53 protein-coding genes, 1 tRNA gene and 2 pseudogenes (2 of these 56 running past the window's edge) are annotated in these 55,432 nt (G+C 67.1%); 20 read left to right on the top strand and 36 right to left on the bottom strand.

Features of this window, described 5'->3' with window-relative positions; genetic code table 11:
- On the bottom strand, positions 1-1,334 hold the 5' portion of the coding sequence (locus JI745_RS21430; RefSeq protein WP_201811614.1) for a DUF3683 domain-containing protein. 2,554 nt of this gene lie to the left of the window's left edge; 1,334 of the gene's 3,888 nt are visible here — the first part of the coding sequence; the start codon lies at positions 1,332-1,334; the stop codon falls past the left edge of the window.
- A 216-nt stretch (positions 1,335-1,550) separates the two neighbouring features.
- On the opposite strand from JI745_RS21430, the gene ugpB reads away from it, so the two are divergent.
- From ugpB to JI745_RS21400, 6 genes are all read left to right on the top strand, one after another.
- Positions 1,551-2,864, top strand: a complete 1,314-nt coding sequence (gene ugpB, locus JI745_RS21425) for a sn-glycerol-3-phosphate ABC transporter substrate-binding protein UgpB (RefSeq protein WP_201811612.1) — start codon at positions 1,551-1,553, stop codon at positions 2,862-2,864.
- A gap of 6 nt (positions 2,865-2,870) precedes the next feature.
- Complete coding sequence (ugpA, locus tag JI745_RS21420; protein WP_201811610.1) at positions 2,871-3,758, top strand: sn-glycerol-3-phosphate ABC transporter permease UgpA; 888 nt, start codon at positions 2,871-2,873, stop codon at positions 3,756-3,758.
- Position 3,759: 1 nt separating this feature from the next.
- A complete protein-coding gene (gene ugpE / locus JI745_RS21415; protein ID WP_201811608.1) occupies positions 3,760-4,611 on the top strand; it encodes a sn-glycerol-3-phosphate ABC transporter permease UgpE in 852 nt (283 codons plus the stop codon).
- A gap of 3 nt (positions 4,612-4,614) precedes the next feature.
- On the top strand, positions 4,615-5,682 hold the full coding sequence (locus JI745_RS21410) for a sn-glycerol-3-phosphate import ATP-binding protein UgpC (RefSeq protein ID WP_201811605.1): 1,068 nt from the start codon (positions 4,615-4,617) through the stop codon (positions 5,680-5,682).
- Positions 5,679-6,416: a glycerophosphodiester phosphodiesterase gene (ugpQ, locus tag JI745_RS21405; protein ID WP_201811603.1), complete on the top strand. Its 738-nt coding sequence runs from the start codon at positions 5,679-5,681 to the stop codon at positions 6,414-6,416. Before JI745_RS21410 ends, ugpQ begins: the two co-directional genes overlap by 4 nt.
- 203 nt (positions 6,417-6,619) lie before the next feature.
- The gene (locus JI745_RS21400; protein WP_201811601.1) at positions 6,620-8,074 is read left to right on the top strand and encodes a hypothetical protein; all 1,455 of its coding nucleotides are present in this window, start codon (positions 6,620-6,622) and stop codon (positions 8,072-8,074) included.
- Between the two features lie 6 nt (positions 8,075-8,080).
- Here the strand turns inward: JI745_RS21400 and JI745_RS21395 are convergent, their stop codons facing one another.
- The gene (locus JI745_RS21395; RefSeq protein WP_201811599.1) at positions 8,081-9,421 is read right to left on the bottom strand and encodes an MFS transporter; all 1,341 of its coding nucleotides are present in this window, start codon (positions 9,419-9,421) and stop codon (positions 8,081-8,083) included.
- A 189-nt stretch (positions 9,422-9,610) separates the two neighbouring features.
- On the opposite strand from JI745_RS21395, the gene JI745_RS21390 reads away from it, so the two are divergent.
- Positions 9,611-11,191: an ATP-binding protein gene (locus tag JI745_RS21390; protein WP_201811597.1), complete on the top strand. Its 1,581-nt coding sequence runs from the start codon at positions 9,611-9,613 to the stop codon at positions 11,189-11,191.
- Between the two features lie 135 nt (positions 11,192-11,326).
- Entirely contained in the window at positions 11,327-12,103 is a 777-nt protein-coding gene (locus JI745_RS21385; RefSeq protein WP_201811595.1) for a hypothetical protein, read from the top strand.
- Here JI745_RS21385 and argJ read toward each other — a convergent pair whose 3' ends face one another.
- Positions 12,104-13,333 (bottom strand): bifunctional glutamate N-acetyltransferase/amino-acid acetyltransferase ArgJ, encoded by a 1,230-nt coding sequence (gene argJ, locus JI745_RS21380; RefSeq protein ID WP_201811593.1) that lies wholly within the window; start codon positions 13,331-13,333, stop codon positions 12,104-12,106.
- 67 nt (positions 13,334-13,400) lie between these two features.
- Between argJ and JI745_RS21375 the strand changes: the two genes are divergently transcribed.
- A complete protein-coding gene (locus tag JI745_RS21375; RefSeq protein WP_201811591.1) occupies positions 13,401-14,522 on the top strand; it encodes a hypothetical protein in 1,122 nt (373 codons plus the stop codon).
- A gap of 32 nt (positions 14,523-14,554) precedes the next feature.
- Here the strand turns inward: JI745_RS21375 and secA are convergent, their stop codons facing one another.
- Complete coding sequence (secA, locus tag JI745_RS21370) at positions 14,555-17,305, bottom strand: preprotein translocase subunit SecA (RefSeq protein WP_201811589.1); 2,751 nt, start codon at positions 17,303-17,305, stop codon at positions 14,555-14,557.
- Positions 17,306-17,422: 117 nt separating this feature from the next.
- Positions 17,423-18,415: a M23 family metallopeptidase gene (locus JI745_RS21365; RefSeq protein WP_201811587.1), complete on the bottom strand. Its 993-nt coding sequence runs from the start codon at positions 18,413-18,415 to the stop codon at positions 17,423-17,425.
- Here JI745_RS21365 and JI745_RS21360 point away from each other — a divergent pair.
- Positions 18,387-18,749 (top strand): DciA family protein, encoded by a 363-nt coding sequence (locus JI745_RS21360; RefSeq protein ID WP_236675080.1) that lies wholly within the window; start codon positions 18,387-18,389, stop codon positions 18,747-18,749. The genes JI745_RS21365 and JI745_RS21360 overlap by 29 nt on opposite strands.
- A gap of 61 nt (positions 18,750-18,810) precedes the next feature.
- Here JI745_RS21360 and JI745_RS21355 read toward each other — a convergent pair.
- From JI745_RS21355 to petA, 6 genes are all read right to left on the bottom strand, one after another.
- Positions 18,811-18,886: transfer RNA gene (locus JI745_RS21355), tRNA-Thr, on the bottom strand.
- Positions 18,887-18,934: 48 nt separating this feature from the next.
- Positions 18,935-19,468 carry a ClpXP protease specificity-enhancing factor gene (locus tag JI745_RS21350; protein ID WP_201811585.1) on the bottom strand — a complete coding sequence of 178 codons (534 nt, stop codon included), beginning with the start codon at positions 19,466-19,468 and terminating at the stop codon, positions 18,935-18,937.
- A gap of 9 nt (positions 19,469-19,477) precedes the next feature.
- Positions 19,478-20,095: a glutathione S-transferase N-terminal domain-containing protein gene (locus JI745_RS21345; protein ID WP_201811583.1), complete on the bottom strand. Its 618-nt coding sequence runs from the start codon at positions 20,093-20,095 to the stop codon at positions 19,478-19,480.
- A 128-nt stretch (positions 20,096-20,223) separates the two neighbouring features.
- Complete coding sequence (locus tag JI745_RS21340) at positions 20,224-20,994, bottom strand: cytochrome c1 (RefSeq protein WP_201811581.1); 771 nt, start codon at positions 20,992-20,994, stop codon at positions 20,224-20,226.
- A 24-nt stretch (positions 20,995-21,018) separates the two neighbouring features.
- Complete coding sequence (locus JI745_RS21335; protein ID WP_201811579.1) at positions 21,019-22,419, bottom strand: cytochrome bc complex cytochrome b subunit; 1,401 nt, start codon at positions 22,417-22,419, stop codon at positions 21,019-21,021.
- A 32-nt stretch (positions 22,420-22,451) separates the two neighbouring features.
- Positions 22,452-23,051 carry a ubiquinol-cytochrome c reductase iron-sulfur subunit gene (gene petA, locus JI745_RS21330; RefSeq protein WP_201811577.1) on the bottom strand — a complete coding sequence of 200 codons (600 nt, stop codon included), beginning with the start codon at positions 23,049-23,051 and terminating at the stop codon, positions 22,452-22,454.
- A 203-nt stretch (positions 23,052-23,254) separates the two neighbouring features.
- On the opposite strand from petA, the gene mscL reads away from it, so the two are divergent.
- Complete coding sequence (gene mscL / locus JI745_RS21325; RefSeq protein ID WP_201811575.1) at positions 23,255-23,683, top strand: large conductance mechanosensitive channel protein MscL; 429 nt, start codon at positions 23,255-23,257, stop codon at positions 23,681-23,683.
- 162 nt (positions 23,684-23,845) lie between these two features.
- A complete protein-coding gene (locus tag JI745_RS21320; protein WP_201811572.1) occupies positions 23,846-26,575 on the top strand; it encodes a DUF1631 family protein in 2,730 nt (909 codons plus the stop codon).
- Here the strand turns inward: JI745_RS21320 and pdxA are convergent, their stop codons facing one another.
- Positions 26,576-27,565 carry a 4-hydroxythreonine-4-phosphate dehydrogenase PdxA gene (pdxA, locus tag JI745_RS21315; RefSeq protein ID WP_201812716.1) on the bottom strand — a complete coding sequence of 330 codons (990 nt, stop codon included), beginning with the start codon at positions 27,563-27,565 and terminating at the stop codon, positions 26,576-26,578.
- A gap of 42 nt (positions 27,566-27,607) precedes the next feature.
- A complete protein-coding gene (locus tag JI745_RS21310) occupies positions 27,608-28,360 on the bottom strand; it encodes a Nif3-like dinuclear metal center hexameric protein (protein ID WP_201811570.1) in 753 nt (250 codons plus the stop codon).
- A gap of 21 nt (positions 28,361-28,381) precedes the next feature.
- Here JI745_RS21310 and JI745_RS21305 point away from each other — a divergent pair, with 21 nt between their 5' ends.
- Positions 28,382-29,554, top strand: coding sequence for a S1C family serine protease (locus JI745_RS21305; protein ID WP_201811561.1), 1,173 nt, complete (start codon positions 28,382-28,384; stop codon positions 29,552-29,554).
- Positions 29,555-29,563: 9 nt separating this feature from the next.
- Here the strand turns inward: JI745_RS21305 and tatC are convergent, their stop codons facing one another.
- The 10 genes and pseudogenes from tatC to JI745_RS21260 form a co-directional block, all read right to left on the bottom strand.
- Complete coding sequence (gene tatC / locus JI745_RS21300; RefSeq protein ID WP_201811560.1) at positions 29,564-30,349, bottom strand: twin-arginine translocase subunit TatC; 786 nt, start codon at positions 30,347-30,349, stop codon at positions 29,564-29,566.
- A pseudogene (tatB, locus tag JI745_RS26935) lies at positions 30,346-30,498 on the bottom strand (twin-arginine translocase subunit TatB); the annotation flags it as partial. The gene tatC and the pseudogene tatB (JI745_RS26935), both read right to left, overlap by 4 nt.
- A gap of 95 nt (positions 30,499-30,593) precedes the next feature.
- Positions 30,594-30,822 (bottom strand): annotated as a pseudogene (tatB, locus tag JI745_RS26930) (Sec-independent protein translocase protein TatB); the annotation flags it as partial.
- A 3-nt stretch (positions 30,823-30,825) separates the two neighbouring features.
- Positions 30,826-31,071 (bottom strand): Sec-independent protein translocase subunit TatA, encoded by a 246-nt coding sequence (gene tatA / locus JI745_RS21290; protein ID WP_201811555.1) that lies wholly within the window; start codon positions 31,069-31,071, stop codon positions 30,826-30,828.
- A gap of 55 nt (positions 31,072-31,126) precedes the next feature.
- Positions 31,127-31,477 (bottom strand): histidine triad nucleotide-binding protein, encoded by a 351-nt coding sequence (locus tag JI745_RS21285; RefSeq protein ID WP_201811553.1) that lies wholly within the window; start codon positions 31,475-31,477, stop codon positions 31,127-31,129.
- A gap of 18 nt (positions 31,478-31,495) precedes the next feature.
- On the bottom strand, positions 31,496-31,873 hold the full coding sequence (locus JI745_RS21280) for a hypothetical protein (protein WP_201811552.1): 378 nt from the start codon (positions 31,871-31,873) through the stop codon (positions 31,496-31,498).
- Complete coding sequence (locus JI745_RS21275) at positions 31,870-32,229, bottom strand: phosphoribosyl-ATP diphosphatase (RefSeq protein WP_201811550.1); 360 nt, start codon at positions 32,227-32,229, stop codon at positions 31,870-31,872. The genes JI745_RS21280 and JI745_RS21275 overlap by 4 nt, the downstream gene beginning before the upstream one ends.
- A complete protein-coding gene (gene hisI, locus JI745_RS21270) occupies positions 32,226-32,615 on the bottom strand; it encodes a phosphoribosyl-AMP cyclohydrolase (protein WP_201811548.1) in 390 nt (129 codons plus the stop codon). The genes JI745_RS21275 and hisI overlap by 4 nt, the downstream gene beginning before the upstream one ends.
- Before the next feature lie 13 nt (positions 32,616-32,628).
- A complete protein-coding gene (locus tag JI745_RS21265; RefSeq protein WP_201811546.1) occupies positions 32,629-33,075 on the bottom strand; it encodes an NUDIX domain-containing protein in 447 nt (148 codons plus the stop codon).
- Positions 33,072-33,944, bottom strand: coding sequence for an ATP-binding protein (locus tag JI745_RS21260; protein WP_201811543.1), 873 nt, complete (start codon positions 33,942-33,944; stop codon positions 33,072-33,074). The genes JI745_RS21265 and JI745_RS21260 overlap by 4 nt, the downstream gene beginning before the upstream one ends.
- A 263-nt stretch (positions 33,945-34,207) precedes the next feature.
- Between JI745_RS21260 and JI745_RS21255 the strand changes: the two genes are divergently transcribed.
- From JI745_RS21255 to JI745_RS21240, 4 genes are read left to right on the top strand one after another with little or no spacing between them, the layout of a single operon-like run.
- The gene (locus tag JI745_RS21255) at positions 34,208-34,837 is read left to right on the top strand and encodes a triacylglycerol lipase (RefSeq protein WP_201811541.1); all 630 of its coding nucleotides are present in this window, start codon (positions 34,208-34,210) and stop codon (positions 34,835-34,837) included.
- 50 nt (positions 34,838-34,887) lie between these two features.
- On the top strand, positions 34,888-35,790 hold the full coding sequence (locus tag JI745_RS21250; RefSeq protein WP_201811539.1) for a peptidylprolyl isomerase: 903 nt from the start codon (positions 34,888-34,890) through the stop codon (positions 35,788-35,790).
- On the top strand, positions 35,787-36,776 hold the full coding sequence (locus JI745_RS21245) for a lipase secretion chaperone (protein WP_201811537.1): 990 nt from the start codon (positions 35,787-35,789) through the stop codon (positions 36,774-36,776). Before JI745_RS21250 ends, JI745_RS21245 begins: the two co-directional genes overlap by 4 nt.
- Before the next feature lie 5 nt (positions 36,777-36,781).
- Positions 36,782-37,582: a peptidylprolyl isomerase gene (locus tag JI745_RS21240; protein WP_201811535.1), complete on the top strand. Its 801-nt coding sequence runs from the start codon at positions 36,782-36,784 to the stop codon at positions 37,580-37,582.
- A 28-nt stretch (positions 37,583-37,610) separates the two neighbouring features.
- On the opposite strand, the gene slmA is transcribed toward JI745_RS21240, so the two are convergent.
- The 3 genes from slmA to argB are packed head-to-tail and all read right to left on the bottom strand — an operon-like array spanning position 37,611 to position 39,900.
- A complete protein-coding gene (slmA, locus tag JI745_RS21235; RefSeq protein WP_201811533.1) occupies positions 37,611-38,261 on the bottom strand; it encodes a nucleoid occlusion factor SlmA in 651 nt (216 codons plus the stop codon).
- Between the two features lie 23 nt (positions 38,262-38,284).
- Entirely contained in the window at positions 38,285-38,959 is a 675-nt protein-coding gene (locus JI745_RS21230; protein ID WP_236675079.1) for a pyrimidine 5'-nucleotidase, read from the bottom strand.
- Positions 38,960-38,985: 26 nt separating this feature from the next.
- Positions 38,986-39,900, bottom strand: coding sequence for an acetylglutamate kinase (gene argB / locus JI745_RS21225; RefSeq protein ID WP_201811529.1), 915 nt, complete (start codon positions 39,898-39,900; stop codon positions 38,986-38,988).
- A 116-nt stretch (positions 39,901-40,016) separates the two neighbouring features.
- Between argB and JI745_RS21220 the strand changes: the two genes are divergently transcribed.
- Positions 40,017-41,927 carry a hypothetical protein gene (locus JI745_RS21220; RefSeq protein WP_236675078.1) on the top strand — a complete coding sequence of 637 codons (1,911 nt, stop codon included), beginning with the start codon at positions 40,017-40,019 and terminating at the stop codon, positions 41,925-41,927.
- A gap of 10 nt (positions 41,928-41,937) precedes the next feature.
- On the opposite strand, the gene JI745_RS21215 is transcribed toward JI745_RS21220, so the two are convergent.
- The 8 genes from JI745_RS21215 to cyoA all read right to left on the bottom strand — a co-directional run bounded on the left by JI745_RS21215 (position 41,938) and on the right by cyoA (position 50,013).
- Positions 41,938-43,086, bottom strand: coding sequence for a zinc-binding dehydrogenase (locus JI745_RS21215; protein ID WP_201811525.1), 1,149 nt, complete (start codon positions 43,084-43,086; stop codon positions 41,938-41,940).
- A 97-nt stretch (positions 43,087-43,183) separates the two neighbouring features.
- Positions 43,184-43,735 carry a response regulator transcription factor gene (locus JI745_RS21210; RefSeq protein ID WP_201811522.1) on the bottom strand — a complete coding sequence of 184 codons (552 nt, stop codon included), beginning with the start codon at positions 43,733-43,735 and terminating at the stop codon, positions 43,184-43,186.
- Complete coding sequence (locus tag JI745_RS21205) at positions 43,725-45,062, bottom strand: ATP-binding protein (protein WP_201811520.1); 1,338 nt, start codon at positions 45,060-45,062, stop codon at positions 43,725-43,727. Before JI745_RS21205 ends, JI745_RS21210 begins: the two co-directional genes overlap by 11 nt.
- Positions 45,063-45,073: 11 nt before the next feature.
- Positions 45,074-45,907 carry an SURF1 family protein gene (locus JI745_RS21200; RefSeq protein WP_201811517.1) on the bottom strand — a complete coding sequence of 278 codons (834 nt, stop codon included), beginning with the start codon at positions 45,905-45,907 and terminating at the stop codon, positions 45,074-45,076.
- Positions 45,904-46,326: a cytochrome o ubiquinol oxidase subunit IV gene (gene cyoD, locus JI745_RS21195; protein WP_201811516.1), complete on the bottom strand. Its 423-nt coding sequence runs from the start codon at positions 46,324-46,326 to the stop codon at positions 45,904-45,906. The genes JI745_RS21200 and cyoD overlap by 4 nt, the downstream gene beginning before the upstream one ends.
- Positions 46,323-46,955: a cytochrome o ubiquinol oxidase subunit III gene (cyoC, locus tag JI745_RS21190; protein WP_236675387.1), complete on the bottom strand. Its 633-nt coding sequence runs from the start codon at positions 46,953-46,955 to the stop codon at positions 46,323-46,325. The genes cyoD and cyoC overlap by 4 nt, the downstream gene beginning before the upstream one ends.
- 35 nt (positions 46,956-46,990) lie before the next feature.
- Positions 46,991-49,006 carry a cytochrome o ubiquinol oxidase subunit I gene (gene cyoB, locus JI745_RS21185; RefSeq protein WP_201811513.1) on the bottom strand — a complete coding sequence of 672 codons (2,016 nt, stop codon included), beginning with the start codon at positions 49,004-49,006 and terminating at the stop codon, positions 46,991-46,993.
- 14 nt (positions 49,007-49,020) lie between these two features.
- Positions 49,021-50,013 (bottom strand): ubiquinol oxidase subunit II, encoded by a 993-nt coding sequence (gene cyoA, locus JI745_RS21180; RefSeq protein WP_236675386.1) that lies wholly within the window; start codon positions 50,011-50,013, stop codon positions 49,021-49,023.
- A 295-nt stretch (positions 50,014-50,308) separates the two neighbouring features.
- Between cyoA and JI745_RS21175 the strand changes: the two genes are divergently transcribed.
- Positions 50,309-51,643 (top strand): MFS transporter, encoded by a 1,335-nt coding sequence (locus JI745_RS21175; protein ID WP_201811509.1) that lies wholly within the window; start codon positions 50,309-50,311, stop codon positions 51,641-51,643.
- Positions 51,644-51,650: 7 nt separating this feature from the next.
- Here JI745_RS21175 and JI745_RS21170 read toward each other — a convergent pair whose 3' ends face one another.
- Together JI745_RS21170 and JI745_RS21165 are read right to left on the bottom strand one after the other, a co-directional pair.
- Positions 51,651-52,709, bottom strand: coding sequence for an RNA methyltransferase (locus JI745_RS21170; protein ID WP_201811507.1), 1,059 nt, complete (start codon positions 52,707-52,709; stop codon positions 51,651-51,653).
- A gap of 33 nt (positions 52,710-52,742) precedes the next feature.
- The gene (locus JI745_RS21165; protein ID WP_201811505.1) at positions 52,743-54,740 is read right to left on the bottom strand and encodes an SDR family oxidoreductase; all 1,998 of its coding nucleotides are present in this window, start codon (positions 54,738-54,740) and stop codon (positions 52,743-52,745) included.
- A 204-nt stretch (positions 54,741-54,944) separates the two neighbouring features.
- Between JI745_RS21165 and JI745_RS21160 the strand changes: the two genes are divergently transcribed.
- On the top strand, positions 54,945-55,432 hold the 5' portion of the coding sequence (locus tag JI745_RS21160; RefSeq protein ID WP_201811503.1) for a phasin family protein. 37 nt of this gene lie beyond the right edge of the window; the window shows 488 of its 525 coding nt (coding positions 1-488); the start codon lies at positions 54,945-54,947; its stop codon lies off the right edge, out of view.

The raw sequence follows: 55,432 nt of genomic DNA, 5'->3' as shown, positions 1-55,432 counted from the left end.
AACATGAAGTCCTTGATCTCGACGATCGAGGGCACCGCATCGTGTGCGTTGCCGAAGAACTCCAGGCACACGGTGCGCGTGTGCGCGGGCATCTTGTGCACGACCCAGCGCGCGCTTGTGATCAGGCCGTCGCAGCCTTCCTTCTGGATGCCGGGCAGGCCGGCAAGGAACTTGTCGGTGACGTCCTTGCCCAGGCCTTCCTTGCGGAAGGTTCGGCCGGGGATCTGAAGCGTCTCCGTGCGTTCCAGCGTCTTGCCGCTGGCATCGAAGTAGCGCAGCTCGAAGGTCGCGGTCTCGACATCGTGGATCTTGCCCAGGTTGTGGTCCAGGCGCACCACCTCGAGCCACTTGGCCTCGGGCGTGACCATGCGCCAGGAGGCTAGGTTGTCGAGTGCCGTGCCCCACAGCACGGCCTTCTTGCCGCCGGCGTTCATCGCGATGTTGCCGCCGATGCACGAAGCCTCCGCCGAGGTCGGGTCGACGGCGAAGACGTGGCCGCCACGCTCGGCCGCATCGGCCACACGCTGCGTCACCACGCCGGCTTCGGTCCAGATGGTCGCGACCTCGCGGTCGAGCCCTGGCAACCTGACCATCTCGACCTCGGTCATCGCCTCCAGCTTTTCGGTGTTGATGACCGCGCTGTTCCAGGTCAGCGGCACGGCGCCGCCGGTGTAGCCGGTGCCACCCCCACGCGGGATGATGGTGAGGCCGAGCTCGATGCAGCTCTTCACGAGCGCGGCCATCTCGGCCTCGGTGTCCGGCGTGAGCACGACGAACGGATATTCCACCCGCCAGTCGGTCGCATCGGTCACGTGCGACACACGCGAGAGCCCGTCGAACTTGATGTTGTCCTTCGCCGTGTGGCGGCCCAGCACGCGCGTCGCCTTGCGGCGCAGGTCGGCGACCTGGTCGAAGAGCTCGGCGAACGACTTCACCGCACCGTGCGCCAGCTTCAGCAGCTCGCCGACCGACGCATCGCGCGAACCATCGCCCTCAGGCTTGCGGCGCGCCTGCACCTCGTTCAGGCGATGGTTCAGCGCCTCGATCAGCTGCTTGCGGCGGCGCGGGTTGTCGAGCAGGTCGTCCTGCAGGTACGGATTGCGCTGCACCACCCAGATGTCGCCCAACACCTCGTACAGCATGCGGGCCGAGCGGCCGGTCTGGCGTTCGTCGCGAAGCTTGTTCAGCAGTTCCCAGGCCCTTGAGCCCAGCAGGCGGATGACGATCTCGCGGTCGGAGAACGAGGTGTAGTTGTACGGAATTTCGCGCAGGCGCGGCGCGTGGGGCGCGGCATGTGCCGCGGCAATCTGGTCGAGCGGAACGGGTGCGTTCATGGATTCCAGGCGACCCTCTCGCCTGCTTCTGCACTTGGACGCGAATGATACCGCCCCCCTCCGAGAGCCCCGCGGACCGGCGCGCATGGCCCTCTCGGCGGGTTATCCCCGTTGATCGGGTTGCGGACGCACGACATAAACACGCCTGTCACAAGCTTGACCCACACTGTCCGGTTGGCCAAAAGCCATCCCGCACCCATCCCCTGGAGAGACACCATGAAGAAAACAACCCGCCTCGCCCTCGCCGCCCCCTTTCTCGCCCTTGCATTGGCCACACCCGCCCAGGCCCAGGTCGAGATCCAGTGGTGGCATTCCATGACCGGCGGCCTGAACGACTGGGTCATCGACCTGGCCAACGGCTTCAACGCGAGCCAGAAGGACTACAAGGTCGTGCCCACCTACAAGGGCCAGTACGACGAGTCGATGACCGCCTCGATCGCCGCCTTCCGCGCCGGCAACGCGCCGCACATCGTGCAGGTGTTCGAAGTGGGCACCGCCACCATGATGGCGAGCAAGGGCGCCATCGTGCCGGCGGGCAAGGTGCTCGCCGACGCCGGCTACAAGTTCGACCCGAAGGGCTACATCTCGGCCGTGGTCGGCTACTACACGGCACCGAACGGCCAGATGCTGAGCTACCCGCTCAACAGCTCCACCACCGTCCTCAACTACAACAAGGACGCCTTCCGCAAGGCCGGCCTCGACCCGAACAAGGCGCCCTCCACCTGGCCCGAGCTCGTCTCGGCCGCGGCCAAGCTGAAGGCCTCGGGCGTCAGCTGCCCCTTCACCACCAGCTGGCAAGGCTGGACGCAGCTGGAGAGCTTCTCGACCTGGCACAACACGCTCTTCGCCAGCCAGAACAACGGCTTCGGCGGCAACAGCGCCCGCCTGCAGTTCAACAGCCCGCTGCACGTGCGGCACATCGAGAACCTGGCCAACATGGCCAAGCAAGGTCTCTTCATCTACCGTGGCCGCGGCAACCTCGGTGACGCGCCCTTCTACTCGGGTGAGTGCGCGATGGCCACGGCGTCGTCGTCCACCTACGCCACCATCAAGAAGACCGCCAAGTTCGACTTCGGCATCGCCCCCCTGCCCTACTACCCCGACGTTCCCGGCGCACCGCAGAACACCGTCATCGGCGGCGCCTCGCTGTGGGTGATGTCGGGCAAGAAGCCGGCCGAGTACAAGGGCGTGGCCGCGTTCTTCAACTACCTGAGCGACCCCGAGGTGCAGGCCAAGAGCCACCAGCGCACCGGCTACCTGCCGGTGACGATGGCCTCCTTCCAGCTCACCGAAAAGTCGGGCTTCTACAAGCAGAACCCGGGCACCGACACCGCGGTCAACCAGATGATCCGCAAGACCACCGACAAGTCGCGTGGCGTGCGCCTGGGCAACATGGTGCAGATCCGCGCCATCGTCGACGAAGAGCTGGAGCAGGTCTGGTCGGGCAAGAAGCCGGCGAAGGAGGCGCTCGACAGCGCGGTGAAACGCGGCAACGAGTTGCTGGAGCGCTTCGAGAAGGCCAACAAGTAAGCCATCGTGGCGTCTGAAAAGCGCGTCGTCTTCCGCTCCGCCTGGCTGCCCTGGGCGCTCGTCGCGCCCCAGGTGGCGGTGATCGGGGCCTTCTTCTTCTGGCCCGCGGCACAGGCGCTGCTGCAGTCGTTCCAGCAGTCCGATGCCTTCGGCACCTCGACCGAATGGGTGGGGCTGGAAAACTTCCAGCGCCTCTTCGCCGACGACACCTACATCGCCAGCTTCAAGACCACCGCCGTCTTCTCGGTGCTGGTCGCGGGGCTGGGCCTGAGCCTCTCATTGCTGCTGGCGGTGTTTGCCGACCGGGTGGTGCGCGGGGCGCTCGTCTACCGCACGCTGCTCATCTGGCCTTATGCGGTGGCGCCGGCGGTGGCGGGCGTGTTGTGGCTTTTCATGTTCGCCCCGTCGATCGGCATCGTGTCGTATGGGCTGCGCAGCTTCGGCATCGAGTGGAACCACCTGCTCAACAGCGAGCACGCGATGACGCTCATCGTGGTGGCCGCGGTGTGGAAGCAGATCTCGTACAACTTCCTCTTCTTCCTGGCCGGCCTGCAGAGCATCCCGCGTTCGCTGATCGAAGCCGCGGCGATCGACGGCGCGCGACCCTGGCGGCGTTTCTGGACCATCCAGTTCCCGCTGCTCTCGCCCACCACCTTCTTCCTCTTCGTGATCAACGTGGTGTATGCCTTCTTCGACACCTTCGCCATCGTCGACGCGGCCACCCAAGGCGGCCCGGGGAAAGACACCGCCATCCTCGTCTACAAGGTCTACTACGACGGCTTCAAGGCGATGGACCTCGGCGGCTCGGCAGCGCAGTCGGTGGTGCTGATGGGAATCGTCATCGCGTTGACCGTCATCCAATTCCGCTTCGTCGAGAAAAAAGTGAGCTACTGAGATGGTCGAACGACGCCCCACCCTCGGCATCCTCGCCCACGTCGTGCTCATCCTCGGCGTGCTCATCGTCGCCTTTCCGCTCTACGTGACCTTCGTCGCGTCGACGCAGACGGCCAACGAGATCCTGCAGGCGCCGATGTCGCTCGTGCCCGGCAACCAGCTGGCCGAGAACTACATCGCGGCGCTGAAGGGCACCGGCATGGGCGCCGCATCCAACGCGCCCGTCGGCCGCATGATGTTCATCAGCCTGGTCACCGCGCTCGTGATCGCGCTGGGCAAGATTGCGATCTCGCTGCTGTCGGCCTTCGCGATCGTCTACTTCCGCTTTCCGTTCCGCATGGCCGTGTTCTGGGGCATCTTCATCACGCTGATGCTGCCGGTGGAGGTGCGCATCGGGCCCACCTACCAGGTCGTGTCCGACTTCGGCCTGCTCAACACCTACGCCGGCCTCACCGTGCCACTGATCGCCTCGGCCACCGCGACCTTCCTCTTCCGCCAGTTCTTCCTCACCGTGCCCGACGAGCTGGCCGAAGCGGCCCGCATCGACGGCGCCGGCCCGATGCGCTTCTTCCTCGACGTGCTGGTGCCGCTGTCGGCCACGAGCTGCGCGGCGCTCTTCGTCATCCAGTTCATCTACGGCTGGAACCAGTACCTCTGGCCATTGCTCGTGACCACCGATGAAAGCATGTACCCGGTGGTCATCGGCATCAAGCGCATGATCAGCGGCGGCGACGCCGCCACCGACTGGAACATCGTCATGGCCACCGCCGTGCTCGCGATGCTGCCGCCGGCCGTGGTGGTTCTCCTCATGCAGCGCTGGTTCGTCAAGGGCCTGGTCGACACCGAGAAATAAAACATGGGCGCCATCTCACTCCGCAAGGTCATCAAGCAATACGGCAAGGGGCCGAAAGCCAACCAGGTCATCCACGGCGTCGACGCCGAGATCGCCGATGGCGAGTTCATCGTCATCGTCGGCCCCTCGGGCTGCGGCAAGAGCACGCTGCTGCGCATGGTCGCGGGCCTGGAAGAAATCTCCGGCGGCGAGATCGCCATCGGCGGGCGCGTGGTCAACGACGTCGAGCCCTCGGAGCGCGACATCGCGATGGTGTTCCAGAACTACGCGCTCTACCCGCACATGTCGGTGTTCGAGAACATGGCCTACGGCCTCAAGATCGCCAAGGTGCCGAAGGACGAGATCAAGGTGCGCGTCGACAAGGCCGCGGCCATCCTGCAGCTGGCACCCTACCTCGCCCGCAAGCCGCGCGAGCTTTCGGGTGGCCAGCGCCAGCGGGTGGCCATGGGCCGCGCCATCGTGCGGCAACCGCAGGTGTTCCTCTTCGACGAGCCGCTGTCCAACCTCGACGCCAAGCTGCGCTCGCAGACGCGCATCGAGATCCGCAAGCTGCACGCCGACCTGGGCGTGACCTCGCTCTTCGTCACGCACGACCAGGTCGAGGCGATGACGCTGGCGCAGCGCATGATCGTGATGAACGCCGGCCGCATGGAGCAGTTCGGCACGCCGGAAGAGGTGTACGCACGACCGGCCACCACCTTCGTCGCGGGCTTCATCGGCTCGCCGCCGATGAACCTCGTTCCCGGCCGCGTCGAAGGGCAGAACTTCCTGGTCGGTGGCCTGAGCCTGCCGTTGTCCACGGCCGCACCACGGCAAGGCGAGCTGATCCTCGGCCTGCGGCCGGAGCATGCGAGCGTCGCCACGACCGGCTGGCCCTTGAAGGTGGAGCTGGTCGAGATGCTCGGCGCCGAGCGCCTGGTGCATGGCCTGCTGGGCCAGCAGCCCTTCACGCTGCGCCTCGATGGCACGACAGCGGCCCCGCCGGCCGGCAGCACCCTTTCGTTGGAGGCACCGGCTTCGCAACTGCATTGGTTCGACCCGTCCACCCAGCAGCGGGTCGACGCAGCATGAGCACGCCCTGGCCCTATCCGCGCTGGATCGCCCACCGCGGCGCCGGCAAGCTGGCACCGGAGAACACGCTCGCCGCCTTCCGGCTCGGCGCCTCGCATGGCTATCGCGCCTTCGAGTGCGACGTGAAGCTCAGTGCCGACGGCGTGCCCTTCCTGTTGCACGACGCGACGCTCCAGCGCACCACGCCGGAAGAAGGCGTGGCGGGTGATCGTCGCTGGTCGGAGCTGTCGCGCCTGGATGCCGGCGGCTGGCACAGCCGCGCCTACGCGGGCGAGCCGCTGCCCACGCTCGAGGGCATCGCGCGCTACTGCCTGCGCAACGGGTTCGCGCTCAACATCGAGATCAAGCCGACACCCGGCCACAACGACGTCACGGGCCGCGTGGTCGCCGAACACGCGGCCGCGTTGTGGGCCGATGCGCCGGTCAAGCCACTGCTCAGCTCCTTCCAGCCCGACGCCCTCGCTGCCGCGCGTGCGGCCCGCCCCGAGCTGCCGCGCGCGCTGCTGCTCGACAGCCTGCGTGACGGCTGGTTGGCCGAAGCGCTTGCCCTCGACTGCGTGGCCATCGTGGCCAACCACCGCGTACTCGAGGCCGGGGTGATCGCCCAGGCTCACGGCCGGGGCCTGCACGTGCTGAGCTACACGGTCAACGAGCCCGCCGATGCAGATCGCCTGCTCGAAGCAGGCATCGATGGGCTGATCACGGACGCGGTGGATCGCTTTTCGCCTGCCTAGAATTCCGAGCGGCCCGAAGAGGCCAACATTCATTTCACCGAGGGAGGAATTCAATGAGCAAATTTCGCGCTCGCGCCTGGGCGCTGTTCGGCGCTGTCTTTCTGGTCTCCGCGTGCGGTGGCGGAGGTGGAGACAGTGGCGGCAGCGCAAGTCCACCTCCACCGGCCTCTCCTCCACCCGCAAACTCGCCTCCCCCACCCGCCGTGGAGGAATTCCTGGTGGCAGGCGTGAGCCGAGCAGACCAACCGAGCGTTCTCGTCATCGCCGATCCAGCTCAGCCTTTGCCACCGGTACTGACAACCACCGCCGACAGCATCCTAGAAGTGTCGAATGTGACCTTTGATGCCACTCAGCGCCGCGCGACCTGGGGCAACGCGACTGCGGTGTACTACGTGAACAACCGTCAGCTGCACCAGGCAAGTCTGCGCAAGAGCCTGAGCCCTCGTACGCAGCGCATCTCATCTCTCACGGCCGCGTGTTCGGTGGACAACTGGTATCCGTTCTCGTACAGCACAGGCGATGACGGTTGGGTCGAGGTCACTGAGGCCGGGCCGGATGCAAATTGCACGACTGCAGCCGACAACCGGAAGGCATTCGTCAGAAACTCCAGCCCACAGACAACGGATGCCACGACGCTGCCGTCTGGTGTGCGGGTTTTGATGGCACTGCCGGATCCCGCCAACAACGCACTCGTCGGCTTCATCGCAAGTGACACCCGGGCCACGCCTTCGAAACTCGCGCTGTACAGCCCGACGCTGACCTATGTCAGCGATGTCGTGGGCGGAACGGGCTTGTCAGACCTCGAGTTCATGTCCTTGCTACCCGGCACTCAGCTCACATCGAGCGCCTTCGTCAAATTCAGCTACTTGTTGTTGCGCCTGACGTGGTCTTCGACCTCTGCGTCGCTGTCAGCGACTGGGCAGCGTCTCACAGTTGCCACCAGCGGCCCACAGTCTTACTTCAACGACGGCTCAGCGATGTACTTCGTCGACGGACTGGCCATCAAGAGCATCAACGCGGGCGGTACGGTCAGCACGTTGGCCACCTTGGCCTCGGCCGACGGCACGACTGCGCGATTGAAGGGACTCACCTCCGATCATGTAGTGGTTCAACAAGAGGCTACGAACGGGAGTACGCAGGCATTCACCATTCCCAAAGGCGGTGGCACACCGTTCCGACTGGCCCCCGCCAATTGGGTCGCAAGCGTCATAGGCCTCAGCGGCGACGAAGTGATCTACGCCACCAAACCTGGCTATGCCATCACACCGGCTTTCCGTCGCATCCGTGCAGACGGCGGCAACGAGCGCCAGATCAACCTCGGCTACTCGACTCACGAGACCAACCTTGTGACGGTGTACAGCCCCACGATCCCATATCTGTCTGCTCAGGTACTCGACGCTGTGATCTGGTGCGAAGGTCCGATGGGCGTGAGTGGATGCCCCGGAAATGGAGTCGTCAGGTCCTACGACATCGAGACGGGCGCAATCACGACGATGGGCAATCTCTCGCTCGGCCGTGGCGGCTTGATCGTGCGCGGGTCCGGTTTCACTGGGCGCCCCACGGTGATCACCACCATCGCAGGGTTCACGGCAGAGTTCTACTTGGTCCAGTCGAACGCGGCCAACTCCCTGGTACGCCTGACGAACTACATCCCCTGACGTCCCTCAGCTGCGCTCCAGCGCCGAGGTCGATGACACGCTGGCCTCGGCGCCCACCCAGTCGTCGGCCGGCTCCGGCGTGGGCAGCACCTTCACCTCCGCAATGCCCGAGTAGCGCCACGCCCCGAGCGTGAGCAGCAGGGCAGTGGCACCGGCAAATCCCATCGCCGCTTGCAGCCCGACGGCTTCACCGAGATACCCGCCAAGCAGCGCACCCGGCCCGGCCGGCATCAACGTGAGCCAGCGCATTGCACTCGTCATGCGGCCGAGCAGCGGTTCGGGCGTGACCGCCTGGCGCATGGCGAGGAAGTTGATGAACACCAGCACCGCGCCGGCCGCGAACAGCACCAGCATCGTCGCAAACGCCGCCACGCCCCAGCGGTTGGCCGGCGCCACGGCGAGCAGCAGCCAGCCCGCGCCGCACACGGCGAAACCGATCAGCAGACTGGGCCCGGGGCCGACGCGCCGGCTGATGCGGCTGCCCAGGATGCTCGCGAGAATGGTGCCCACCCCCATGCCGACGTAGCTCAGGCCGACCTGCTGCTCGCTCAGGCCGAGCGTGCGGGTGGCCACGAGGATCTGCACCACGATGGCCGCGTGGTGGCTCATCTGCCAGAGGCCCATCGCCACCGCGAGCGACACCAGCAAGGGCGTGCCCAGCACGAAGCGCACGCCGGTCTTGAGGTCGCGCCAGAAGTCTGCCTCCTGCAGCGTGCGGCGGTCCTCCTTGACCTTGATGCCGCGCAGGATCGCAGCCGAAAACACGAGCAGCGCCGCATCGGCCAGCAGCGCCAGCGGCGCCCCCACGAGCTTGATCAGCGCACCGGCCACGCCCGGCCCGGCCACTTCGGCGCCCGAGGTGGCCAGCGCGTTCTTCGCATGCGCTTCGACCAGGCGGTCCCGCGTCACCACCTGGGTGAGCACGATCTGCGCGGCCGAGCCTGCCACCGTGTACACCGAGCCGATGATGAAGCCGACGATGTACAGCCAGGTCATCGACAGCCAGTCGAGCCACCACGCGAGCGTGACGCTCGCCACCACCAGCGCCAGCAGGCATTCGCCGACGGCATAGACCGGCAGCTTGCGCACCCGGTCGAGCCACACGCCGGCCGGCAATGAAAACAGCACGAAGGGCACGATCTCCATCGCGGTGAGCAGGCCCATCTGCGTCGGCGTGGCGTGCAGCAGAACAGCTGCCGTCAGCGGCAACGCGAGCATCGTGACCTGCCCGCCAAACGAGCTGATGAGGATCGAGCTCCACAGGCGACGGTAGGCCGCGTCGCGCAGCAGGTCGTTCGGCGGCAAGGCGAGCCGCTGCCGCCAGAGCCTGACCAGCCGATCGAGCATGTGTCGTCCCCTCTTTTTTCTGTCGCTCACGTGTGGCAAGCGTCACACCTTGCCTGAAGGGGTATGCGCACGCCACCGAAAACCTGCGACAGACTAAGGCCTCGCCGTGGGTGCCAATGCGCCACCCAAGTCCCTCGCTAAGATGCGGCGCCCTGGGTGCTGACACCCAGGACGTCATGGAGTCGTCACATGCACATCCTGCACCTCGAGGACGATGCACTGGACGCGGATCTCGTGCACCGCGAGGTTGCGCGGCACGAAGCCGGTGCCACCTGGACCACGGTCGACTCGGCCGATGCCTTCTTCGATGCGATGAAGCAGACCCGCTTCGACGCCATCCTCTCCGACAACCGTGTGCCGGGCATCGACGGCCTGCAGGCGCTGCAGGTCGCGCGCGAACAGCGCCCCGGCATGCCCTTCGTCTTCGTCAGCGGCAACACCGACCCGCATTGGGCCGAGCACTGCCTGATCGCAGGCGCCACCGACTACGTGCCCAAGACACAGCTGTGGCGCATGCCCTCGGCGCTGCAGCGCATCCGTTCCACGCGCGAAAGCGAGCGGCTGGTCTGGCTCACGCGCGCACGCGCGGTGCTGGTCGACGCGGTGAAGCAACTCTCGCTCGCGCGCAGCGTCGACGCCATCGTCGAGATCGTGCGGCACGCGGCGCGCCAGATCAACCAGGCCGATGGAGCGACCTTCGTGCTGCGCGACGGCGACCACTGCCACTACGTCGACGAAGACGCGATCTCACCCTTGTGGAAGGGCCTCAAGTTCCCGCTCGACACCTGCATCAGCGGCTGGGCCATGCTCAACCGCCAGCACGCGGTCGTCCCCGACATCTACCTCGACCCGCGCATCCCGCACGACGCCTACCGGCCGACCTTCGTCAAGAGCCTGGTGATGGTGCCCATCCGTGGCGAAGCGCCGATCGGCGCGATCGGCAACTACTGGGCCACGGCGCACGAGGCCACGCCCGACGAGGTGGAGCTGATCCAGGCGCTCGCCGACTCCACCTCGCTCGCTTTTGAAAACGTGGCGCTGGTGCAAGGCCTCGAGTCGCGGGTACAGCATCGCACCGCCGAGCTGGAAGAAGCCAACCGCGAGCTCGAGGCGTTCTCGTTCTCGGTCTCGCATGACCTGCGTGCGCCCTTGCGGGCGATGCAGGGCTACAGCGACCTGCTGGCCGAGCTGACGCCCCCGCTCGAAGGCGAGGCTGCCACCTTCGTGCAGCACATCCGACACTCCGCGCGCCGAATGAACACGCTGATCGACGACATGCTCGCGCTGTCGAAGCTGAAGCGCGCCGAGGTGCGAAAGCGCCCGGTGTCCATCGGCGTGATGGCGCGCGACATCCTCGCCAGCTTGAGCGACACCAGCCCTGCGCGAAAGGTCCGCACCGCCGTCGACGAGACGCTGGTCGCCGAAGCCGATGCAGCCCTGCTGCGCATGGCACTCGACAACCTGCTCTCCAACGCCTGGAAATACACCAGCAAGCGCGACGACGCGTTCATCGAGTTCTTCGCCGAGCCGCAGGCCGACGGCCGGCTCGCCTACTGCGTGCGCGACAACGGCGCCGGCTTCGACATGGCCTATGCGCAGCGGCTGTTCGAGCCCTTCCGCCGCATGCACACCGAAGCCGACTTCCCGGGGACCGGCGTCGGCCTCGCGATCGTGCAGCGGGTGATCCGCAAGCACGGTGGAGAGTTGTGGGCGCAGGCGGCCAAGAACCGCGGTGCGACCTTCCGCTTCACCTTGCCGGCCGACGCCTAGGGCGGGCGGAGCCGCCGCGGGCGGCGGTGCCCTGCGGCGATACCGACGGTCTGACGGTGTCGTACCGGTGGCCCCGCCGCTTGGCAAGGCCGCGGCAGCAGCACACGATGGCGGGGTCTTCACCTCCGTCACCCCATGCCTGCCCATCGCCTTGACCTTGTTCCCCGCCGCGCGGGCGTCCTGCTCGTGCTGGCCCTGCTCGCCATCGCCGGGCTCGCGCTGCACGGCCCCATCGTGCAATGGGCCGGGTACCACGATTTCGCCGACGCGCGCCCGTGGGGCGTGCTGCCGCATGCGTGGAACGTGCTCAGCAACCTGCCCTTCGCCATCGCGGCCCTGTGGGCGTGGCCGCGCCTGCGTGATGCCGGTGCGGCATGGCGGGCCTTCTGCGTCGCGATCGGCGCCACGGCCGTGGGCTCGGCGATCTACCACTGGCAGCCGAACGACATCTCGCTGCTGATCGACCGACTGCCGATCGCCTGGGCCTGCGCAGCGCTGCTGTGCGCCTTCCTGGCGGAGCGGGTGCATGCAGGGTGGCAGTCGCCCGCCGTCGTCGCCATCGCCTTGGTGGGCGGGACGGCTGCGGTCGCGTGGTGGGGCGTGGGCACCGCGATGGGCGCAGGCGACCTGCGGCCCTATGTGCTGGTGCAGTTCATGCCGATGTTGCTGATCCCGGCGGCATTGCTGTTGCGACTGCAGCCGATCACGGCCTCGGCCGTGCCGGCCGGGCCCTGGTGGGCGGCGCTCGTGCTCTACGCCGCGGCCAAGGGCGTGGAGGCCACCGACGCCGGCGTGCTGGCGATGACCTGGCACGCCGTCAGCGGCCACAGCCTCAAGCATCTGCTGGCGGCGCTGGCGGCCGGCCTGCTGCTGCACGCCTGCGCCAGCGCGCACCGCCAGCCGCTGCGGTGATCAACTGCGGTAGTCGGCGTTGATCTTGACGTAGTCGTAGCTCAGGTCGCAGGTCCACACCGTGGCCTGCGCGCTGCCGCGCTTCAGGTCGACACGCACCGTGATCTCGGCCTGCTTCATCACACGCGCACCGTCGGCTTCCTGGTAGCTCGGCTTGCGCCCGCCCTGGGTGACCACGTGCACGTCGTCGAGGAAGAGCTCGATGCGCGACTGGTCCAGGTCGGCGATGCCGGCGTAGCCCACGGCCGCCAGGATGCGGCCGAGGTTGGGGTCGCTGGCGAAGAAGGCCGTCTTCACCAGCGGCGAGTGCGCGATGGCGTAGGCCACCTGCTTGCATTCGCCTTCGGTCTTGCCGCCATCCACCTGCACGGTGATGAACTTGGTGGCGCCTTCGCCGTCGCGCACGATCGCCTGCGCGAGCTCGGTGGCCACGCCGAAGATCGCATCGCGCAGCAGAGCGCCGTCGCCGCTGTCGAGCTGGGTGATGGGCGTGTTGCCCGCGGCGCCAGTCGCGACGACGACGAATGAATCGTTGGTGGAGGTGTCGCCGTCGATCGTGATGCGGTTGAACGAACGGTCAGCCGCCTGCTGCGTGAGGCTTTGCATCAGCGCCGGGGCGATGGCGGCATCGGTGGCCAGGAAGCTCAGCATCGTGGCCATGTTGGGGCGGATCATGCCGGCGCCCTTGCTGATGCCGGTGACGGTGACGGTCTTGCCGCCGATCGTCACGCGACGCGACGATGCCTTGGGCAGCGTGTCGGTCGTCATGATGCCTTCGGCCGCGACCGCCCAGTTGCCTTCCTTCAAGTCGGCGATGGCCGCGGGCAGGCCGGCTTCGATGCGATCGACGGGCAAAGGCTCCATGATGACGCCGGTGGAGAACGGCAGCACCTGCTCGGGCGCAAGCTTCAGCTGCTTCGCAAGGGCGGCACAGGTGGCGCGAGCCCGGGCCAGGCCGTCCTCGCCGGTGCCGGCGTTGGCGTTGCCGGTGTTGATGACCATCGCGCGCGGTGCCGTGCCCGAGGCCAGGTGCTGGCGGCACAGCTGCACCGGCGCTGCACAGTAGCGGTTGCTGGTGAACACGCCCGCCACCTGCGAGCCCTCGGCGAGCGTGATGACGGTCAGGTCGCGCCGGTTGGCCTTGCGCACGCCGGCCATCGTGATGCCAAGCTTCACGCCGGGAACGGGGTGGAGCGCTTCAGGGCGCGGCGGCTGGAGATTCACGGGCATGGCACTGGCCTCGGTAGCTGCAGGAGGAGCGCGATTGTAGGTTTCGGCATGGGAAACTTGTCCCACCATGCGCCTCTTCGCCACCCTGACTTTCGCGCTGACCGCCCTCGTGGCCGCGAGCCCGAGCGCCGTCGCTCAAACGCCCCAGCGTGTCTTCATCTCCGGCCACAGCCTGATCGACCAGCCCGTGCCGGACTACCTGGCGCGCATCGCCGCGAGCCTGGGCCCACCGCTGCAGTGGAACCGCCAGTACCTCGTCGGGTCGGCCATCCGCTACCGCACGCAGGGCCGTGGCCGCGAGACAGGCTGGGCGGGCTACGCCATCGGGCAGAACCGCGAAGGCGAAGGCCTCAATGTCGTGGAAGAACTGCGCAAGCCTCGCACGACCGACGGCCAGCCCTACGACACGCTCGTCATCACCGAGCAGCATGGCGTGCTGGACTCGATCGTCATGCACGACACCGTCCGCCACCTGCGCCATTACCACGAGCGTTTCATCACCGGCAACGCGAAGGGGCAGACCTGGTTCTACGAACCCTGGCTCGGCGTGACCGACAAGAACGACCCGAGTCGCTGGCTGGCCTACGAGCGCAGTGCGGCGCCGATGTGGCAGTGCGTCGTGACGCGCATCAACACCTCGCTGGCCGCCGAAGGCCGGGCCGACCGGATCCAGTCACTGCCGGCGTCGCTGGCGCTGGCGACGCTCGTGGAGCGGGCGACGCGGGGCCAGGTGCCCGAACTGGCGGCCGGCAGCACGCGTGCCACGCTCGACCGCCTCTTCCACGACCAAGTGCATCTCACGTCGCTCGGGGCGTACTACATGGCGCTCAGCGTCTATGCCGCCACCTTCGGTCGCACGCCGGTAGGCGCCTGGGCGCCCGAGCAGGTGACGCCTGCGCTGGCCGCGGCCTTGCAACGGGTGGCGTGGGAAGCGGTGTCAGCCGAACGCGCGGCGCGCAAGCCCTTGCCGCTCGAACAGTGCGGGCCGTATCTCAAGCAGCTCGCGCCGACGTACTTCGACTACATGCGCGACGACTACTGGGCCCACCAGGAGCAATCGCTGCGGCAGACCTACCGTCGCCTGCGCCACGAGATCAACTGGCGCTGGCGCCTGTGGGACGTCTTCGACGACGACCCGTTCCGCTACGACGCCGCGACCGACAAGTCCTACTGGCTGCCGGCGCCCTGAGCAGCGCGGCCGGGTGAGGGGCGATCAGCCCCTCACGCCAGCTTGCCGTGGCACTGCTTGTACTTCTTGCCGCTGCCGCACGGGCAGGGGTCGTTGCGCCCCACCTTGCCCATGTACTGGCCGGCCACCGCCTGCGCGACATCGGTGTCTTGTGACACGCTGCCGTCTTCGTTCGGGTGGGTGTAGGTGATGTTGGAGATGGCGTCGGCCTTCTCCTCGATCGCCTCGGCCGCTTCGGCCACCTGCTCCTGGGTCTGGATGCGCACGGTCATCAGCACGCGCGTCACGTCCATCTTCACCACGTCGAGCAGCTGGCTGAAGAGCTCGAAGGCTTCGCGCTTGTATTCCTGCTTCGGGTTCTTCTGGGCGTAGCCGCGCAGGTGGATGCCCTGGCGCAGGTAGTCGAGCGCGGCGAGGTGCTCGCGCCAGTGCTGGTCGATCGACTGCAGCAGGATCATGCGCTCGAAGGGCATGAACTGCTCGGCGCCCACGCGCGCCAGCTTCTCGGCGAACACATCGTTGCCGGCCTTCACCACCTTCTCGAGGATCTCTTCGTCGGTGATCGCGGCGCTCTTCTCGACCTGCTCCTTGATCGGCAGCTCGATCTGCCATTCCTCGCGCAAGGTCTTCTCGAGACCATCGAGGTCCCACTGCTCTTCCATGCTCTCGGCCGGCACGAAGGTGCGCACCACGTCGGTCAAGGTGCTCTCGCGCAGGTTGGTGATCTGGGCCGTGAGGTCGGCGGCTTCGAGGATCTCGTTGCGCTGCTGGTAGATGACCTTGCGCTGGTCGTTGGAGACGTCGTCGTACTCGAGCAGCTGCTTGCGCATGTCGAAGTTGCGGGCCTCGACCTTGCGCTGCGCGCCTTCGATGCTGCGTGTGACGATGCCGGCTTCGATGGCTTCGCCTTCGGGCATCTTCAGGCGGTCCATGATGGCGCGCACGCGGTCGCCGGCGAAGATGCGCATGAGCGGGTCTTCGAGCGACAGGTAGAAGCGCGAGGAGCCCGGGTCGCCCTGGCGGCCCGAACGGCCCCGCAGCTGGTTGTCGATGCGGCGGGATTCGTGGCGCTCGGTGGCGATGATGCGCAGGCCGCCGGCGGCCTTCACCTTCTCGTGCAGGCCTTGCCATTCGTCCTGCAGCTGCTTGATGCGCGCCGCCTTGTCAGCCTCGGGGATGGACGCGTCGGCCTCGATCAGCTGCACCTGCTTTTCGACGTTGCCGCCGAGCACGATGTCGGTGCCGCGGCCCGCCATGTTGGTGGCGATGGTGATCACGCCCGGGCGGCCCGCCTGCGCCACGATCTCGGCTTCCTTCGCGTGCTGCTTGGCGTTGAGCACCTGGTGCGGCAGCTTGGCGGCCTTGAGCTTCTCGGAGATCAGCTCCGAGTTCTCGATCGACGTGGTGCCGACGAGCACCGGCTGGCCGCGCTCGTGGCAGCTGCGGATGTCTTCGATGACCGCGTTGAACTTCTCGGTGTTGGTCTTGTAGACGAGGTCGAGCTCGTCCTTGCGGGCGGTCGGCTTGTTGGGCGGGATCACCACGGTCTCGAGGCCGTAGATCTCCTGGAATTCGTAGGCCTCGGTGTCGGCCGTGCCGGTCATGCCGGCGAGCTTGCCGTACATGCGGAAGTAGTTCTGGAAGGTGATCGAGGCGAGCGTCTGGTTCTCGCTCTGGATCTGCACGCCTTCCTTGGCTTCCACCGCCTGGTGCAGGCCGTCGGACCAGCGGCGGCCGGTCATCAGGCGGCCGGTGAATTCGTCGACGATGATGACCTCGCCGTCCTGCACCACGTAGTGCTGGTCGCGGTGGTAGAGGTGCCGTGCGCGCAAGGCCGCGTACACGTGGTGCATCAGCGTGATGTTCTGCGGGTCGTAGAGGCTCGCGCCTTCGACCAGCAGCCCGGCTTCGGCGAGCACGCGCTCGGCGTTCTCGTGGCCTTCCTCGGTGAGGAAGACCTGGTGCGACTTCTCATCGACGGTGAAGTCGCCCGGCTCGATCACGCCTTCGCCGGTGCGCGGGTCGGCTTCGCCGATCTGCTTCTTCAACTTGGGCACCACGGCGTTGATGCGCACGTAGAGCTCGGTGTGGTCTTCGGCCTGGCCGCTGATGATGAGCGGCGTGCGGGCTTCGTCGATCAGGATGGAGTCCACCTCGTCGACGATGGCGTAGGTCAAGCCACGCTGCACACGATCGGCGGTCTCGTAGACCATGTTGTCGCGCAGGTAGTCGAAGCCGTACTCGTTGTTGGTGCCGTAGGTGACGTCGGCGGCGTAGGCGGCCTGCTTCTCCTCCCGCGGCATCTGCGGCAGGTTCACGCCGACGCTCAAGCCGAGGAAGGTGTAGAGGCGACCCATCCATTCGGCGTCGCGGCGGGCGAGGTAGTCGTTGACCGTCACCACGTGCACACCCTTGCCGGTGAGCGCATTGAGGTAGACGGGCAGCGTGCCGGTGAGCGTCTTGCCTTCGCCGGTGCGCATTTCGCCGATCTTGCCGTTGTGCAGGGCGATGCCGCCGATCATCTGCACGTCGAAGTGGCGCATCTTCAGGACGCGCTTGCTGCCTTCACGCACGACCGCGAACGCTTCGGGCAGCAGCTTGTCGAGCGACTCGCCATCCGCCACGCGCTTCTTGAACTCTTCGGTCTTGGCCTTGAGCGCCGCATCGTCGAGCTTCTCGAACTGCGGCTCCAGCGCATTGATCTGCTGCACCACGGCCCGGTACTGCTTGAGCAGGCGGTCGTTGCGGCTACCGAATATGGAAGTCAGGACTTTGGGCAACATGCGCGTCAGGGGATTGGAGCGAGGGATCGCGAGCCCGAAATGCGCACGCGCGAAGGGCCCGCGCAGCGCGGGAAAAGCCGCGAATCTTACACCGGGGGTCTGGCGCGACTGCCTTGGTCAGCGGGGTGACTGAGGTGCTGCAGGGGCTGCTGTGGCGGCGGTCGTGGCCGCCGTGCGCGGCAGGGCGACGGGTGCCTTGCCCGAGAGGAATTTGGCGGGGTTCTGCAGCACCCCTTCCACGCTCACCTCGAAGTGGAGGTGCGGGCCGGTGGAGCGGCCGGTGGTGCCGACCTGCGCCACGACCTGGCCCCGTTTGACCAGGTCACCGGGCTTCACCAGGATCTTGGACGTGTGGGCATAGCGGGTCGTCAGGCCATTGCCGTGGTCGATCTCCAGCAGGTTGCCGTAGGCGGCGTGAAAGTCGGTGGAACGCACCACACCCCCGGCCGCAGCCATGATGGGCGTGCCCACGTCGGCTGGAAAGTCGAGCCCGGTGTGCAGCGCCGGGCGGCCGGAGAACGGGTCGGAGCGGAAGCCGAAGCCGGAACCCACGGCGCCGTTGATCGGCGGGCTGTTGGGCACCATCAGCGCCTCGAGGCGCTTCTCGAAGAGGCGCGACTCGATCATCGTGAAGAGGTCGCCGCTTTGCTCGGCGGCCTCGTCGAGCGAATCCATCATGCCGTTGAGCTGCTCCAGCGACGGCTTGCGCGCCGGGATGAAGGGGCCACCCTGGCCGCCGCGGTGCACCGAGGGCGCGATCTGCTTGAGCTCTTCGGGCTTGACCCCGGCGAGACCGGAAACACGTTCGCCGATTGCCTCAAGCTTGATCAGCTTGGCCTGCATCTCGCCGACCTTCTGCGCCATCGCATCGAGGTTCTCGCGCATGAAACGGTCGCGCTGCGCGAACTCGTCGCGCACCACGAGGCGCACGACCTGGCTCACCACCGGCCAGCCCTCGCGGGCGGCTTTCAGGAAGATCACGTGGTAGATCGTGCCCGACAGCGCCAGAAGCCCGATCACGAACGCAAATGCCAGCGCGATCAGTTGCAAGCGGTTGAAGTGCAGCACACGGGTGCGCGCCATGCTGCCGTGGGTGATCATGATCTGCATCGCTAAACTCCTTGCGGTGAACCCGAAGCAGCCCCCGGTCACCCCCAACGCCATGCGCATGCAGGAAGCCATGGCCTCGAGCCCCCCTCTTGCGCGCCTGCAACAGCTGATGCGGGAATCAAAAGACCGCTTCGAGGCTGTGCGCCCTGTCTTGCCGGCGGCTCTGGCCGCTCATGTGAAACCCGGACCCGCGGATGGCGATGGGTGGTCGTTGCTGGCGGCGAATGCCGCCGTGGCATCCAAGCTGCGCCAGCTTCAACCTCGGCTTGAGGATGCACTCAAGCAGCGGGGATGGCAGGTTACTTCAATCAGGATCAAGGTTCAATCTGCGTAAGGCCAGCCAAACGCGAAGCTGATACGAGACGTATCGGCTCTTGAATGAAACTTGAGAGAAGTGGTGCCCCCGACAGGATTCGAACCCGTGACCTTCGGTTTACAAAACCGCTGCTCTACCAGCTGAGCTACAAGGGCGAAAGGCGAAACGCCTGCGATTCTAGGACTTGCGTCCGCTCACGACGGTTACTTGATGCGCTTGAGCGCTGGCCGACCGCCGGTGGGCGGCTCGGGAGGCTCGCTGTCGTCGGCCGGCTTGCCGGCGGGGGCTTCGGTGGCCGACGCGGCATCCCCCGTCGCCAGGCGCAGACCGCCGGGCTGTGTGGGCCGCTCGGCGGCCGGCGTCGCAGCTTGCTCGGCGAGAGGCGCCGCAGCCGGCTCGGTCGGCACCGGGAAGGCCATGCCCTGCCCGTTCTCGCGCGCATAGATGGCGATCACGTGATCCACCGGCACGGCGATGTCGCGCGACACACCACCGAAACGGGCCTTGAACTCGATCAGCTCGTTGCCGAGCTTGAGCGAGGTGGTGGCCTCGAACCCGACGTTGAGCACGATCTCGTTGTTCTTCACGTACTCGAACGGCACCTGCACGCTCGCATCGACATACACCGCGAGATACGGCGTGAAGCCGTTGTCGGTGCACCAGTCGTGCAGGGCCCGGATCAGGTACGGCCGGGTGGACGTACCTGCGTTGCCGGGCGTGGTCGGGATGAGGCTCATGCGAGACGCTTACTTGCGCATCACCTTCTCGGAAGGCGTCAACGCTTCGATGTAGGCGGGGCGCGAGAAGATGCGCTCGGCGTACTTGAGCAGCGGCACGGCGTTCTTCGACATGTCGATGCCGTAGTAGTCCAGGCGCCACAGCAGCGGGGCGATGGCCACGTCGAGCATCGAGAAGTCGTCGCCCAGCATGAACTTGTTCTTCAGGAAGATCGGCGCGAGCTGGGTCAGGCGGTCGCGGATCTGCGAGCGGGCCTTCTCGAGCTGCTTGTCGTTGGGCTTGGCGCCGGTGCTGCGGCCTTCGAGCACGTTGACGTGGGCGAAGAGCTCCTTCTCGAAGTTGAGCAGGAACAGGCGCACACGCGCACGCGCGACCGGATCACCCGGCATCAGCTGAGGGTGCGGGAAACGCTCGTCGATGTACTCGTTGATGATGTGCGACTCGTACAGGATGAGGTCGCGCTCCACCAGGATGGGCACCTCGTTGTACGGGTTCATCAGCGCGATGTCTTCGGGCTTCGCGAAGAGGTCGACATCACGGATCTCGAAGTCCATGCCCTTCTCGAACAGGACGAAGCGGCAGCGGTGCGAGTAGGGGCAGGTGGTTCCGGAGTAAAGCACCATCATGATGGCGGCTCCTTTGAGCAGATGAGTCTTACAAAACACAAACGGAGTGGGCGGGCCGGGGGCGGCGCTCCACTCCGCAGACGATCAGTGGCCCATGTCCTGAGGTGACATGGCCACCGTTCGTTCGCTTATTTCACGTCTTTCCAGAAGGCAGCGTTCAGACGCCAGGCAATGAACGTGAAGAGGGCCAGGAAAAGCAGCACGAAGACGCCGAGCTTGACGCGGTCATGCTGGGCGGGCTCACCCATCCACTGCAGGAAGGCCACGAGATCGCCCACCGCTTCGTCGTAGTCGTTCTGGCTGAGCGTGCCCGGGGTGAGCTGGGTGTAACCCACGAAGCGGTGCACGGTCTTGCCAGCGTGATGCGGGTCCTTTTCCTCGACGTACTTCGGCGCACGCTGCCCCTGCAGTTCCCACATCACATGGGGCATGCCCACGCTCGGGAAGGCGAGGTTGTTCCAGCCCGTGGCCTTGGTGTCGTCGCGGTAGTAGCTGCGCAGGTAGGTGTAAAGGTAGTCGGCGCCGGAGCCCTTGCCGATGTCGGCGCGCGAGCGGGCGATCACGGTCAGGTCGGGGGGCACGCCGCCGAACCATTCCTTGGCCTGCTTCGGGTCCAGCGAGGTCTTCATCGTGTCGCCCACCTTGTCGGTGGTGAACATGAGGTTCTTCTTGATCTGGTCTTCGGTCAGGCCGATGTCGCGCAGGCGGTTGTAGCGCATGAACGAGGCCGAGTGGCAGTTCAGGCAGTAGTTGACGAACAGCTTGGCGCCGTTCTGCAGCGCCGCCACGTCGGTCGTCTTGGAAACGGGGTAACGGTCCCAGGCAATGCCGCCTTCAGCGGCCACGGCGCCCGCGGTGAAGCCGAACGACGCCAGCAGGATGAGGATGAGTTTCTTCATGGTGTGTGATTCCGGCTCGTCTCGTCAGTGGGCGCTGAACGTCACGCGGTCAGGCACCGGCTTGGATTGGCCGATGCGGCTCCACCAGGGCATGAGCAGGAAGAAGCCGAAGTAGAACAGCGTGCCGACTTGAGAGACACGCTCGCCCACGGGCGACGGCGGCTGCACGCCGAGGTAGCCGAGCACCGCGAACACGATGACGAAGATCGCGTACATGATCTTGTGCCAGTCCGGGCGATAGCGGATCGACTTGGCTTCGGAACGGTCCAGCCAGGGCAGGAAGAACATGATGACGACGGCGCCGCCCATCACGACCACACCCCAGAACTTGGCTTCGAAGGTGAGCAGCAGGCCGGCCGCAACCAGCGCGCCGATGGCGATCGCGAGCTTGCCGACGCCCGAGAAGCCGCCGCGCACGATGGCCAGCACCGCACCCAGGCCCACCAGCGCGACGAGCACGTAGACCATCTGGTCTGTGGTGGCCCGCAGCATCGAGTAGTACGGCGTGAAGTACCAGACCGGGGCGATGTGCGCTGGGGTCTTCAGCGGGTCGGCCGGGATGAAGTTGTTGTACTCGAGGAAGTAGCCACCGAACTCGGGCGCGAAGAACACCACGGCCGCGAAGAAGAACAGGAACACGCTCGTCGCGTAAATGTCGTGCACCGTGTAGTAGGGGTGGAAGGGCACGCCGTCGAGCGGAATGCCGCGCGCATCCTTCTTCGCCTTGATCTCGACACCGTCGGGGTTGTTGGAGCCCACTTCGTGCAGCGCGATGATGTGCGCGACCACGAGGCCCAGCAACACCAGCGGCACGGCGATCACGTGGAAGCTGAAGAAGCGGTTCAGCGTGGCGTCGCTCACCACGTAGTCGCCGCGGATCAGGATGCCGAGGTCCGGGCCGATGAAGGGCACGGCGGTGAACAGGTTCACGATCACCTGGGCGCCCCAGTACGACATCTGGCCCCAGGGCAGCAGGTAGCCCATGAAGGCTTCGGCCATCAGGCACAGGAAGATCGCGCAGCCGAAGATCCACACCAGCTCGCGTGGCTTGCGGTAGCTGCCGTAGATCATCCCGCGGAACATGTGCAGGTAGACCACGATGAAGAAGGCGCTGGCACCGGTGGAGTGCATGTAGCGCACCAGCCAGCCCCAGGGCACGTCACGCATGATGTACTCGACCGAGGCGAACGCGAGGTTCGCATCGGGCTTGTAATGCATCACGAGGAAGATGCCGGTGACGATCTGGATCACCAGCACCAGCAGCGCGAGCGAGCCGAAGACGTACCAGAAGTTGAAGTTCTTCGGAGCGTAGTACTCGCTCATGTGCTCTTTGTAGAGCTTGCTCGCGGGGAAACGGTTGTCGACCCACGTCATCAGCTTCTCGCCGATCGGGGCATTGGGGCTGACTTGCTTGAACTCGGCCATGTGATTCTCCTGAATTGCCTCTGCGCCTGGGGTCAGGCTTTCTTGTCCTCGCCGATCAGCAGGCGGGTTTCAGACAGGTACATGTGCGGAGGCACTTCGAGGTTGTCAGGAGCAGGCTTGTTCTTGAAGACACGGCCGGCCATGTCGAACGTGGAGCCGTGGCAAGGGCAGATGAACCCGCCGGCCCAGTCATCCGGCAGCGAGGGCTGGGGGCCGGCCTGGAACTTGTCGGACGGCGAACAGCCAAGGTGCGAGCAGATGCCCACGGCGACCAGGAACTCGGGCTTGATCGAACGGTGTTCGTTGCGCGCGTATTCAGGGGTCAGTTCGTCGGCCTTGCGGACCGACTTCGGATCGGCCAGCTGGGCGTCGATCTTGGGCAATGCAGCCAACTGCTCCGGAGTGCGCCGGACGATCCACACCGGCTTGCCGCGCCACTCGACAGTGACCTTCTCGCCGGGCTTGAGCGAGCTGATGTCGACTTCAACAGCCGCGCCAGCCGCGCGGGCCCGCTCAGAGGGTTGGAAGGTGCTGACAAAAGGCACGGCGGTGGCGACACCACCGACAGCGCCTGCACCACAGGCGATGGCAACCCAGGTGCGGCGGCCTTGATCGACTTGCTGGTCACTCATGGAGATCCTCAATACAGGTCTTACGGTCTTCTTTGCAGAAGAATGACTTCTAATCAGGGGGCAACCGACGATTCTAGCGGACGTGTCAACCCCAGCAGCCGTGCTCGTCGGCCGCGCGGTGACCAGGCGACAAGCCGCTTGCGCGCCTTGACAAGCACAAGGCCTCGGCAATACTGCGCCGCACCCGTTCGCAGGAGGAAAACATGGGATTCGCCAAGGAATTCAAGGAATTCGCGATGAAGGGCAATGTCGTCGACCTGGCGGTCGGCGTCATCATCGGCGCGGCCTTCGGCAAGATCGTCGACTCGATCGTCAAGGACCTCGTGATGCCCGTCATCGGCAAGATCATCGGGGGGCTCGATTTCTCCAGCTACTTCATCATGCTGTCGGCGCCGCCACCCGACTTCAAGGGCCCGATGACCTACGAAGCGCTCACCAAGGCCGGCGTGCCGCTCTTCGCGTACGGCAACTTCATCACCGTGGCGCTCAACTTCGTGATCCTCGCCTTCATCATCTTCATGATGGTCAAGCAGATCAACCGCCTGAAGAAAGAGGCGCCGCCGCCGCCACCCGCCGCCACGCCCGAAGACGTGGTGCTGCTGCGCGAAATCCGCGACGCGCTCAAAAAGTAGGCAAGGCGCCCGCACGGGCGGTTGATTGGCGGCCCCAGGCGGCCCGTCGCCGGGGGGCAACGCGGTGGTGGCCATCGTCGGTTTGGCCCCATACTTGCAGGACGTGCGCTCTAAAAGGCGAGACATGAGCGCGTCCCGGCCGGCCGAGCGGCCCCGTTCGAGATGAATCAGACCGACCCACGCGCCCAGGCTGCGTTCGACGCAGCCATGCACCACATCAAGACGACCACGGCCACGGTCGCCGATCGCGTGAGCGACCATCTCGGCGTGCTGGCCTCGGCCGCCACGCGCATCTTCGAGCGTGACGCGCTGATCAACACCCAGCTGGACCTGCGGCGCCACATGAGCACCTTCGTGCTCGTTTTCGCCGACACCTTGGCCAAGCGCGTCACCCGCGAACTCAGCCCCAACCGCGAAACCGGCCGCAGCCTGGCCGAGACCGACTGGCAGTCGCTCAGCCTCGTCGACGACAACGAGGTCGAAGAGCAGATGCACGCCGACCGCATCGGCCAGGCGATCAGCCACGGCTGCGAGTGGGAGCTGCGCGAGATCGCCTCGTACACCGGCCAGCTGCTGGGCATCGGCCGCGCCGACCATGAGCGCAATCCTTTGCGGGGCGAGGTGCTGGGTGAGGCCATGTACCGGGCCATCACGTCGGTCAGCAACGACCGCGACTGCCGCAAGATCCTGGCGCGAGAGCTGGCCATCGGCATGTCGCGCGTCATGCCGCAGTGCTACGCCGACATCCTGAAGGACTTCCGCGTCCGCGGCATCCAGCCGGTCGGCCTCACCGTCCGCGGGGTCGAGGGACCGGGCAATGAAATCGCCCGCGACCACGTGATCTCCGGCTATGACAAGCTGCGCCGCGAGAACGGCACGTCGACGAGCGGCGGGCATTTCAGCGGCAGCGCGCACGTGGCCTTCGAAGACACCGCCACGGGAGCGCCCGGCAAGGCGATGCCCACGACGGGCCGCGGTGGCGTCGGCCCGGGCCTCGCAGGTCTGGGCGGGGCTGCGGGCGGCGGCGGGTTCGGTCCCGGTGGCACTGGCCAGGGTGGTGGCATCGGCGGTGGTGCCAGGGACACCAGCGGCTACGGCGGCCGCACGGTGTCCGGCAGCGGTGGCGCCGCCATGCCCCCGCCGGGCGCCGCGGCTGCTGCACGAGCAGGTGGCGGGGGCGGCGCCAGCCGTGGCGGACCCTCCGGTCCTTCCGGGCCTGCCAACCCGGCCGGCCAGGCCGATGCCGAAATGATGGCGCTCATCCGCCGCCTGACCTTCCTCGCCACCCGGCCGGCCGACCTCGGCGGCCCGACCTCACCCGCCGGCCTGGGAGGCACCAGCGGGTACGGCAGCGCCAGGTCGCTCGGAGGCCCGGTCACCGGCGGCAGCGGGTACGGCGACGTCGCGTCCGGCCTGATGGCCGCCAACCTGATCCGCGCCCACCGCGACGAGTTGCGCCAAGCCTCCACCGGCGCCCTCGATCACATGGTGATCGACGTTGTCGGCAGCCTGTTCGACCAGATCCTCTCCGACCCGCGCGTGCCGCCGCAGATGGCGCGCCAGATCGCCCGCCTGCAGCTGCCGGTCCTGCGCGTCGCGCTGCAGGACAACAGCTTCTTCTCGTCGCGCAAGCACCCGGTGCGCCGCTTCGTCAACCGCATGGCCTCGCTGGCCGCGGCCTTCGAAGACCTGGACGAAGGCACCGGCAAGCAGTTCATGGCGCGCGTGCGCGAGCTGGTGCAGGAGATCGTCCAGGGCGACTTCGACCAGATCGAGCTCTACTCGAGCAAGCTCACTGCGCTCGAGAACTTCGTCGCCGTGCAGGCCAAGGCCGAGGTGGAGGAAACCGCCAAGGCGGTGTCGGTCGTCGACAGCAAGGAGTCGGACCTCCGCGTGCAGCAGCGTTACATGCTGCAGCTGCGCACCGCGCTCGGCCCGCTGTCGCTGCCGGACTACCTGCGCGACTTCCTGGCCCAGGTGTGGAGCCAGGCCATCGCGCTGGCCACGCGCCGCGAAGGTGCCCAGTCGGAGACGGTGCAACGCCTGAAGCGAGCCGGCCGCGACCTCGTGATGAGCGTGCAGCCCAAGGGCTCGCCCGCGCTGCGCAAGAAGTTCCTGATGCAGCTGCCGCCGCTGATGAAGGACCTGAACGAGGGCATGAAGCTCGTCGGCTGGCCCGAGGCGGCACAGAAGGACTTCTTCGGCAAGCTGCTGCCCGCCCATGCCGATTCGCTCAAGGCCGCGCCGCTCACCGAGCTCGACTACAACCTGCTGGCCAAGCAGGTCGAAGGCGTGTTCAACACGCCGGTGCCCGAGCCCGATGCGCTGCTGCGCGACGTGCCGATCACGAGCACCGCAGGCACAAGCTCTTCGGCCATCGCGGCGCTCGAGCCGCATTTCTCCGACACCGAAGCGCAGCAGATCGGCCTCGTCGACGAGACGGCGGTCGACTGGTCGAAGGAAGTCGACATCGACCTGAGCGCCGTCGAGCCGGAGCCGGAGCCTGTCAACAGCTCCCCCGACACGCAGCCGGTCGACCTCAACCTCGACCTTGCCGCACAGCTCGACATCAACCTCGACGCCTCGTCGGAACCGGCCGAGCCCACCCAGGGCGTGCAGCTGATGGACCACGTGAAGCTCGGCTTCGCGTACCGCATGCACCTGAACGACCAGTGGCAGAAGGTGCGCCTGAGCTATGTGAGCCCGGGGCGGGCCTTCTTCGTCTTCACCCGAGGCAAGCGCCACACCGAGACGGTTTCGCTCACGGCACGCATGCTCTCGCGCATGTGCGAGACCGGGCGCTTCAAGGCGTTCGAGAGCTCCTACCTGATCGAGCGCGCCACCGCACGGGCGCGCAAACAACTCGCGGCGCTCACCGCCAACAGCAAGTAGCTACGCCGAAAGCCGCCGGGCCATCCGCAAGGCGGCGATCAGGCTCGACGCATCGGCGCGGCCGCTGCCCGCGATGTCGAACGCGGTGCCGTGATCCGGGCTCGTGCGCACGAAGGGCAAGCCGAGCGTCACGTTCACCCCCTGCTCCACGCCCAGGTACTTCACCGGGATCAGCCCGTGGTCGTGGGTCATCGCCACCACCACGTCGAACTCGCCGGGGCGCTCCGGCGTCTGGCGGGCCCGCATGAACACCGTGTCGGGTGCGTACGGGCCGGTCGCATCGATGCCTTCGGCGCGAGCAGCGGCGATGGCCGGCGCGATGATGCGCTGCTCCTCGTCGCCGAAGAGCCCACCTTCCCCGGCATGCGGGTTGAGCCCCGCAACGCCCACGTGCGGGGCGGCGATGCCGAACGCACGCATCGCACGGTCGGTGATGCGCAGGGTCTCGAGCACCGCCTCGAACGTCACCGCCTCGATGGCGTTGCGCAGGGACATGTGGATGGTCACGAGCACTGTGCGCAGCTCGTCGTTGGCCAGCATCATGCGCACCGGAGGCACCGCAGTGCCGGCCGGCGCCGCCAGCGCCTGCAGCATTTCGGTGTGGCCCGGGAACGTGACCCCGGCCGCAGACAGCGCTTCCTTGTGGATGGGCGCCGTGACGATGGCGCGCGCTTCACCCGCCTGCACCAACGACACCGCCTGCTCGATGCAGGCCGCTGCCGCAGCCCCGGCGCGCGCATCCACACGCCCAAGGCCCGCCTGCAGCAGATCGGCCGGCAATCCGCGGGCCTGCACCAGCGGCACGCAGTTCGGCGGGCACAGCCCCAGGTCGCGAGGGCTGTCGATCAGCGCCAGCGCCGTGCCCTGCTCCACCTGCGCCAAGGTCCGGCGCATCACCCCCGCATCACCCAGCACGAACGCCCCTTGCGCCTGGCCGCTGGCGAACGCCTTGGCGATGATTTCCGGCCCGATGCCGCAGGCATCGCCCATCGTGATGACCAGCGGTGCTGAATTCACGTCACACCGCTCACGTCAGGCCGGGTTGTCGATCTCGATGAACTGGTGCTCGAGGCCGAACTTCTCGGCCACGTGCGCCCCGAGCGCCGGCGCGCCGTAGCGCTCGGTCGCATGATGCCCGCAGGCGAAGAACGACACGCCCGTCTCGCGCGCGAGGTGGGCCTGCGGCTCCGAGATCTCGCCGGTGATGTAGGCCTCGGCGCCAGCCGCGATGGCCGATTCGAAGTAGCCCTGTGCGCCCCCGGTGCACCAGGCGATGCGCTGAAGCGTCACACCCGGCCGCCCTTCCACCATCACCGGCTCACGGCCGAGCCGGTAGGTCAGCATGGCTTTCAGCGCCGCGGTGGTGAGCGGCTGAACCGGTGCGCCGATGAAGCCGATGTCCTGCTCGCCGAAGCGGCCATCGGGCACCAGTTTCAGCTTGGCGCCGAGCTGCGCGTTGTTGCCGAGCTCCGGGTGTGCATCCAGTGGCAGGTGGTAGGCGTAGAGGTTGATGCCATGCGCCATCAACAACTCGACCCGCGCCTTCAGCCACCCGGTGAGGCGGCCATCATGGCCACGCCAGAAGAGACCGTGGTGCACGATGACCGCATCGGCCTGCTGCTCGATCGCCGCCTCGATGAAGGCACGGCTCGCGGTCACGCCCGACACGAGCTTCTTCACCTCGGGCTTGCCCTCGACCTGCAGACCGTTCGGCCCATAATCCCGGAACTTCCCCACGTCGAGCAAGGCGCCGAGGTACGTCTCGATGTCAGAGCGTGAGGCCATGAAGATTTCAGGATCGGGTTGATGCGCAGGACGTGGCTCATTTTCTCCCAAGCCGTCACGGTGGCGGTGGCCTTGTGGTTTGTGGTGGCCACCTTGAAGCCGGACTGGATTCGCCGTGACACCGTGTCGGGCCTGCCCGCGGCGGTCTCCATCCTCCAGGCCCCGGCCTTGCCGGCCTCGGCGGTCGGCGCGGGTGGTCTGACGAGCTACGCGGCCGCCGCGAAGCGCGCCACGCCCGCCGTGGTCAGCATCACCGCCAGCAAGACGCCGCAGCGCAACCCGCACACCGAAGACCCCTGGTTCCGCTTCTTCTTCGGCGACCAACCGCAGCGCCAGCGGCAGCAACCGCAGGTGGGCCTGGGCTCGGGGGTGATCGTCTCGGCCGACGGCTACCTGCTGACCAACAACCACGTCATCGAAGGCGCCGACGACATCGAGGTGCAACTCTCCGATGGCCGCCAGGCGCGCGCCACGGTGGTCGGCACCGACCCCGAGACCGACGTGGCCGTGCTCAAGATCTCGCTCGAGAAGCTGCCCGTCATCGCCTTCGGCAGCGTGGAGTCGGCCCAGGTGGGCGACGTGGTGCTCGCGATCGGCAACCCCTTCGGTGTGGGCCAGACGGTCACCTCGGGCATCGTGAGTGCGCTCGGGCGCAACCAGCTCGGCATCAACACCTTCGAGAACTTCATCCAGACCGACGCTGCCATCAACCCCGGCAATTCGGGCGGCGCCTTGGTCGACGCCAACGGCAACCTGCTCGGCATCAACACCGCGATCTACTCGCGCTCGGGCGGCAGCATGGGCATCGGCTTTGCGATCCCTGCGAGCACCGCGCGCCTGGTGATGGAAGGCCTGATCCGCGATGGCCAGGTCACCCGCGGCTGGATTGGCGTGGAGCCGCGCGACCTCACCCCCGAGATCGCCGAGACCTTCAACCTGCCCGTCAAGCAAGGCGTGCTCATCACCGGCGTGCTGCAGAACGGCCCGGCCGCCACAGGCGGTGTGCGCCCAGGCGACGTGGTGGTGAAGGTGGCCGACACGCCCGTGGCCAACACCGTGCAACTGCTGACCGCCGTGGCCGAGCTCAAGCCTCAGACCACCGCAACGCTGGCCGTGCAACGCGGCGAACGCACGCTGGAACTCAAGGTGGTGGTGGCACAGCGGCCCCGCTCCGGGCCGCCGCGCGAGCGCTGAAGGGCGCGGTCAGCCGGAGGTCTTTTCTTCTGCGGCGCCGGTCTTCTTGAGGAAGAGCACCGACGCCCAGATGCCCACCTCGTACAGCAGGCACATCGGAATGGCCAGCGCGAGCTGCGAGACCACGTCGGGCGGCGTGATCACCGCGGCGATGATGAACGACAGCACGATGAAGTAGCTGCGGAAGCTCTTGAGCTTGTCGATGCTCACCAGGCCCACTTTCACCAGCAGGATGACGACGATGGGCACCTGGAAAGCCAGGCCGAAAGCAAGGTAGAGCCCCAGCAGCGTCTCGACGTAGGACGCGATGTCGGGCGTCGCCGCCACGGTCTCGGGCGTGAACTGCTGGATGAAGCCGAACATGCGGTCGAGCACGAAGAACTGCACGAACGCGATGCCCGAATAGGCCAGCAGGCTGCCGAAGATGATCAGCGGCAGGGCAAAACGCTTCTCGTGGCTGTAAAGCCCTGGCGCGATGAACGCCCACGCCTGGTAGAAGAGCCACGGCAGCGCGAGCAGCACCGCCGCCATCATCAGCACCTTCAGCGGGATGAAGAACGGCGAGAACACGCCCGTCGCGATGAGCTGCTTGGTGCCAGGCGGCATGTGGTTGCGGATCGGGATGGCCAGCCAGTCGATCAGCTGGCTCGCGCCGGGCCAGATCGCCAGCAGGATGACCGCGATGACGAGCCCGTAGAGCGCCTTGATCAGGCGGTCCCGGAGCTCGACCAGGTGGGCGACGAAAGGCTGTTCGGTGCCGGCGAGTTCGTCGGGCTTTTCTTCTGCTGTACTCATGCCGACGAACCGCTGCGGGGCGGGCGGAAACGCGCCACGCGCGCCGCACCCGACTGGGCCTTGGCGCGGATGCCGGTGCGCTGCTTGTACCAGAGGGGCATGGCGCTGCGCTTGACGCGCCACTTCTTGCGGGGATGCTTGTAGACCGGCGGTGCGTCGTGCATGCCCCCGGTGAACGGCGCCGGCTCGGCATCGGTCCACGCGTTCTCGAGCGCGGCGGTCGCCTGGTGGACCTCGCTCGTCACCGTGTTCTCCACGTTGCGTGCGGCGTCCTCGAACTGGCCCTTCATCTTCTTGAGTTCTTCCAGTTCGATGGAACGGTTGACCTCCGCCTTCACGTCGGCCACGTAGCGCTGCGCCTTGCCCAGCAGGTGACCCACCGTGCGGGCGACACGCGGCAGCTTCTCGGGGCCGATGACGATGAGCGCCACCGCGCCGATCAGCGCGAGTTTGTCGAAGCCGAAATCAATCAAGGATCAGGACTTGGTCTTGGCGTCGACGTCGACGGTGTTGGGGTCTTGCGCCTTGTTGACGGTGACCTGCTGCGGGTTGGCGGGAGCGGCGGCATTCGCGTCGCCGCTGGCCCCATCCTTCATGCCGTCCTTGAAGCCCTTGACGGCGCCGCCGAGGTCGCTGCCGAGGTTCTTCAGTTTCTTGGTCCCGAAGATCAGCACCACGATCACCAGCACGACAACCCAATGAATCCAGCTCAAACCACCCATGATCTATCTCCTGAAAGGGAATCGGTAAGTTTAGGTGACGCCTGCGCGCCAGGGTTCAACCCTTGGCCCAGGGCCGCGGCCCGCCCATCGCATGAAGATGCAAATGCGGCACTTCTTGGCGCCCGTCGGGGCCGTTGTTGACCATCACCCGGAAGCCCCCGGTCACGCCCAGCTGTTTCATCAGCACCGGCGCCAGCGCCAGCATGCGGCCGAGCATCGCCTGGTGTTTTTCGGGCGTCGTGTCGTAGAGCGACTCGATGTGCTCCTTGGGAATGACCAGCACGTGCTGCGGCGCCCACGGCGCAATGTCGTGGAAGGCCAGCAGCTCCTCGTCTTCGTAGGCCTTGCGGCTCGGGATCTGCCCGGCGACGATCTTGCAGAAGATGCAGTTGGGGTCGTGTGACATGGCGTGGAGGTGTCCGGTTCAGGCCGGCATGGCCGCGTTGTTGTTGAGATTCACCCAGCCGCGCACCACGCGGTAGAGGAACCAGATCGAGACCGCCGCCCAGGCGATCCAGCCGGGGACGACAAAGAGCAGCCACAGCGGCGCGGTGACGAGGTACAGGCCACCGGCCCACAGCACGCTGCGGATGCGCCAGCGGAAGTGCGATTCCTGCCAGGACCCCATGGCGTCGTCTTTCTTCACGAGGTCCAGCACGAAGGCGACCACCAGCAGGAGCACGCCGGCCTGCACGCCGGGCAGCACCGCGCCCACCGCCACGATGGTGTGCAGCGCATAGCTGATGTGCCCCACCGTCTTGAGGCTGCGTTCCTTCTGGCTCACGTCGATCACGTCGTTCATGTCTTGTCCACCTCGCGCTGCTGGGCCTTGCGCGCCGCGAATTCCTCCAGCCCCGACAGGCCTTCGCGCCGCTCCAGCTCGGCCAGCACATCAGCAGGTTTCAGGCCAAAGGCTGCCAGCGCGAGCATCGAATGGAACCAGAGGTCGGCCACCTCGTAGACGATCTTCTGGGTGTCGCCATCCTTGGCGGCCATCACCGTCTCGGTGGCTTCTTCTCCGATCTTCTTCAGGATCGCATCGTTCCCCTTGTGAAAGAGGCGGGCGACGTAGCTCTTGTCGGGGTCGCCGCCGCGACGCGACTCGATGACCTCGGCCAAGCGGGCCAGGGTGTCGTTGCTCGTGGGCTTGGCGCTCATTTGTAGATGCTTTCCGGGTCTTTAAGCACGGGGTCGACCGCCGTCCACTGGCCATCATCCAGCTTCTGGAAGAAGCAGCTGTGACGGCCGGTGTGGCAGGCGATGCCGGGCTCATGGCCGAGTTGCGTGACCTTCAGCAGCAGCACGTCGTTGTCGCAGTCGAGGCGGATCTCGTGCACCTTCTGGATGTGGCCCGATTCCTCGCCCTTGTGCCACAGGCGCTTGCGCGAGCGGCTCCAGTAGACGGCCTCGCCCCGCCTGACGGTCTCGTTCACCGCCTCGCGGTTCATGAAGGCGAACATCAGCACGTCCTGCGTGGTGGCTTCCTGGGCGATGACCGGCACCAGTCCGTGCTCATCCCACTTGATGGCGTCAAGAAAATCCATGCAGGCAGTTTACCTAGCGAGGTTTGACAGGCTCGTGGGTGGCACCGCTGAAACCACGCTCCTGGGCGAACCATTCCAGCACCGGCACCGTGCCCGGCAGCACCGGCTTCACGGCCACCGGCAGCGTCTGCCACGCCATGCTCTGGCGCTCGCGCATCTCGAACTCGCCCCGCCACGCGTAGACCTTGCAGAAATGCAGGCGCACGCGGGCGTGTTCGTAGTCGACGATCTCCACCTTCCACGGGTGCGCCTCGCCGATGGTGATGCCCAGCTCCTCGTGCAGCTCGCGCCGCAGCGCCTGCTCGACGGTTTCGCCGGCCTCCAGCTTGCCGCCCGGGAATTCCCAGTAGCCGGCGTAGACCTTGCCCTCCGGCCGGGAGGTGAGCAGGAAGTTGCCCTGCGGATCGACGAGCACCCCCACCGCCACGTCAACCGGCGTCCGCTCCGCAGCGGCGCTCATGCGGCGTGCCTTCCGGCGTAGTCCTGCGCGAACTGGTAGGCCACGCGGCCCGATCGGGAGCCACGTTCGAGCGCCCAGACCAGGCTTTCCTGGCGGGCGGCCTTGACCGCCTCCTCCGACACACCGTGGTGGCGCAGCCATTGGCCGACGACCGCGAGGTATTCGTCCTGCGTGAAGGGATAAAAACTCACCCACAGCCCGAACCGCTCGCTCAGCGAGATCTTCTCTTCCACCACCTCGCCCGGGTGCACTTCGCCGGCTTCGGTGTGCTGGTAGCTGAGGTTCTCCTTCATGTACTCGGGCAGCAGGTGGCGCCGGTTGCTGGTGGCGTAGATCAGCACGTTGTCAGACGCCTGCGACACCGAGCCATCGAGGATGGACTTCAGCGCCTTGTAGCCCGGCTCGCCCTCGTCGAAGCTCAGGTCGTCGCAGAACACGATGAAGCGCTCGGGCCGGGCCGCCACGAGGTCGACGATGTCGGGCAAGTCCACCAGATCGGCCTTGTCGACCTCGATCAGCCGCAAACCCTGCCCCGAAAACTCGTTGAGGCAAGCCTTCACTAGCGAGCTTTTCCCTGTACCACGGGCCCCGGTGAGCAAGACATTGTTCGCTGCACGGCGATTCACAAATTGCTCGGTATTGCGCAAGAGGCGCTCTTTCTGGGGCGCCACCTCCACCAGCGAACCGAGCCGGATCGTGGCCACATGGCGCACCGGCTCGAGCACCGCCCGGCCGTTGCGCCGACGGTAGCGGAAGGCAGTCGACGCCGACCAGTCCGGGTCATGCAAACCCTGTGGCAATGCGGCTTCCAGCCGATCCATGAGCTGTTCGGCGCGGGTGATGAGGTGTTGCAACGAGTCGGTCAACATAGCAAGTCAGTCAAAACGGAACGGGAAAACCGGCACCCACCTGGACGACGTTGCCCGTTGCGGGTTTTCGAGAACTGGGAAAACGAGACACATCCAAAAATAAACGCACGTCCACAATTAGACCGCCTCTTGGTTGTTTGCCTCGGGTGGAGCGTTCGCAAAAGGCCCACGGCGTGAGCACCTCTGGCAACGAGTGGCAAACCGGAAGCGGGCGGACGCGCCTGCTTCCGGCTTCTTCCAACCATTGCAGGAGACTCATCCCCATGAAACGCACCGCCATTCTCGCGAGTGTCGCACTCGCTTCAGCCCTCGCCTGCGGCCAAGCCGCCGCCCAGACCGAGCCCATCGTGTTCGTGCATGGCTACAGCGGAAGCTCGAGCAACTTCTCGACCATGATCGGCCGCTTCACCGCCAGCGGCTACCCGTCCAACAAGCTCTACGGCTTCAACTACAACTCGCTCATCAGCTCCGACACGGCCAGCGGCGCCCAGCTTGCAAGCTACGTGAGCACCGTGCGCGCGCGCCACGGTGGCGAACGGGTGAGCATCGTCGCCCACTCCAACGGCGGCCTGGTGTCGCGTGCCTTCCGCGTCTTCAACGGCGGCTCCTCGGTCATGCGCCGCTTCGTCACGCTCGGCACGCCGCACTCGGGCACCACCTGGGCCTATGCCTGCGTGAGCCCGGCCTGCTTCGACATGCGCCCCGCCTCGCTGTTCCTGATCAGCCTGGCCGGTCGGGGCTGCGACCGCTCGCTGTGGTCGTCTGTCGACGGGATCATCCTGCCCGCGGGCAGCGCCCGTTGCGGCAGCAGCACGCAGGTCGCGAGCGTCGACCACCTGTCCCTGCTGACCAACAGCAGCGTCTACAGCAGCGTGCGCGCCGCCCTGCGCTAAGCCGACACGCCGGGTTGCTTGGTGCACCCGGCACACCCAAACCTCTCCCCATGCCCCTGACGCCGACCCGCCCCTCTGCTGGTCACCCGGCGCCCCTGCTTCGCCTGGCGCTCGCGGCCGCGCTGTGCGGCCTGTTCGGCGCGTGCGAGCGCACCGCTCCCACCGAGGCCAAGGCGCCGGCGCGCGAGGCCGTCGCCCTGCTCGACGGCGAGCCGCTCAGCCGCGACCTGATCGACGAGATCGCCCGCCAGCAGCGTGGCAGCCTGAACCCCTACGACGCGCCCGTCGCAACGGCGCATGCCGCCTCGGCCCCACCCGATCCGCCAGAGCATCGACAGCGCCTCCTCGACGAGCTGGTCGAGATCGAGTTGCTCGCTCGCAAGGCGCGCGAGCGCGGCATCGACCAGCAGCCCGAGGTGCAGGCCGCGAGCGAGCTGCAGACCAAGACCCTCCTCGCGCAGGCGATGGTGCGTGAGCAGATCGCCTCGATCGAAGTCACCGATGCCGAGCTCGCCGCCGCGTATGAAGAGCGCGTGCCGCCGCACCTGTTCAAGATCGCCCACATCGTGGTGCCCGATGCAGACACAGGCCAGGCGCTTCTGCAGCAGCTGGCCCAAGGCCGCCCCTTTGCCGAGCTGGCGCAGCGCCATTCGCTCGACGCCGACACGCGCAAGAAAGGCGGCAGGATCGGCTCGTTGATGTACGACCAGATGCCGCCGGCGATCGCCGCCGCGGTGCGCCACCTCAAGCCCGGCCAGCATGCACCGCAGCCGGTGCAGACCGAGCATGGCTGGCACGTGGTCCAGCTGCAGGGCCTCGAGCCGCTGCTGGAGCGCCCCACGCTGCAGACCGCGCGGGTGTGGCTGCACCCGCAGATCGTGCATGCGAAGGTCCAGGCGCAACAGCAGCAATGGCGACGCGAGGCCCAAGTCCAGCTCGCGCCCTCGCCATGAGCACACTCGGCATCCGACTCTCGGTGGCCGCCGCGGTGGTGGGGGCCTGTGTGGGGCTGTGGCTCGTGATGTCTGGCGGCAATGACGGCGAGGCCGATGCCACTGGACCGCAGGGTACGTTGGCCACCGGCGGTGCACACCAAGGCGCTGCGCCACCTGCACGCTTCGCCGCCAGTGCGCCCGCTTCGTTCGAGGACGCAGCGCGGCTGCTGGAGCTGGGCGTCGCGGGTGACCTGACCCTCGACATGCACACGCGAAGCGCTCTGGACATCCTGCTCGCCTCGCTCGGCCCCGAGCCGACTGCCGCCGACCTGCAGCGGCTGGAAGACCAGCTGCGCCGCTCCATGCCCGGCGAAGCCGCCACGCAGGCCATGGCCCTGGTGCGCCGCTACGACAGCTACCACCGTGCCGCCAGCGTGGAGGCGGCGACGCAACAGGCGCCCACCACGCCGGAAGAACTCAAGGCCTTGCTCGACAAGACCGCAGCGCTGCGCCGCCAGCATTTCGACGACAACACCGCCCGGGCGCTGTTCGGCGCGGACGAAGAACAGACCCGGCTCGACCTGGCGATGAACGCGATCCAGGCCGACCCCAAGCTCTCGCCGCAGGAAAAGGCCGCCCAGATCAGCGCGCTGCGCGAGCGGGTACCGCGAGACCTGCCCGGGCTGCAAGCGCCGGTCTCTGCCGCCCAGGCCGAGATGGACACCCAGGTCGCCGCGCTGCGCCAGCAGGGCGCGTCGCCCGCCCAGATCGAGCAGGTGCGCCGGCGCTACCTCGGCGACGAGGGCGCGCAGTCCCTCGCCGAAACTGAAGCACAGGCGGCGCAGTGGGAATCGCGCTACCGAGCCTACGCCGAGCAGAAGAAGGCCATCGTCGCCGCCGCGCCCGCCGACATGACGGCCCAGCTCGAAGCCGCGCTGCGCCAGCACTTCAAGGAAGAAGAGCTGGCCGCTGCGCGGGCCTATGACCGCACCCGCAACCCGTGACCCCGATGAACACGACCCTCGCCCTGTGCCTGTGCGCAAGCGCACTGGCCCTCGCCCTGCCCCAGCCTTCGCGCGCTGCGGAGCCTGCGCTACCGCCAGGCGCCGTCGCGCTGGTGAACGGCCAGCCCGTGTCGCGCGCCCTGCTCGACGAGCTGGCCCGCGCACGCAACGCGCGCAGTCCGCAGGACCGGGCCCGCCTGCTCGACGACCTGGTCAACGCCGAGATCGCCAGCCAGCGCGCCCAGGCCTCTGGCGTGGCGGCGCGGCCGCAGGTGCGCGCCGAAGTCGAGCTCGCCCGCAAGACGCTGCTCGGCCAGCAGCTGCTGCGCCGGATGGTGGCCGAGATGCAGATCGACGACAGCACCCTGCAGGCCCGCTACCGGCAGCTGCAGCCCGAGCTGCAGATCGACAGCGACCACATCCTGGTGAAAGACGAAACGGAAGCGCGTCACCTGATCGCCCAGTTGCAGCGTGGCGCCAAGTTCGCCAGCCTCGCCCGCAAGCACTCGATCGACGTCGAGACCCGCGACCGGGGCGGCGCACTCGGCGCCTTGCCGGCCACCGAGCTGGCCGCGCCTTACGCGAAGGCGGCGCAGGCGCTCCAGCCGGGCCAGGTCGCGAAGGAGCCGGTGAACACCGAATTCGGCTGGCACGTGATCCGGCTCAACGCGCAGCGCACCATCGAGAAGCAGCCTTTCGAGGCACTGAAGGCTGCGCTGCACACGGAGATTGCCACCGAGCGGCTGCAGGCACAGCTCACGCAGTGGAAGAAGGAAGCCAAGCTGACGGTGCTCAAGGCACCGTGAGGCACGGCGGGCGCCGTGCCCGAGCCGATCAGCTACGCACGAGCAGCGCCAGCGCGCCGTCGAGGTGCTCGGTCGGCATGCGCTTGAAGCCCGAGCGGGCATAACGCTGCAGGCGGCCAACGGCAAAGCCGGTCAGCACCGAGGCTTGCGCCTGGGCATCGACGGTCGGCGTCTGCGAGCCGACCGATTCGGCTGCGAGGCGCAGGCTCTGGCGCAACTGCGACTCGATGCGGTCGAAGAACTGGTTCATGCGTGACACGAGGCGCTCGTTCTCGAACACCAGCGCATCGCCCACCATCACGCGGGTCATGCCGGGGTTCTTTTCGCCAAACTGCAGCAGCACCGACAGGATCTTCTGCGCCTGCACCTGGCCGCTCGTCTCGCGTTCGCTGATCTGGTTGACGAGGGTGAAGACGCTCTGCTCGATGAACTCGATCAGGCCTTCGAACATCTGTGCCTTGCTCGCGAAGTGGCGGTAGAGCGCGGCTTCCGAGACCTCGAGCTTGGCGGCCAGTGCAGCCGTCGTGATGCGCTCGGCGCCCGGTTGCTCGAGCATGGTGGCCAGCGTGTGCAGGATCTGAACGCGGCGTTCACCAGGCTTCGGTCGCTTGCGACCGGGTTCGGCCACAGCCGTCGGGGATGGCGCGTTCGCTTCTTCAGGCAGGGTGGCGTCGGTCATCTCTTCGTTCGAACCTTGTTTGGTCACAAGGCAAGCAGGGTCTTGAGCGAACGAATTCTTGCATAGACATAGGAGGGAACAGGGCATGGGTGAACACCAACTTCCATGCGGTTGTTCACACTCTTCCTCGCCGCATGAAGGTAGCGACGCATCCAGATCCCCTTCATGCCGATGCCATGCGCCGCCTTCTGGTGCTGCAGCGTGTCCTCCACCAAAACGCAGCGGCTGGGCGGCACTTTCAGTTGCGCTGCAACATGGCGCAGCATCCGCGCGTCGGGCTTCGGCCGCAGGTGGCCGAACATCTGCATCTCGTCGATGGTGATCACGCCGTCGAAGAAATCGATGAGCTTGAGCGCGTTCAGCACGCGCAGCGCGTAGGCCCGCGGGGCGTTGGTGAGGATGTATTTGCGGCCGGGCAGACGCTTGAGCACCGCGCGGTCGTGGGCGCTCATGCGCAGCTGCGCTTCGAGGCCGGGGAGCTGGTGCGTCTCTTCGAGAAAGTGGCTCGCCTTCACGCCGTGGTGGCGGATGAGGCCGAGGAGCGTCGCGCCATAACGCCGCCAGTACTGGGCGCGCAAGGCGGAGGCTTCGTCGAGAGTGAGATCGAGGTACTTCGCGACGTAGTCGGTCATCGCCCGGTTGATGCCGAGCATCGACGCGTGGCTCGCGTCGTGCAAGGTGTCGTCGAGATCGAACAACCAGACGCGCTGGCGGCGGCTGAGGCTCAATGCGATCTGATCATCGTGCCGTACGCCTGCTCGGTCAGGATCTCCAGCAGCATCGCGTGCGGCACACGCCCGTCGATGATGTGCACGCTGTTCACCCCGTTCTTGGCCGCATCGAGCGCCGACTGGATCTTGGGCAGCATGCCGCCGCTGATGGTGCCGTCGGCAAACAGCTCGTCGATCTCGCGCGCCGACAGGTTGGTCAGCAGCTTGCCGTTCTTGTCGAGCACACCGGGGATGTTGGTGAGCATGATCAGCTTCTCGGCCTTCAGCACCTCGGCGAGCTTGCCGGCCACCACGTCGGCGTTGATGTTGTAGTTCTCGTTCTCGGAACCGAAGCCGAGCGGCGAGATGACGGGGATGAACTGGTCGTCCTGCAACGCCTTCACGACCGAGGGGTCGATCGACTCGATCTCGCCGACCTGGCCCACGTCGTGCACCTTGGTCGGATCCTTGTGGTCGATCATCTTGAGCTTGCGTGCGCGGATCAGCCCGCCGTCGCGCCCGGTCAGGCCCACGGCCTTGCCGCCGGCCACGTTGATGAGGCCGACGATGTCCTGCTGCACCTGGCCCGCGAGCACCCACTCGACGACTTCCATCGTCTCCTCGTCGGTCACGCGCATGCCCTGGATGAAGGTGCCCTTCTTGCCGATCTTCGCGAGCGCATCTTCGATCTGCGGGCCGCCGCCATGCACCACCACCGGGTTCAGGCCCACCAGCTTGAGCAGCACCACGTCTTCGGCGAAATCCTGCTGCAGCTCGGGGTCGGTCATCGCGTTGCCGCCGTACTTGATGACGATGGTCTTGCCGTGGAATTTGCGGATGTACGGCAGGGCCTGGGCCAGGATCTCCGCCTTGTCGCGCGGCGCGATGTTGGCCAGCTCGGCGGTGTGGGCGGGGGCAGCGGTGCTCATGGGCGGCGCGGGTGAAAGTTGGACGCGGCAAATTGTAGGGGCCGACCGTTTCACTGCGGCTGCAGCGCGCCGTCCTCCTACAGATGGAAAGGGCGATGGCTGCGACACTGCGCGCCATGTTCATGCCACGTCTTCCGTCACGCTGTGCGGCCATCACCTGTGCCGCCTGGCTTTGCGCCGGGGCATCGGCCCAGGAGCCGGCAGCCCCTGAGCCGCCGGCCGAGGCGGCGTCGGCCCCCACGCTGCCGGCCGACTCGACCGCGCCCGAGGCCGTGCCCGAGAGCAAGACGGGCCCGGTCGACAAGCTCAAGCAGCGCGTGGAAGACACGCTCGACTCGTGGGAGGAGTTCCTCAACGAACTGCTGGTCGACGCCCTCGGCCCCGACTACGAACGCCGCTACCGCGTCTTCGGCCAGAAGAAGACGGTGGACCTGGGCAAGCGCTGGACGCTCTCGCTCGACGAACGCCAGACCGGCCTGCTGAACAGCGCTGGCACCGGCATCCCGGCCGCCGGCCGGCCCTCGCGCACCTACGAGCTCACGCACGTGGGCAAGCGCAACGACGTGCGCTTCTACAACCAGCACGACGGCACCGGGCTGGAGAACGGCGGCTCCATCGGCACCACGCTGGGCCGCGGCTTCTCGCTGCAGACAAGCGGCCGCCGCCTGCACGACGACATGCTCAACATCGCCCGCACCGACGCGCAACTCGGCCTGCGCCACGGCCCGGGCGACCTGTGGGTCGAAGGCTTCGTGCGCCACGCAGAACTCGAAGACCGCGGCCTGCGCCAACCCTGGGTCGACCGCAAGCCGAAAGCCAACTTCGCCGGCGTGCAAGCGCAATGGGAGGCGGCCCCGGGCCTCGCCTTCAGCGCCCAGCACCAGCGCGCGATCAAGCCCGAGATGGCACCTGGCGACGAGCGGCTGGCCGACCCGCGCACCGAGTTCGGCGCCGACTACCGGCCCGGCGGGGCCTGGAGCGGCTCACGCGTGTACTGGCGAGAGTCGCCGCAGCTCGGGCTGCTCTCCTCGCAAGGCGTGGACGAGCGCACCACCTACAAGCGCGTGATCGGCGGCGAGATCCCCGAAGGCTCGAAGGACGGCATGGTCTATGCGCAGGTGCGCCACCAGAGCCTGGCGTCCGACAAGGACGCGCTGTTCGTGGTCGGCTGGCGGCACACGCACGAGCTGGCGCCGAAATGGCAATCGCATTCGCTGATCGAATCGGGCATCCCCGTGGCAGGCGATGCCTTGCGCTCGACACTCTTCGACTTGCGCATCCAGCACAACGACTTCCCGCGCCGCGCACTGGGCACCGAGCTGCAGGCCGTGCGCACGCCGGTGCGCAACAGCGATTTTGCAAGTGCCGATTTCACCCAGCGCCTGGGACGCGACACGCTCTTCGTCACACGTGCGAGCGCCACCGAGCTCAAGTCGAAGGATCCCGCCGAGATCCCCGTGATCTTTGGCGACGCCAGCGTGGGCCTGGGCTGGCAGGAGCCCGAAGAGCGCAAGTTCAGCACCTTCTGGCGCTACACCGCGCTGGCACGCGAGCCGCGACGGGACGGCGTGGTGCAACCCGGGGCAGCAAAGCGCCGCGCCCGCATCGTGTTCGGTGAAGTGGAGTACCAGCCCGTCGAGACGCTCGACCTGCTGCTGCGCGCCTCGCGCCGCTGGGACCGCGACCAATCGTTCCAGGGCGGCGCCCAGCGCATCACCGACCTCTACGTCCTGCGCCCGACCTACCAGCTCGACCGGCGCTGGCGCTTCGGCTTCCACGTCGCGCACTGGAAGGACGAGGTGCTGGGCGTGCAGCGCGGCTACGGCGCCGAGCTGGCCGTGCAGATGAAGCGCAAGGTCGTGCTGGCACTGGGCTACAACGCCAAGGGCATCGACGACGGCGAGCTCGCCGCCGACGACCGCCTCGGCAAGGGGTTCAAGTTGCGCCTCTACATCCCGACCGAGGCCACCCTCAACTACTGGCTGCGCTCCGCGCGGGGCGAAGCCAAGCCGGAAAACGTGCGCTGAACAGCCACACTCACAGCCCCTTCTGCGGCGTGATGAGGTACTTGGTGCCGGTCGCCTGCTTGCCGTAGGCGTTGATCGCCTCCAGCGACAGCGCCTCGACCAGCGACACCTCGCGTGTGTAGTGGCTGGCAAACGTCGTCTTGAGCTCTGCCGCCACACGCTCGCGCAGCTTCTGCGCATCGGCGAAACCGATCTTCTGCAGGAAGGGCGTCAAGAGCCAGCCGCCCACGCCCCACTGCATGCCGAAGCTGCGGTTGAGCTCCGTCGGGCCGCGGTCCAGGCCGCCGTAGATGTAGACCTGCTTGTAGACGTTGGAGCCGTAGCGGCTGTATTCCTTGGCGTTGGCGTTGGCCGCGGCTTCCATGCAGGTGAGCACCTGGCCCGCGAGCTTGCCGCCGCCGATGGCGTCGAAGCACAGCGTGGCGCCGGTCTCTATCAAGGCCTTGGTCAGGTCTTCCATGAAGGTCGGCGTGCTCGAGTCGACGATGTACTTGGCGCCGATCTTCTTCAGGATCTCGACCTGCTCGGGCTTGCGCACGATGTTGACGAGGGCGATGCCGTCCTTCTGGCAGATCTTGTTGAGCATCTGGCCGAGGTTCGACGCGGCAGCGGTGTGCACGAGCGCCTTGTGGCCTTCGCGGCGCATCACCTCGGTCATTGACAGCGAGGTAAGCGGGTTGACGAAGCACGAGGCGCCTTCGGCGGCCGTGGTGCCTTCCGGCAGCAGCAGGGCCTGCTTGGCCTTGACGGCGCGGTATTGGCCGTACATCGCGCCGCCGAGGATGGCAACCGTCTTGCCCAGCAGCGCCTGCGCCTCGGGTGACGAGCCGGCCTTCACCACCGTGCCGGCGCCCTCGTTGCCGACGGGCATCGACTCGTCGAGGCGGGCGGCCAGGCCACGCAGCATCTTCTCGGGGACCTGGGCGGTCACGACTGTGCTCGCGCCGGAGCCCGACACCTTGGCGGTCGACATGTCGGCCAGGCCGAAGAGCAGCGCCAGATCCGACGGGTTGATCGGCGTGGCTTCGACGCGGACGAGCACTTCATCGTCGGCGGGCTGCGGAACGGGCACGCTCTGCAGCGAAAGCTCGAGCTCGCCGCTCTTCTTGACGAGCGAGCGCAGTTGCAGCGCGGTGCTGGGGATGGTGGGGGTGCTCATGGCTGGTCTCCTCTGTGGCGCCAAGTCGGTACGGAAGGCGCAGTGTAGGAAGCACGATCGTGCGACGGTGTCGCCTACATGCCACCCGCGCGGAGGGCTATTTCACGCGCTGCTTTTCCAGCTTGCGGGCGAGCGTGCGCCGGTGCATGCCCAGCCGGCGGGCGGTTTCCGAGATGTTGAACCCGGTTTCGGCCAGGGTCTGGTGGATGCGCTCCCACTCCAGCGTCTTGATCGAGGTCGTGCGCTCGGTCAGCTCGACCTCCGCATCACCCTGCTTGCGCTCGAACGCGGCTTCGATGTCGTCGGTGTTGGCCGGCTTGGCAAGGTAGTGGCGTGCGCCGAGCTTGATGGCCTCGACCGCGGTGGCGATGCTGGCATAACCGGTGAGCACCACGATCACCGTGGTGGCGTCGTGCTCGTGCAGCAGCTGCACGCACGCGAGGCCCGAGGCACCACCGGCCAGCCGCAGGTCGACCACCGCGAACTCGGGCGTCTGCTCGGCCAGCAGCACCCGCACGTCGTCGAGGCTGGTCGCCCGCAGCACCTGGTAGCCGCGCCGCTCGAACGAGCGCACCAGCGTGCGCGCAAACGCATCGTCGTCCTCGACGATCAGCAGCAGCGGGTCGTGTGCGTTGTCCTCAGCGCTCATCGGCGGCATTGTCATCGGCCGGCGCCAGCGCCGCGAGCGGCAGGCGAATCTCCACTTCGGCGCCACCCTCGGGCCGGTTGCGCGCGCTGATGCGCCCACCCAGCGAGCGTGCCACGTTCACCGAGAGGAAGAGCCCCAGGCCGCCACCCGCCCTGCCCTTGCTCGACTGGTAGGGCTTGCCGAAGCGTTCGAGCATCGCCGGCGCAAAACCCGGGCCGTCGTCCTGCACCTGCAGCACCAGCTCGTCCTGCTCGCAGCGGGCCACGAGGCGCGGCGCCGACTGGGGTGCCGCCTCGAAGGCGTTGTCGAGCACGTTGTCGATCATCTGGCGCAGCGCAAAGTCGGAGATCACCGCCAGCTCGGGCACCTCCGAGCGCTCATAGGCCAGCCCCACTGCACCGCGCGTGCGGCGCCAGTGCGCCACCAGTTCGTCGAGAAAGGCATGCAGCGTGGTCTGCACCGGCGCTTCGCCGCGCACCTCGCCGGCCGACATCAGGATGCCGCTCACGATGGTCTTGCAGCGCTGGATCTGGATCTGCATCTCCTCGATCTCCTCGCGCAGCTCGGGCTCGGCAGCGAACGGCGCCATGCGCGACCAGTCGCCGAGGATCACCGACAGCGTGGCGAGCGGCGTGCCCAGCTCGTGCGCCGCGCCCGAGGCGAGCAGGCCCATGCGCACGATGTGCTCTTCTTCGGCGGCACGCTGGCGCAGGTCGGCCAGGCGCGCATCGCGCCGACGCAGGTTGCGCTCGATGCGCACGATGAAGATCACCAGCAGGCCTGCGTTCAGCAGAAAGCACAACAGCAGGCCGCCGATGTACGGCGCAGACAGCGCCGCGTCGTCGAGCCCGCTCATCTGCAGCGGCCGGTACCACTGCGTCAGCGCCACGAAACACAGGCTCGTGAAGCCGACGACCGTCCAGGTGTAGGTGGGCCGCAGCAGCACCGAGGCCACGGCCACCTGCAGCAGGTACAGGAAGATGAACGGGTTGGTGACGCCGCCGGCGTAGTAGAGCTGGGCGCTCAGGATCAGCACGTCGACCAGCAGCCCGCACAGCAGCTCGGTGTCGCTCACGCGCCCGGCCGTGCGGCTGCGCAGCCAGCAGGCGATGTTGAAGGCCGCGAGCGTGCCCAGCAGCGTGAGCATCTCGGGCAGCGGCAGCGCGATGCGCAGCACGAAGTGCACCACCAGGATGGTGGCCAGCTGGCCGGCCACCGCCAGCCAGCGCATCTGGATCAGCTGCAGCAGGTTGTTGCGGCCGGCGAGCTTCTCGGGGGCCTGGCCGGCGTCGGCCGGCGCCGTGCGGGCAGCGTTGTCGGCCGCCATGCCGGAAGGGCTCAGGCGTCCTGCCGCATCGCCGCGCGCCGGCGCGAGGCGCGGTACTCCGCCACCGCCGCGAAGGCGATCGCGGCCGCGACCATGCCGGCGAGCACGAACCAGGTCAGCGCGTAGATCAGGTGGTTGTTGCTGAAGTGCAGCACGGTGAGGCCGGGGCGCGGCCAGTCGAGCGGCGCGTCGTTGGCGGCGGCCACGTCGACGAAGTACGGCGCGACCGATTGCGCGCCGCCCACGCCGCGTGCGCTGGCGATCGCCACCACGTCGCGCGAGTACCAGCGGTTGGCGGCAGCGTCGTTGTCCTGCAGCACACGACCGCGCGGCTCCGACATGCGCAAGAGGCCCTCGGCCGTCTGCACCGCGTCACCTGCCGTCACCGGGCGGGTGGCGGGGTCGCGCTTGTCGGGCGGCACGAAGCCGCGGTTGACGAGCACCCAGAAGCCCTGCTCGGTGCGCATGGGCGTGAGCACCCAGTAGCCGCTGCCGAGTGCGGTGGTGGCCTGTACCAGCGTCTCCTTGTCGTGCGCGTACTGACCGCGCAGCGTGACGCGGCGGTACTCGGCGCTGGCCTCGGTCAGGCCGGACCACTCGGCCGGGCCGGGGGCGGCCACGGCGGGGGCCTTCACCCGCTGGTCGATGCGCTGGATGAGCTCGGTCTTCCAGGTGAGTCGGTTGATCTGCCACATGCCGAGCGCGACGAAGCCGGCCAGCGCGAAGAGCCCGGCGAGCAGCAGCGTGACCCAGAGCACCGGGCGGCCGGTGGCCGCGGTGCTGGTGTCGAGATCGTTGTCGTCCAGCGGGTCGACGGCCGGGGTCTGGAGGGAAGTCGTGGTCATGGCATGTTCCGCATGTCGTGCACCGGCATCATGTTCGCGTTCAGGTGGAACATCACCCAGATCGAACCGGCCAGCATGATGAGCACCAGCGCGGCGGTGAAGATCAGCGCGAGCATCGACCAGCCGCCTTCGATCTTCGCGTTCATGTGCAGGAAGTAGACCATGTGCACGACGATCTGCACCGCCGCGAAGCCGAGGATCACCGCCATGGTGAGGCCCTGCGTGGGCAGCACCTTGCCCATCACCAGCCAGAAGGGGATGGCGGTGAGCACCACCGACAGCAGGAAGCCGATCACGTAGCCCTTGGCGCTGAAGTGATAGCCGCCGTCGCCGTGATCGTGGCCGTGCGGCTCGCTGTGGCCGGGGTCGTGCGCGCCGTGGGCAAGCTCGGCGTGATGGCCGGTCTGTGCAGCGCTCATGGCATGACTCCCATCAGGTAGACGAAGGTGAAGACGCCGATCCAGACGACGTCCAGGAAGTGCCAGAACATCGACAGGCACATCAGCCGCCGCTGGTTCTCGGGGATGAGGCCGTGCTTGGCCACCTGCACCATCAGCGTCACCAGCCAGATGCAGCCGAAGGTGACGTGCAGGCCGTGCGTGCCGACGAGGGCGAAGAACGACGACAGGAAGGCGCTGCGCTGCGGGCCCGCGCCCTGGTGGATGAGGTGCGCGAACTCGTAGATCTCGATGCCGAGGAAGCCCAGGCCCAGGACGCCGGTGATGGCCAGCCAGCCCAGCACCTGGCCCTTGCGCTTGTGCTGCGCACCGATCATCGCGAAGCCGTAGGTGATGGACGACAGCAGCAGCAGCGCTGTGTTGATCGCGACCAGGTTGAGGTCGAACAGGTCGGCACCCGACGGGCCGGCCGCATAGGCGCGGCCCAGCACGGCGTAGGTGGCAAACAGCACCGCGAAGATGAGGCAGTCGCTCATCAGGTACAGCCAGAAGCCGAGCAGCGTGCCCTGCTGCGGGTGGTGGTCGCCGTTGTCGTAGAAGACCGGCGGCGCGTCGTTCAGCACGGCGGCCGGGCCTCCGGGGGTGGCCATGGCAGGTTGAAGGGTGGTCATGGTGGGAGTCGTGTTCAGGCCCGGGCCGCGCTCACGGCATTCAGCGCAAGCGTGCGCTGGTCCTCGCTGCGGGTCACTTCATCTGCAGGGATGTAGTAGTCGCGCTTGTAGTTGAAGGTGTGGAAGATCGCCGCGCCCACGGTGGCCACGAAGAGCAGGCCGGCCGGCAGCCACATGTGCCAGATCAGCGCAAAGCCGAGCGCCGTCGACAGGCCGGCGATCACGATGCCGGCCGCCGTGTTCTTGGGCATGTGGATGGGCTTGAAGCCGGAGGTCGGGCGCTGGTGGCCGCGGCGCTTCATGTCGTGCCAGGCGTCGTTGTCGTGCACGACCGGCGTGAACGCGAAGTTGTAGGCCGGTGGCGGCGAAGAGGTCGACCACTCGAGCGTGCGGCCGTCCCACGGGTCGCCCGTCACGTCGCGCAGCTGCTCACGCCGCAGGTAGCTCACCACGAGCTGGATCAGGAACGCGGCAATGCCGATCGCGATGAGCACCGCGCCGAGCGCCGCCACCTGGAACCAGATCTGCAGCGAGGGGTCGTCGAAATGGCTCATGCGGCGCGTGACGCCCATCAGCCCCAGCACGTACAGCGGCATGAAGGCGACGAAGAAGCCGATCTGCCAGAACCAGAACGACACCTTGCCCCAGAACGGGTCGAGCTTGTAGCCGAAGGCCTTCGGGTACCAGAACACGATGCCGGCGAAGAGGCCGAACAGCACGCCGCCGATGATCACGTTGTGGAAGTGCGCGATCAGGAAGAGGCTGTTGTGCAGCACGAAGTCGGCCGGCGGCACCGCCAGCAGCACACCCGTCATGCCACCGATCACGAAGGTGACCATGAAGCCGACCGTCCACAGCATCGGCACGTCGAACTGGATGCGGCCGCGGTACATGGTGAAGAGCCAGTTGAAGATCTTCGCGCCGGTCGGGATCGAGATGATCATCGTCGTGATGCCGAAGAACGAGTTGACGCTCGCCCCCGAGCCCATCGTGAAGAAGTGGTGCAGCCACACGAGGTACGACAGGATGGTGATCACGACGGTGGCGTAGACCATCGACGCGTAGCCGAAGAGGCGCTTGCGGCTGAAGGTGGAGACCACCTCCGAGAAGATGCCGAAGCACGGCAGGATCAGGATGTAGACCTCGGGGTGGCCCCAGATCCAGATCAGGTTCACGTACATCATGGCGTTGCCGCCGAGGTCGTTCGTGAAGAAGTTCGTGCCGACGTAGCGGTCGAGCGTGAGCAGCGCGAGCACCGCCGTCAGCACCGGGAAGGCGGCGACGATCAGGATGTTGGTGCAGAGCGAGGTCCAGGTGAACACCGGCATCTTCATCATCGACATGCCGGGCGCGCGCATCTTGATGATCGTGGCAATCAGGTTGATGCCCGAGAGCGTGGTGCCCACCCCCGCCACCTGCAATGACCACAGGTAGTAGTCGACGCCCACCCCGGGGCTCGCGAGGATGCCCGACAGCGGCGGGTAGGCCAGCCAGCCGGTGCGTGCGAACTCGCCGAGGAATAGCGAGCACATGATGAGCACCGCGCCGCCGGCGGTCATCCAGAAGCTGAAGTTGTTGAGGAAGGGGAAGGCCACGTCGCGCGCGCCGATCTGCAGCGGCACGATGTAGTTCATGAAGCCGGTGACCAGCGGCATCGCCACGAAGAAGATCATGATCACGCCGTGGGCGGTGAAGATCTGGTCGTAGTGGTGCGGGTTGAGGTAGCCGACGTTGTCGCCGAAGGCGATGGCCTGCTGCAGCCGCATCATGAGCGCGTCGGCGAAGCCGCGCAGCAGCATCACCAGGCCCAGCACGATGTACATGATGCCGATCTTCTTGTGGTCGATGCTGGTGAGCCAGTCGCGCCACAGCGGGCCCCAGACGCGGTAGCGCGTCATCAGGACGAGCATCACCGAGCCCCCCAGCACCACCATCGCGAAGGTGGCCCAGATGATCGGGTCGTGCGGGATCGCGTCGGGGCCGAGGCGGCCGAAGACGAGTGTTTGCAGGTTGAGGGAAGCGGTAGACATATCGGCGGGCCGGCTCAGCGGCGCATCACGGCGAGCTCACCACCGTCCTGCAGGACGGGCGAGCCGGTCGGGTTGTCGGGGGTGCAGAGCGCGGTGGCGACGTACAGGCGCTCGCCTTCGCGCCAGGGCTTGCGCTCGAGGTAGGCCAGGCCTTGCCTGCCCATGCCGCCGGCGGCGTCGATGGCCATCATCTCGTTCATGCACATCTTGGCGGTGTCGACACAGCGGTTGAGCACGGCATCAAACAGCTTCGGGTCTACACGGCCATAGCGGCGCACCGGCTCCTTCGCGCTCGGCTGCTCGAGCTTCAGGTAGACGGCGCGGGTGAGCTCGTCGTTCGTGGCCTTGTGGCTCTCGACCCAGCGTGCGAAGCCGGTGTCCGACAGGCCGTGGAACTTGAAGCGCATGTGCGAGAAGCCATCGCCGCTGAAGTTGGCCGAGAAGCCGTCATAGACGCCGGCGCGGTTGATCACCGCGTGCAGCTTGGTTTCCATGCCCGGCATCGCGTAGATCTGGCCGGCGAGCGCGGGGATGTAGAAGGAGTTCATCACCGTCGACGAGGTGATGCGGAACTGGATCGGCCGGTCGACCGGCGCGGCCAGCTCGTTGACGGTGGCGATGCCCTGCTCGGGGTAGAGGAAGAGCCACTTCCAGTCGAGCGCGACCACCTGCACCACCAGCGGCTTGGCCTTCGGGTCCTGCGGGTCGATGGGGCGTTGCGCGTCGATGCGCTGCAACGGGCGCCACGGGTCGAGCTTGTGCGTGCTGATCCAGGTGAGCGCCCCCAGGGCGATGATGATCAGGAGCGGCGCGCCCCAGATCACGAGCTCGAGCTTGGTGGAGTGGTCCCACTCGGGGTCGTAGGTCGCTTCGGTGTTGGTCTCGCGGTAGCGCCACGCGAAGAGCAGCGTGAGCAGGATCACCGGGATGATGATGATGAGCATTAGCACCGTCGACGAGACGATGAGGTCGGCCTGCTGAGAGGCGATGTCGCCCGAAGGGTTCATCACCACGGTGTCGCAGCCGGCCAGCAAGGCGGCGGGCGCCAGCCAGCCAAGGGCACGGCCCGAGCGCAGTCGGCGGTTCTTCAGGAGAGGCACAGGTGTCGTAGGCACGGTGTCGAAGGGGCTCGTGGGGCGCAGGGGAAACCACACTTGCGCACGTGAAGCCGCAATGTAGACAGATTGACCCAGATCAACCATTGGACAATTTGTCCCACCCCTCTGGCGAGAGGAACACCTCTGCCATCCCGGGCTTGGGTGGCGTATCCTCGTTCGCACCTCTGTCCTGCCTTGCCGCCCGATGTCGAGCACCGCCCACCCCGCCCTCCCCACCCACCGGACCAGCAGCATCCATCACGCGCCGGGCAGCACACAGCACGAGCGCGTGGCGCCGGGCGACATCGCCGTCGGCGTGGTGATCGGCCGGGCGTCCGAGTATTTCGACTTCTTCGTCTACGGCATCGCCTCGGCGCTGGTCTTCCCGGCGGTGTTCTTCCCCTTTGCCGGCCGGCTGGAGGGCATCCTCTACGCCTTTGCGCTCTTCGCGTTTGCGTTCGTCGTTCGCCCGATCGGCACGCTGGCGGGCATGGAGATCCAGCGCCGCTTCGGCCGCAGCACCAAGCTCACCGTCGCGCTCTTCCTGCTGGGCACGTCCACCGTCAGCATGGCGCTGCTGCCCGGTTACGACACCTGGGGCGACCTCGCGATCGTGCTGCTGGCCGTGTGCCGCATCGGCCAGGGCCTGGCGATGGGCGCTTCGTGGGACGGCCTGCCCTCGCTGCTGGCGCTCAACTCGCCCAGGCACCGCCGCGGCTGGTACGCGATGCTCGCGCAGCTGGGCGCACCGCTCGGCTTCCTGATCGCCTGCAGCCTCTTCGCCTACCTGTGGAAGAACCTCGACGCTGCCGACTTCCTCACCTGGGGCTGGCGCTACCCGTTCTACGCCGCGTTCGCGATCAACGTGGTGGCGCTCTTTGCGCGCCTGCGCCTGGTCGTCACCCACGAGTACGAGCGTGACCTCAACGCCCGCGAGCTCGAGCCCTGCAACGAAGGCGAGCTCTTCCGCAAGCAGGGCCGGCACATCGTGATCGGCGCCTTCGCGGCGCTCGCCAGTTATGCGCTCTTCCACATCGTGACGGTGTTCCCGCTGTCGTGGATCCTGCTGTACTCCGACCAGGTGACGGGCGAATTCCTCGCGGTGCAGATCGTGGGCGCGGTGCTGGCCGCGCTGGCCATGCCCGTCTCCGGCCTGATCGCCGACCGCATCGGCCGCCGCCGCACGCTGGCGCTGCTGGCGGTGCTGATCGCCGTCTTCAGCCTCTTCGCGCCGCTGCTGCTCGATGGCGGCGCCTTGGGGCAGGACCTCTTCATCCTCGTCGGCTTCGTGCTGATGGGCCTGTCGTACGGCCAGGCGGCCGGTGCCGTCACGGCCAACTTCGCGTCGAAGTTCCGCTACACCGGCGCGGCGCTCACCTCAGACCTGGCCTGGCTGGTGGGCGCGGCCTTCGCGCCGCTGGTGGCGCTGGGCTTCTCGGCCCGCTTCGGGCTGGGCGCGGTGACGGTCTACCTGCTGTCGGGCTGCGTGTGCACGCTGTTGGCCCTGCGTGCGAGCCGCTCGCTCGCGGCGCGCGACTGACTCAGCGTCAATTCGAGACGGGCCGCACCGGCACCACACGCCGCTGCCGGGGGGCCACCGGTTCTTCCGTCGCGCTGATGCGCGCGCGCAGCTGGCCACAGCCGCCGTCGACGTCCTGTCCCGCCGAGTGGCGCAGCTTGGTCAGCACGCCGCGCTGGTGCAGGCGGCGCGCGAGGGAGGCGGCCTTCTCCCATGAGGGCCGCTGGTAGGGCAACCCGTCGATCTGGTTGTACGGGATCATGTTCATCACTGCGTACTTGCCCTTGAGCAGGCGCACGATGCCGTCGAGCTCGTCGTCGTTGTCGTTGATGCCCTCCAGCAGCGTCCACTGGTACTGGATCGGGTAGTGCGTGAGGCGGGCGTAGCGCTCGCCCTCTTCCACCAGGTCAGCCGGGTCGATGCGCGGGGCGCGCGGCAGCAGCTCGGCGCGCAGCTCGGGTTTCGTGGAGTGCAGCGAGAGCGCGAGCGCCGGTTTCACCGTCTGCAGCGGCAGCTGCTCGAAGACGCGCTCGTCGCCCACGGTCGAGAACACCAGCTCCTTGTGGCCGATGTTGCCGCCGGTGCCGAGCAGGTCGATCGCTTCGAGCACGTTGTCGAGGTTGTGGGCGGGCTCGCCCATGCCCATGAAAACCACCTTCTTCACCACGCGGCGGGTGCGGGCGAGGGCGACCTGGGCCACGATCTCGGCGCTGCCGAGCTGGCGCAGCAGGCCGCTCTGGCCAGTCATGCAGAAGACGCAGCCGACGGCGCAGCCCACTTGGGTGGAGACGCACAGGCCGTCGCGCGGGAGAAGCACGCTCTCGACCGTCTGCCCGTCAGCGAGTTCCACCAGCAACCGCGATGATCCGTCTTCGCCAACGTGCTCGGCCCGCAGGCGGGCCAGGCCTTGCAGCTCTTCGCTCAGCGCTGGCAGCGCCTCGCGCACGCGCTGCGGCATGAAGTCTTCCAGCCGGCGCTTGCCGCTGTCTTGCGGCTGAGCCTGCGACCACAGCCGAAGCACACGTGCGGTGTGCTTCGGGCCGGCCCCGAGGGCGGCGAGTCGTTGACGGATGTCGGCAAGGCGCATGCGGCGATTGTCGCCGCGCCCGGCTGCTTCAACTCAGAAGTGGATGCCCCGCATCATCTGCTGCAGCGCCACCGCCTCCGGCGAGAGCGTCGGCTTCCCACTCTTGTCGCCCTTGGCCGCAGAACTGTCGGGGAACATCCGGAAGCTCGTGTTCATCACGATCTGCGCCACCCGCGGCAAGAGCGCATGCAGCACCTCCCCGGTGATGCCCAGGCGAGTCGCAATCCGCACCGGCTTGTCCACGCAGGCCTCGGCAATCATGTCCGCCGCCTCTTCGGGCGCCAGCGTCGGCACGTTGTTGTAGATCTTGGTCGGCGCGATCATCGGTGTGCGCACCAGCGGCATGTTGATCGTGGTGAAGGTGATGCCGGTGTCGGCGTACTCGCTCGACGCACAGCGCGTCCAGGCATCGAGTGCTGCCTTGCTCGCCACATAGGCCGAGAAGCGCGGCGCATTCGTCAGCACGCCAATGGAGCTGATGTTGACGATATGGCCCTTCTTCTTCGCCACCATGCCGGGCAGCAGCCCCATGGTCACGCGCAGGCAGCCGAAATAGTTGAGCTGCATCGTGCGCTCGAAGTCATGGAAGCGGTCGTAGCTGCTCTCGATCGCGCGGCGGATGGAGCGGCCCGCGTTGTTGATGAGGAAGTCGACCCCGCCATAGGTGTCGGTCAGCCAGGTGATGAGGCCGGCGCAGCTGGCTTCATCGGCGATGTCGGCCGAGTAGGTGGCCACGTTGGCACCTTTGCCGGCTGCGGCCATGATCTCCTTCTTCGCCTCCGCCAGCTTGGCCTCGTCACGCGCACAGATGATGGTGATGGCCCCGGCCTCGGCGAACTTGATCGCCGCCGCCAGCCCGATGCCCGACGAGCCGCCCGTCACCAGCACCACCTTGCCGCCCACCGTGCCGCGCAGGCTGCGGTCGACGAAGAGCGCCGGGTCGAGGTGGCGCTCCCAGTAGTCCCACACGCGCCAGGCGTAGTCGGGCAGCTTCGGGCAGGCGATCCCGCTTCCCTTGAGCGCCGCGAGCGTGTCGCGGCAGTCGAAGCGAGTGGGGTAGTTGATGAAGGTGAAGATGTCTTCGGGCAGGCCCAGGTCCTTCATCACCGCGTTGCGCACGCGGCGCACCGGCGCAATGGCCATCAGGCCCTTCTTCACGCCCTTGGGGATGAAGCCCAGCAGCGCCGCATTGATGAAGAGGTTCATCTTCGGTGCGTGCGCGGCCTTGCTGAAGGTGTCGAGCACGTCACCCACGCGGTAGCCCTCGGGGTCGACGAGGTGGAAGCACTTCTTGTCGAGCTCGGCCTTGCTGTGGCTGATGTGGTCGAGCGCGCTCACCACGAAGTCGACCGGCACGATGTTGATGCGCCCGCCCTCCAAGCCGATGCTCGGCATCCACGGCGGCAGCAGCTGACGCATGCGCTGGATGAGCTTGAAGAAGTAGTACGGCCCGTCGATCTTGTCCATCTCGCCGGTCTGCGAGTCGCCGACCACGAGCGCGGGGCGGTAGACCGTCCAGGGCACCTTGCTCTCGGTGCGCACGATCTTCTCGCTCTCGTGCTTGGTCATGAAATACGGGTGGTCGAGGTTCTCGGCCTCGTCGAACATGTCTTCGCGGAACACGCCTTCGTAGAGGCCTGCCGCGGCGATGCTGCTCACGTGGTGCAGGTGGCCGGCGTCGATGGCCTTCGCGAACTCGACCAGGTTGCGCGTGCCGTCGATGTTGACCTGCACCTGCGCTTCTTCATCGGCCTTGAGGTCGTACACCGCCGCGAGGTGGTAGACGTGGTCGATGTGGCCCTTGAGCTTCTTGATCACGTCGGCCGAGACGCCCAGCTTCTTGGCGGTCAGGTCGCCATACACCGGCACGGCGCGGCCTTCTGGCGCGCCCCAGTACTCGAGCAGCGCCTGGAGCTTGCTCTCGCTGCCCTCGCGCAGCAGGAAGTGCACGGTCGCACCGCGTCGCTGCAGCAAGGTCTTGACGAGGCGTTTGCCGATGAACCCGGTGGCTCCGGTCACGAAATACTGCATGCGTTCCTCCTGTGGATGACGGGCGAATTCTTGTCCAAAGGCAAGCGCATGCCCTGCGAAGTTTCCCGAGCCTCGACGCCGATGGCGCTTGGGGGCTCTCACTAGAGAAAGCAGGTGCCATGCGCCGCGCTCGCTCCTATAGTGGCGCCTCGTGCCGCGACGGCGCACCGTCTTTCTTCATCCACCACTCACAGGAACGAGACCATGGTCAAGAAACTCAAGCAGATGGCCGACAAGAAGGCCGCGTCGCCCGCAAGCCTGCTCGACAGCCAGTTCGCCGCCACGGTGAAGGACTCGGCCCAGCAGATCTGGCTCGCCGGCCTGGGCGCCTTTTCCAAGGCGCAGGAAGAAGGCGGCAAGGTCTTCGAGGCGCTGGTGAAGGAAGGCGTGACGCTTCAGAAGAAGACGCAGAGCGTTGCCGAAGGCAAGCTCAACGAGATGGCCAGCAAGATGACCGGCATGGCCGGCGAAGTGACCACCAAGGCCGGCCAGCACTGGGACAAGCTCGAGTCGATCTTCGAGGAGCGCACCGCCAAGGCGCTGGCCAAGCTGGGCGTGCCGAGCGCGAAGGACGTGGAAGCGCTCCACAAGCGCATCGACGAGCTGAGCGCGCAGCTGGCCAAGGCCGGCAAGGCCCCGGCGGCGCCCCGCACGAGCGCCACCAAGACGACGGCGACGAAGACGGCCGCCAA

Origin of the sequence: Piscinibacter sp. HJYY11, assembly GCF_016735515.1 — a bacterium.
Lineage (GTDB): Bacteria > Pseudomonadota > Gammaproteobacteria > Burkholderiales > Burkholderiaceae_C > Rhizobacter.
Note: the sequence above shows the minus strand (reverse complement) of the source record. Positions and strands in the feature narration are given on the sequence as shown.

Bases quoted from the DNA above. Each gene is read 5' to 3' on its own strand.
- ugpB (WP_201811612.1), top strand. From the start codon at position 1,551: ATGAAGAAAACAACCCGCCTCGCCCTCGCCGCCCCCTTTCTCGCCCTT.
- ugpE (WP_201811608.1), top strand. From the start codon at position 3,760: ATGGTCGAACGACGCCCCACCCTCGGCATCCTCGCCCACGTCGTGCTC.
- JI745_RS21410 (WP_201811605.1), top strand. From the start codon at position 4,615: ATGGGCGCCATCTCACTCCGCAAGGTCATCAAGCAATACGGCAAGGGG.
- ugpQ (WP_201811603.1), top strand. From the start codon at position 5,679: ATGAGCACGCCCTGGCCCTATCCGCGCTGGATCGCCCACCGCGGCGCC.
- JI745_RS21395 (WP_201811599.1), bottom strand. From the start codon at position 9,421: ATGCTCGATCGGCTGGTCAGGCTCTGGCGGCAGCGGCTCGCCTTGCCG.
- JI745_RS21390 (WP_201811597.1), top strand. From the start codon at position 9,611: ATGCACATCCTGCACCTCGAGGACGATGCACTGGACGCGGATCTCGTG.
- JI745_RS21385 (WP_201811595.1), top strand. From the start codon at position 11,327: ATGCCTGCCCATCGCCTTGACCTTGTTCCCCGCCGCGCGGGCGTCCTG.
- argJ (WP_201811593.1), bottom strand. From the start codon at position 13,333: ATGCCCGTGAATCTCCAGCCGCCGCGCCCTGAAGCGCTCCACCCCGTT.
- JI745_RS21375 (WP_201811591.1), top strand. From the start codon at position 13,401: ATGCGCCTCTTCGCCACCCTGACTTTCGCGCTGACCGCCCTCGTGGCC.
- secA (WP_201811589.1), bottom strand. From the start codon at position 17,305: ATGTTGCCCAAAGTCCTGACTTCCATATTCGGTAGCCGCAACGACCGC.
- JI745_RS21360 (WP_236675080.1), top strand. From the start codon at position 18,387: ATGCTGCCGTGGGTGATCATGATCTGCATCGCTAAACTCCTTGCGGTG.
- JI745_RS21365 (WP_201811587.1), bottom strand. From the start codon at position 18,415: ATGCAGATCATGATCACCCACGGCAGCATGGCGCGCACCCGTGTGCTG.
- JI745_RS21350 (WP_201811585.1), bottom strand. From the start codon at position 19,468: ATGAGCCTCATCCCGACCACGCCCGGCAACGCAGGTACGTCCACCCGG.
- JI745_RS21345 (WP_201811583.1), bottom strand. From the start codon at position 20,095: ATGATGGTGCTTTACTCCGGAACCACCTGCCCCTACTCGCACCGCTGC.
- JI745_RS21340 (WP_201811581.1), bottom strand. From the start codon at position 20,994: ATGAAGAAACTCATCCTCATCCTGCTGGCGTCGTTCGGCTTCACCGCG.
- JI745_RS21335 (WP_201811579.1), bottom strand. From the start codon at position 22,419: ATGGCCGAGTTCAAGCAAGTCAGCCCCAATGCCCCGATCGGCGAGAAG.
- petA (WP_201811577.1), bottom strand. From the start codon at position 23,051: ATGAGTGACCAGCAAGTCGATCAAGGCCGCCGCACCTGGGTTGCCATC.
- mscL (WP_201811575.1), top strand. From the start codon at position 23,255: ATGGGATTCGCCAAGGAATTCAAGGAATTCGCGATGAAGGGCAATGTC.
- JI745_RS21320 (WP_201811572.1), top strand. From the start codon at position 23,846: ATGAATCAGACCGACCCACGCGCCCAGGCTGCGTTCGACGCAGCCATG.
- pdxA (WP_201812716.1), bottom strand. From the start codon at position 27,565: ATGGGCGATGCCTGCGGCATCGGGCCGGAAATCATCGCCAAGGCGTTC.
- JI745_RS21310 (WP_201811570.1), bottom strand. From the start codon at position 28,360: ATGGCCTCACGCTCTGACATCGAGACGTACCTCGGCGCCTTGCTCGAC.
- JI745_RS21305 (WP_201811561.1), top strand. From the start codon at position 28,382: ATGCGCAGGACGTGGCTCATTTTCTCCCAAGCCGTCACGGTGGCGGTG.
- tatC (WP_201811560.1), bottom strand. From the start codon at position 30,349: ATGAGTACAGCAGAAGAAAAGCCCGACGAACTCGCCGGCACCGAACAG.
- tatA (WP_201811555.1), bottom strand. From the start codon at position 31,071: ATGGGTGGTTTGAGCTGGATTCATTGGGTTGTCGTGCTGGTGATCGTG.
- JI745_RS21285 (WP_201811553.1), bottom strand. From the start codon at position 31,477: ATGTCACACGACCCCAACTGCATCTTCTGCAAGATCGTCGCCGGGCAG.
- JI745_RS21280 (WP_201811552.1), bottom strand. From the start codon at position 31,873: ATGAACGACGTGATCGACGTGAGCCAGAAGGAACGCAGCCTCAAGACG.
- JI745_RS21275 (WP_201811550.1), bottom strand. From the start codon at position 32,229: ATGAGCGCCAAGCCCACGAGCAACGACACCCTGGCCCGCTTGGCCGAG.
- hisI (WP_201811548.1), bottom strand. From the start codon at position 32,615: ATGGATTTTCTTGACGCCATCAAGTGGGATGAGCACGGACTGGTGCCG.
- JI745_RS21265 (WP_201811546.1), bottom strand. From the start codon at position 33,075: ATGAGCGCCGCTGCGGAGCGGACGCCGGTTGACGTGGCGGTGGGGGTG.
- JI745_RS21260 (WP_201811543.1), bottom strand. From the start codon at position 33,944: ATGTTGACCGACTCGTTGCAACACCTCATCACCCGCGCCGAACAGCTC.
- JI745_RS21255 (WP_201811541.1), top strand. From the start codon at position 34,208: ATGAAACGCACCGCCATTCTCGCGAGTGTCGCACTCGCTTCAGCCCTC.
- JI745_RS21250 (WP_201811539.1), top strand. From the start codon at position 34,888: ATGCCCCTGACGCCGACCCGCCCCTCTGCTGGTCACCCGGCGCCCCTG.
- JI745_RS21245 (WP_201811537.1), top strand. From the start codon at position 35,787: ATGAGCACACTCGGCATCCGACTCTCGGTGGCCGCCGCGGTGGTGGGG.
- JI745_RS21240 (WP_201811535.1), top strand. From the start codon at position 36,782: ATGAACACGACCCTCGCCCTGTGCCTGTGCGCAAGCGCACTGGCCCTC.
- slmA (WP_201811533.1), bottom strand. From the start codon at position 38,261: ATGACCGACGCCACCCTGCCTGAAGAAGCGAACGCGCCATCCCCGACG.
- argB (WP_201811529.1), bottom strand. From the start codon at position 39,900: ATGAGCACCGCTGCCCCCGCCCACACCGCCGAGCTGGCCAACATCGCG.
- JI745_RS21220 (WP_236675078.1), top strand. From the start codon at position 40,017: ATGTTCATGCCACGTCTTCCGTCACGCTGTGCGGCCATCACCTGTGCC.
- JI745_RS21215 (WP_201811525.1), bottom strand. From the start codon at position 43,086: ATGAGCACCCCCACCATCCCCAGCACCGCGCTGCAACTGCGCTCGCTC.
- JI745_RS21210 (WP_201811522.1), bottom strand. From the start codon at position 43,735: ATGAGCGCTGAGGACAACGCACACGACCCGCTGCTGCTGATCGTCGAG.
- JI745_RS21205 (WP_201811520.1), bottom strand. From the start codon at position 45,062: ATGGCGGCCGACAACGCTGCCCGCACGGCGCCGGCCGACGCCGGCCAG.
- JI745_RS21200 (WP_201811517.1), bottom strand. From the start codon at position 45,907: ATGACCACGACTTCCCTCCAGACCCCGGCCGTCGACCCGCTGGACGAC.
- cyoD (WP_201811516.1), bottom strand. From the start codon at position 46,326: ATGAGCGCTGCACAGACCGGCCATCACGCCGAGCTTGCCCACGGCGCG.
- cyoC (WP_236675387.1), bottom strand. From the start codon at position 46,955: ATGGCCACCCCCGGAGGCCCGGCCGCCGTGCTGAACGACGCGCCGCCG.
- cyoB (WP_201811513.1), bottom strand. From the start codon at position 49,006: ATGTCTACCGCTTCCCTCAACCTGCAAACACTCGTCTTCGGCCGCCTC.
- cyoA (WP_236675386.1), bottom strand. From the start codon at position 50,013: ATGAACCCTTCGGGCGACATCGCCTCTCAGCAGGCCGACCTCATCGTC.
- JI745_RS21175 (WP_201811509.1), top strand. From the start codon at position 50,309: ATGTCGAGCACCGCCCACCCCGCCCTCCCCACCCACCGGACCAGCAGC.
- JI745_RS21170 (WP_201811507.1), bottom strand. From the start codon at position 52,709: ATGCGCCTTGCCGACATCCGTCAACGACTCGCCGCCCTCGGGGCCGGC.
- JI745_RS21165 (WP_201811505.1), bottom strand. From the start codon at position 54,740: ATGCAGTATTTCGTGACCGGAGCCACCGGGTTCATCGGCAAACGCCTC.